General features: G+C 71.1%; 51 protein-coding genes and 4 riboswitches (2 of these 55 running past the window's edge). Of the genes, 24 read left to right on the forward strand and 27 right to left on the reverse strand.

Going from position 1 to position 56,427, the window contains the following annotated elements:
• From cobN to DNK54_RS16300, 9 genes are all read right to left on the reverse strand, one after another.
• Nucleotides 1-1,694, reverse strand: partial view of a cobaltochelatase subunit CobN gene (cobN, locus tag DNK54_RS16260; RefSeq protein ID WP_110208050.1) — the 5' end (the start) only. Its footprint begins 2,092 nt before the window's first position; the window shows 1,694 of its 3,786 coding nt (coding positions 1-1,694); it begins with the start codon at nt 1,692-1,694; the stop codon falls past the left edge of the window.
• On the reverse strand, nt 1,691-2,407 hold the full coding sequence (locus DNK54_RS16265) for a (2Fe-2S) ferredoxin domain-containing protein (protein WP_110208181.1): 717 nt from the start codon (nt 2,405-2,407) through the stop codon (nt 1,691-1,693). Before DNK54_RS16265 ends, cobN begins: the two co-directional genes overlap by 4 nt.
• Nucleotides 2,404-3,228: an ABC transporter ATP-binding protein gene (locus DNK54_RS16270; RefSeq protein ID WP_110208051.1), complete on the reverse strand. Its 825-nt coding sequence runs from the start codon at nt 3,226-3,228 to the stop codon at nt 2,404-2,406. The genes DNK54_RS16265 and DNK54_RS16270 overlap by 4 nt, the downstream gene beginning before the upstream one ends.
• Nucleotides 3,225-4,277 (reverse strand): FecCD family ABC transporter permease, encoded by a 1,053-nt coding sequence (locus tag DNK54_RS16275; protein WP_110208052.1) that lies wholly within the window; start codon nt 4,275-4,277, stop codon nt 3,225-3,227. The genes DNK54_RS16270 and DNK54_RS16275 overlap by 4 nt, the downstream gene beginning before the upstream one ends.
• 77 nt (nt 4,278-4,354) lie before the next feature.
• Entirely contained in the window at nt 4,355-5,395 is a 1,041-nt protein-coding gene (locus tag DNK54_RS16280; RefSeq protein ID WP_110208182.1) for an ABC transporter substrate-binding protein, read from the reverse strand.
• Between the two features lie 20 nt (nt 5,396-5,415).
• Nucleotides 5,416-5,612, reverse strand: a riboswitch (cobalamin riboswitch).
• Nucleotides 5,613-5,620: 8 nt separating this feature from the next.
• Nucleotides 5,621-6,403, reverse strand: coding sequence for an ABC transporter ATP-binding protein (locus tag DNK54_RS16285; protein ID WP_110208053.1), 783 nt, complete (start codon nt 6,401-6,403; stop codon nt 5,621-5,623).
• A complete protein-coding gene (locus DNK54_RS16290; RefSeq protein ID WP_204164657.1) occupies nt 6,400-7,416 on the reverse strand; it encodes a FecCD family ABC transporter permease in 1,017 nt (338 codons plus the stop codon). The genes DNK54_RS16285 and DNK54_RS16290 overlap by 4 nt, the downstream gene beginning before the upstream one ends.
• A gap of 22 nt (nt 7,417-7,438) precedes the next feature.
• Nucleotides 7,439-8,233 carry a hypothetical protein gene (locus DNK54_RS16295; RefSeq protein ID WP_110208054.1) on the reverse strand — a complete coding sequence of 265 codons (795 nt, stop codon included), beginning with the start codon at nt 8,231-8,233 and terminating at the stop codon, nt 7,439-7,441.
• Nucleotides 8,230-9,291 carry an ABC transporter substrate-binding protein gene (locus DNK54_RS16300; RefSeq protein WP_110208055.1) on the reverse strand — a complete coding sequence of 354 codons (1,062 nt, stop codon included), beginning with the start codon at nt 9,289-9,291 and terminating at the stop codon, nt 8,230-8,232. Before DNK54_RS16300 ends, DNK54_RS16295 begins: the two co-directional genes overlap by 4 nt.
• A gap of 56 nt (nt 9,292-9,347) precedes the next feature.
• A riboswitch (cobalamin riboswitch) is annotated at nt 9,348-9,527 on the reverse strand.
• A gap of 92 nt (nt 9,528-9,619) precedes the next feature.
• On the opposite strand from DNK54_RS16300, the gene DNK54_RS16305 reads away from it, so the two are divergent.
• The 3 genes from DNK54_RS16305 (at nt 9,620) to DNK54_RS16315 (ending at nt 12,904) form a co-directional block, all read left to right on the forward strand.
• Nucleotides 9,620-10,528, forward strand: coding sequence for a nitrite reductase (locus DNK54_RS16305; RefSeq protein WP_162602506.1), 909 nt, complete (start codon nt 9,620-9,622; stop codon nt 10,526-10,528).
• Nucleotides 10,529-10,549: 21 nt separating this feature from the next.
• A riboswitch (cobalamin riboswitch) is annotated at nt 10,550-10,616 on the forward strand.
• Nucleotides 10,617-10,679: 63 nt separating this feature from the next.
• On the forward strand, nt 10,680-11,339 hold the full coding sequence (locus tag DNK54_RS16310; protein ID WP_110208056.1) for a precorrin-8X methylmutase: 660 nt from the start codon (nt 10,680-10,682) through the stop codon (nt 11,337-11,339).
• Complete coding sequence (locus DNK54_RS16315; protein ID WP_110208057.1) at nt 11,336-12,904, forward strand: precorrin-2 C(20)-methyltransferase; 1,569 nt, start codon at nt 11,336-11,338, stop codon at nt 12,902-12,904. Before DNK54_RS16310 ends, DNK54_RS16315 begins: the two co-directional genes overlap by 4 nt.
• 61 nt (nt 12,905-12,965) lie before the next feature.
• On the opposite strand, the gene cobM is transcribed toward DNK54_RS16315, so the two are convergent.
• Both cobM and cbiE read right to left on the reverse strand, forming a co-directional pair.
• Nucleotides 12,966-13,718 (reverse strand): precorrin-4 C(11)-methyltransferase, encoded by a 753-nt coding sequence (gene cobM / locus DNK54_RS16320; protein ID WP_110208058.1) that lies wholly within the window; start codon nt 13,716-13,718, stop codon nt 12,966-12,968.
• A complete protein-coding gene (cbiE, locus tag DNK54_RS16325; RefSeq protein ID WP_110208059.1) occupies nt 13,715-14,950 on the reverse strand; it encodes a precorrin-6y C5,15-methyltransferase (decarboxylating) subunit CbiE in 1,236 nt (411 codons plus the stop codon). Before cbiE ends, cobM begins: the two co-directional genes overlap by 4 nt.
• Nucleotides 14,951-15,021: 71 nt before the next feature.
• Nucleotides 15,022-15,178, forward strand: a riboswitch (cobalamin riboswitch).
• A gap of 25 nt (nt 15,179-15,203) precedes the next feature.
• Between cbiE and DNK54_RS16330 the strand changes: the two genes are divergently transcribed.
• From DNK54_RS16330 to DNK54_RS16355, 6 genes are all read left to right on the forward strand, one after another.
• A complete protein-coding gene (locus DNK54_RS16330) occupies nt 15,204-17,237 on the forward strand; it encodes a VWA domain-containing protein (protein ID WP_110208060.1) in 2,034 nt (677 codons plus the stop codon).
• On the forward strand, nt 17,237-17,851 hold the full coding sequence (cobO, locus tag DNK54_RS16335; protein WP_110208061.1) for a cob(I)yrinic acid a,c-diamide adenosyltransferase: 615 nt from the start codon (nt 17,237-17,239) through the stop codon (nt 17,849-17,851). Before DNK54_RS16330 ends, cobO begins: the two co-directional genes overlap by 1 nt.
• A gap of 7 nt (nt 17,852-17,858) precedes the next feature.
• On the forward strand, nt 17,859-20,510 hold the full coding sequence (locus tag DNK54_RS16340; protein ID WP_110208062.1) for a bifunctional hydrogenobyrinic acid a,c-diamide synthase/histidinol phosphate aminotransferase CobBC: 2,652 nt from the start codon (nt 17,859-17,861) through the stop codon (nt 20,508-20,510).
• A gap of 147 nt (nt 20,511-20,657) precedes the next feature.
• On the forward strand, nt 20,658-20,873 hold the full coding sequence (locus DNK54_RS16345; protein WP_110208063.1) for a CbtB domain-containing protein: 216 nt from the start codon (nt 20,658-20,660) through the stop codon (nt 20,871-20,873).
• 12 nt (nt 20,874-20,885) lie between these two features.
• Nucleotides 20,886-21,689, forward strand: a complete 804-nt coding sequence (locus tag DNK54_RS16350; RefSeq protein ID WP_110208064.1) for a CbtA family protein — start codon at nt 20,886-20,888, stop codon at nt 21,687-21,689.
• A gap of 26 nt (nt 21,690-21,715) precedes the next feature.
• Nucleotides 21,716-22,681: a cobalamin biosynthesis protein gene (locus tag DNK54_RS16355; protein WP_275426276.1), complete on the forward strand. Its 966-nt coding sequence runs from the start codon at nt 21,716-21,718 to the stop codon at nt 22,679-22,681.
• Here DNK54_RS16355 and DNK54_RS16360 read toward each other — a convergent pair.
• Both DNK54_RS16360 and DNK54_RS16365 read right to left on the reverse strand, forming a co-directional pair.
• Nucleotides 22,655-23,404 (reverse strand): cobalt-precorrin-6A reductase, encoded by a 750-nt coding sequence (locus DNK54_RS16360; protein WP_110208065.1) that lies wholly within the window; start codon nt 23,402-23,404, stop codon nt 22,655-22,657. The genes DNK54_RS16355 and DNK54_RS16360 overlap by 27 nt on opposite strands.
• Entirely contained in the window at nt 23,401-24,891 is a 1,491-nt protein-coding gene (locus DNK54_RS16365) for a cobyric acid synthase (protein WP_110208066.1), read from the reverse strand. Before DNK54_RS16365 ends, DNK54_RS16360 begins: the two co-directional genes overlap by 4 nt.
• A gap of 73 nt (nt 24,892-24,964) precedes the next feature.
• Here DNK54_RS16365 and DNK54_RS16370 point away from each other — a divergent pair, with 73 nt between their 5' ends.
• On the forward strand, nt 24,965-25,747 hold the full coding sequence (locus tag DNK54_RS16370; RefSeq protein ID WP_110208067.1) for a DUF2470 domain-containing protein: 783 nt from the start codon (nt 24,965-24,967) through the stop codon (nt 25,745-25,747).
• Between the two features lie 11 nt (nt 25,748-25,758).
• Here DNK54_RS16370 and DNK54_RS16375 read toward each other — a convergent pair whose 3' ends face one another.
• From DNK54_RS16375 to DNK54_RS16385, 3 genes are read right to left on the reverse strand one after another with little or no spacing between them, the layout of a single operon-like run.
• Nucleotides 25,759-26,571 carry an HAD family hydrolase gene (locus tag DNK54_RS16375; protein ID WP_204164645.1) on the reverse strand — a complete coding sequence of 271 codons (813 nt, stop codon included), beginning with the start codon at nt 26,569-26,571 and terminating at the stop codon, nt 25,759-25,761.
• A gap of 9 nt (nt 26,572-26,580) precedes the next feature.
• Nucleotides 26,581-27,669, reverse strand: coding sequence for an NAD(P)-binding domain-containing protein (locus DNK54_RS16380; protein WP_110208068.1), 1,089 nt, complete (start codon nt 27,667-27,669; stop codon nt 26,581-26,583).
• Between the two features lie 49 nt (nt 27,670-27,718).
• Entirely contained in the window at nt 27,719-28,432 is a 714-nt protein-coding gene (locus DNK54_RS16385) for a DUF1707 SHOCT-like domain-containing protein (RefSeq protein WP_204164646.1), read from the reverse strand.
• A gap of 111 nt (nt 28,433-28,543) precedes the next feature.
• Between DNK54_RS16385 and DNK54_RS16390 the strand changes: the two genes are divergently transcribed.
• From DNK54_RS16390 to DNK54_RS16400, 3 genes are all read left to right on the forward strand, one after another.
• Nucleotides 28,544-30,031 carry a hypothetical protein gene (locus DNK54_RS16390; RefSeq protein ID WP_110208069.1) on the forward strand — a complete coding sequence of 496 codons (1,488 nt, stop codon included), beginning with the start codon at nt 28,544-28,546 and terminating at the stop codon, nt 30,029-30,031.
• Nucleotides 30,032-30,120: 89 nt separating this feature from the next.
• Nucleotides 30,121-31,575, forward strand: a complete 1,455-nt coding sequence (locus tag DNK54_RS16395; RefSeq protein WP_110208070.1) for a hypothetical protein — start codon at nt 30,121-30,123, stop codon at nt 31,573-31,575.
• Between the two features lie 91 nt (nt 31,576-31,666).
• Nucleotides 31,667-33,379 carry a fumarate hydratase gene (locus tag DNK54_RS16400; RefSeq protein ID WP_110208187.1) on the forward strand — a complete coding sequence of 571 codons (1,713 nt, stop codon included), beginning with the start codon at nt 31,667-31,669 and terminating at the stop codon, nt 33,377-33,379.
• Nucleotides 33,380-33,482: 103 nt separating this feature from the next.
• On the opposite strand, the gene DNK54_RS16405 is transcribed toward DNK54_RS16400, so the two are convergent.
• Together DNK54_RS16405 and DNK54_RS16410 are read right to left on the reverse strand one after the other, a co-directional pair.
• Entirely contained in the window at nt 33,483-33,890 is a 408-nt protein-coding gene (locus tag DNK54_RS16405) for a PIN domain-containing protein (protein ID WP_110208071.1), read from the reverse strand.
• On the reverse strand, nt 33,887-34,132 hold the full coding sequence (locus DNK54_RS16410) for an AbrB/MazE/SpoVT family DNA-binding domain-containing protein (RefSeq protein WP_110208072.1): 246 nt from the start codon (nt 34,130-34,132) through the stop codon (nt 33,887-33,889). Before DNK54_RS16410 ends, DNK54_RS16405 begins: the two co-directional genes overlap by 4 nt.
• A gap of 92 nt (nt 34,133-34,224) precedes the next feature.
• On the opposite strand from DNK54_RS16410, the gene DNK54_RS16415 reads away from it, so the two are divergent.
• The gene (locus tag DNK54_RS16415) at nt 34,225-35,244 is read left to right on the forward strand and encodes an MBL fold metallo-hydrolase (protein WP_204164647.1); all 1,020 of its coding nucleotides are present in this window, start codon (nt 34,225-34,227) and stop codon (nt 35,242-35,244) included.
• Between the two features lie 134 nt (nt 35,245-35,378).
• On the opposite strand, the gene DNK54_RS16420 is transcribed toward DNK54_RS16415, so the two are convergent.
• Nucleotides 35,379-36,290: a hypothetical protein gene (locus DNK54_RS16420; RefSeq protein ID WP_110208073.1), complete on the reverse strand. Its 912-nt coding sequence runs from the start codon at nt 36,288-36,290 to the stop codon at nt 35,379-35,381.
• A gap of 185 nt (nt 36,291-36,475) precedes the next feature.
• Between DNK54_RS16420 and DNK54_RS16425 the strand changes: the two genes are divergently transcribed.
• Both DNK54_RS16425 and DNK54_RS16430 read left to right on the forward strand, forming a co-directional pair.
• A complete protein-coding gene (locus DNK54_RS16425; RefSeq protein WP_110208074.1) occupies nt 36,476-36,748 on the forward strand; it encodes a TFIIB-type zinc ribbon-containing protein in 273 nt (90 codons plus the stop codon).
• 67 nt (nt 36,749-36,815) lie between these two features.
• On the forward strand, nt 36,816-37,487 hold the full coding sequence (locus DNK54_RS16430; protein WP_110208075.1) for a spermine/spermidine synthase domain-containing protein: 672 nt from the start codon (nt 36,816-36,818) through the stop codon (nt 37,485-37,487).
• Between the two features lie 3 nt (nt 37,488-37,490).
• On the opposite strand, the gene DNK54_RS16435 is transcribed toward DNK54_RS16430, so the two are convergent.
• Nucleotides 37,491-39,122, reverse strand: coding sequence for an ABC transporter substrate-binding protein (locus DNK54_RS16435; RefSeq protein WP_162602508.1), 1,632 nt, complete (start codon nt 39,120-39,122; stop codon nt 37,491-37,493).
• On the opposite strand from DNK54_RS16435, the gene DNK54_RS16440 reads away from it, so the two are divergent.
• The 6 genes from DNK54_RS16440 (at nt 39,082) to DNK54_RS16465 (ending at nt 46,229) form a co-directional block, all read left to right on the forward strand.
• Nucleotides 39,082-39,879 (forward strand): PucR family transcriptional regulator, encoded by a 798-nt coding sequence (locus tag DNK54_RS16440; RefSeq protein WP_110208189.1) that lies wholly within the window; start codon nt 39,082-39,084, stop codon nt 39,877-39,879. The genes DNK54_RS16435 and DNK54_RS16440 overlap by 41 nt on opposite strands.
• An 81-nt stretch (nt 39,880-39,960) precedes the next feature.
• Nucleotides 39,961-41,343 carry a class II fumarate hydratase gene (locus DNK54_RS16445; protein ID WP_110208077.1) on the forward strand — a complete coding sequence of 461 codons (1,383 nt, stop codon included), beginning with the start codon at nt 39,961-39,963 and terminating at the stop codon, nt 41,341-41,343.
• A 118-nt stretch (nt 41,344-41,461) separates the two neighbouring features.
• On the forward strand, nt 41,462-42,661 hold the full coding sequence (surE, locus tag DNK54_RS16450) for a 5'/3'-nucleotidase SurE (protein ID WP_162602509.1): 1,200 nt from the start codon (nt 41,462-41,464) through the stop codon (nt 42,659-42,661).
• A gap of 69 nt (nt 42,662-42,730) precedes the next feature.
• Nucleotides 42,731-43,426 carry a class I SAM-dependent methyltransferase gene (locus DNK54_RS16455; RefSeq protein WP_110208079.1) on the forward strand — a complete coding sequence of 232 codons (696 nt, stop codon included), beginning with the start codon at nt 42,731-42,733 and terminating at the stop codon, nt 43,424-43,426.
• 126 nt (nt 43,427-43,552) lie between these two features.
• Complete coding sequence (locus DNK54_RS16460; protein ID WP_110208080.1) at nt 43,553-44,983, forward strand: acyl-CoA synthetase; 1,431 nt, start codon at nt 43,553-43,555, stop codon at nt 44,981-44,983.
• Nucleotides 44,984-45,053: 70 nt separating this feature from the next.
• Nucleotides 45,054-46,229: an NADH:flavin oxidoreductase gene (locus DNK54_RS16465; RefSeq protein WP_110208081.1), complete on the forward strand. Its 1,176-nt coding sequence runs from the start codon at nt 45,054-45,056 to the stop codon at nt 46,227-46,229.
• Nucleotides 46,230-46,239: 10 nt separating this feature from the next.
• Here the strand turns inward: DNK54_RS16465 and DNK54_RS16470 are convergent, their stop codons facing one another.
• The 6 genes from DNK54_RS16470 to DNK54_RS16495 all read right to left on the reverse strand — a co-directional run bounded on the left by DNK54_RS16470 (nt 46,240) and on the right by DNK54_RS16495 (nt 52,688).
• Nucleotides 46,240-46,677 carry a hypothetical protein gene (locus DNK54_RS16470; protein WP_110208082.1) on the reverse strand — a complete coding sequence of 146 codons (438 nt, stop codon included), beginning with the start codon at nt 46,675-46,677 and terminating at the stop codon, nt 46,240-46,242.
• A complete protein-coding gene (locus DNK54_RS16475) occupies nt 46,677-47,348 on the reverse strand; it encodes an aggregation-promoting factor C-terminal-like domain-containing protein (protein WP_110208083.1) in 672 nt (223 codons plus the stop codon). The genes DNK54_RS16470 and DNK54_RS16475 overlap by 1 nt, the downstream gene beginning before the upstream one ends.
• Nucleotides 47,349-47,529: 181 nt before the next feature.
• Nucleotides 47,530-48,849: a PhoH family protein gene (locus DNK54_RS16480; RefSeq protein WP_110208084.1), complete on the reverse strand. Its 1,320-nt coding sequence runs from the start codon at nt 48,847-48,849 to the stop codon at nt 47,530-47,532.
• 278 nt (nt 48,850-49,127) lie between these two features.
• The gene (locus DNK54_RS16485; protein WP_110208085.1) at nt 49,128-50,729 is read right to left on the reverse strand and encodes a thiamine pyrophosphate-binding protein; all 1,602 of its coding nucleotides are present in this window, start codon (nt 50,727-50,729) and stop codon (nt 49,128-49,130) included.
• Nucleotides 50,730-50,755: 26 nt separating this feature from the next.
• The gene (locus tag DNK54_RS16490) at nt 50,756-51,988 is read right to left on the reverse strand and encodes a Glu/Leu/Phe/Val dehydrogenase dimerization domain-containing protein (RefSeq protein WP_110208086.1); all 1,233 of its coding nucleotides are present in this window, start codon (nt 51,986-51,988) and stop codon (nt 50,756-50,758) included.
• Between the two features lie 91 nt (nt 51,989-52,079).
• Nucleotides 52,080-52,688: a TetR/AcrR family transcriptional regulator gene (locus DNK54_RS16495; protein ID WP_204164648.1), complete on the reverse strand. Its 609-nt coding sequence runs from the start codon at nt 52,686-52,688 to the stop codon at nt 52,080-52,082.
• 239 nt (nt 52,689-52,927) lie between these two features.
• Between DNK54_RS16495 and DNK54_RS16500 the strand changes: the two genes are divergently transcribed.
• Nucleotides 52,928-54,379, forward strand: a complete 1,452-nt coding sequence (locus DNK54_RS16500) for an amino acid permease (protein ID WP_110208088.1) — start codon at nt 52,928-52,930, stop codon at nt 54,377-54,379.
• A gap of 7 nt (nt 54,380-54,386) precedes the next feature.
• Entirely contained in the window at nt 54,387-55,643 is a 1,257-nt protein-coding gene (locus DNK54_RS16505; protein ID WP_110208089.1) for an NAD(P)/FAD-dependent oxidoreductase, read from the forward strand.
• A 56-nt stretch (nt 55,644-55,699) separates the two neighbouring features.
• Here the strand turns inward: DNK54_RS16505 and DNK54_RS16510 are convergent, their stop codons facing one another.
• A protein-coding gene (locus tag DNK54_RS16510) for an aminoglycoside phosphotransferase family protein (RefSeq protein ID WP_239460145.1) crosses the window boundary here: on the reverse strand, nt 55,700-56,427 show its 3' portion. 211 nt of this gene lie beyond the right edge of the window; only the last 728 of its 939 coding nucleotides appear in the window; the start codon falls outside the window, past its right edge — the gene reads right to left on this strand; the stop codon is at nt 55,700-55,702.

Genomic DNA, 56,427 nt, shown 5'->3' on the forward strand with positions numbered 1-56,427 from the left:
TGCTTGCCCAGGTGCACCACGGCGTGGGCGCCGAAGCCACCGTCGCCGGAAGGCGCGGCCAGCCAGCGGTAGGCGGCCAGGTAGTGGTGGCTCGGCGCCAGCTCGGGGTCGTGGTAGATCGCGACGGGGTTCTCTCCGAAGCCCCGCGGCGGCTGGATCAACAGCACCACGTTGCCGGCACGGAGCGTGGCGAGCACGATCTCGCCAGCGTCGTTGACGAAGAGCGAGCCCGGTGCCTCGCCCCATGCCTGGGCGATCTCGCCCCGCAGCGAGTCGGGCAGGTCGGCCGTCCAGGCGGCGTACTGCTCGGGGGTGATGCGCACATGGCTGTCGGTGAGCTGGGCGGCGGTCAGCCACTCCTCGTCCTGCCCACCGGCAGCGATGAGGGCGTGGATGAGTCGGTTCCCCGCATCGGTCTCGTCGGGGAGGTCGAGCAGCTCGGTCACCTCTCCCCCGGCGTCTCCGAGGTCGTAGCCCTCGTCGCGGAGGCGGCGCAGCAGCCGGATCGCCGAGACCGGGGTGTCCATGCCGACCGCGTTGCCGATCCGGCTGTGCTTGGTGGGATAGGCCGAGAGCATCACCGCGACTCGCTTGTCCGCGTTCGCGATCCGACGCAGCCGGGCGTGGTTGACCGCGATGCCGGCGACCCGGCGACAGCGCTCCTCGTCCGCGACGTACCGCGGGAGGCCATCGGCATCGATCTCCTTGAACGAGAACGGTGCGGTGATGATCCGGCCGTCGAACTCCGGAATCGCGATCTGGTTGGCCGAGTCCAGTGGGGTGACACCGTCGTCGTTCACCTCCCACTCCTCCCGGCTGGAGGTGAGACAGAGCCCTTGCAGCACCGGGATGTCGAGCGCCTTGATCCGTTCCACATCCCACGCCTCGTCGTCACCACCCGCGCTGGCCGCCCCCGGTGTGGAACCGCCCGCAGCCAGCACCGTCACGACCAGGGCGTCGAGCGTGCCGAGCGCGTCGAAGAGCTCGTCGGGGGCACTGCGCAGGGACGAGGAGAAGATCGGCACACCGACCGCCTCTCCGGTCGCGTCGATCGCATCGGCGAGCGCGTGGGCGAAGGCGTTGTTGCCACTCGCCTCGTGGGCGCGGTAGTAGAGGACGCCGATCCGGGTCTCGACAAGCTCGACCACCGGAGAGGCCGACCCGACCGCCGGAGATGCTGACCCCACCACCGGAGAGGCCAGCTCGAGCGTCGCGGAGGACCGGTCCGGGCGGGGGGCGTAGCCCCACTCGGGGAGGACGGCGGGGGGCTCGAATCCCTCGCCGGTGAGCAGCACCGTGTCGGAGAGGAAGGCGTGCAGGTTGGCGAGGTTGGCCGGGCCGCCCTGGGCCAGGTAGGCGTGCGCCTCGGCGGCGGTTCCCACCGGCACCGTCGAATGGCTCATCAGCTCGGCGTCGGGGGTCTGCTCGCCGCCCAGCACCACCACGGGCACCCCGGTCGCGTGCACGGCCGCCAGACCGTCGGCCCAGGAGCGCGCCGTGCCGAGGATGCGGACCACGACCAGGTCGGCGTCGGCCAGGAGCCCGGGCAGGTCGGCCACCTCCAACCGGGCCGGGTTGCCCAGCAGGTAGGACGCGCCGCACGAGCGCGCGCTCAACAGGTCGGTGTCGCTGGTGGAGAGCAGCGCGATGCGCACGGCGTACGGCGTCTCGCCGGTGGACGACGGGGTGGTCATGACGGATCCTCCTGGGATCGGTTGCGGGGCAGGCGGTGGTCGGCGACGGGCTCGCCACCGACCAGGTGCTCGTGGGTGATCCGGCGCACGGCGTCGGCATCGACGGCGCCGTACCAGACGTCGTCGGGCTGGACGCTCAGCACCGGAGCGTGGTTGCAGGGGAACTGGCACGCGGTCTGGGTGACCAGCACGTCGTCGTCGCCGAGGCGGTGCTCCATCAAGGCCCGCACCAGGGCTTCGGCGGTCGCGTCGGAGCCGCGGGCGGTGCAGCGCGGCCCACGGCAGACCAGCACCTGGTGTCGATGCGCCGGAACCTCGTCCCACGCTGCGGAGGTCAACGGCGCCTCGCTTCCGTGGATCGGCCGGGTCACCTCACGCACCAGGTCGAGAACGCCCGGGGTCTCGGCGTCGTTGCGCAGCATGGCGGTGGCGACCGTCACCTCGGGCGCATCGGGTCCACGCTCGCGCCACCAGTGGCCGGCTATCCGGCGCAACCACGAGGTCGCCGGGGCGAGGTGGCCGAGGCTGACCCCGACCAGCTCGATCCGCGGGGCACCGAGGTCGGCAAGCCGGGTGAGCTCCCGGGAGAGCGAGGGGTCGCCCACCTGGAGGAAGGCGACGGTGCCGCCGTGCGCCGCAGCCAACGCATGCAGCCGGTCGCGGTCGGTCACCTCGCGTGCCGACATGCCGACCAAGACCAGGGTGTCGTTCATCTCGAGCACCTCTCCGTGTCGAGCACTCCGTCGACTCGCACATGCAGCCGCGGGTGATGAGGGTGCGGCGCCACGGTGGCGAGCACGCCGTAGACGTCGGCGACCAGCCGGTCGGTCAGCACCTCGCCGACCGGGCCGGCCGCCACGACCCGGCCCTCGTCGAGCACCACAAGGTCGTCGCAGTACGCCGCAGCCAGCTCTAGATCGTGGAGTGCCGCGACGGTCGTGATCCCGGAGTCGCGCACCCGGGTGAGGAAGTCGAGCTGGTGCCGCAGATCCAGATGGTTGGTCGGCTCGTCGAGCAAGAGCAGCTGGGGCTCCTGGGCCAGGGCTCGAGCCAGGTGCACGCGCTGTCGCTCGCCGCCGGAGAGCTGTCGCCACGGGCGCTGCACCAGAGGCTCGATCCGGGTGGCGGCGATCGCGCGGTCCACCGCGGCCGGACCGTCGACATCTCGTTCCGGAAGCCCGGCGCGCAGGCGATGCGGCACCCGGCCCAGCTCGACGACCTGACGCACGGTCAGCTCCAACGCCGTGCCGGAGTGCTGCTCCACCAGCGCCATCAGGCGAGCTCGCTCCCGCGTACGCATCGCCAGCAGATCCACCTCACCCCAGCGGACGCTCCCGCTGTCGGGCCGCCGTACGCCGGAGACCAGGTGCAGCAACGTCGTCTTGCCCGAACCGTTCGGTCCGAGCAGGCCGGTGACCCGGCCCGGACGGAGAGTGAGGGAGGGTACCTCCAGGATCCGTCGGTCGCGGACCGACCAGCGCAGGCCGGTGACAGTCAGACCGGTCCGGGGCAGGTCCGTCTCAGCGAGACTCATCGTGCCTCCCGGTGGCGTCGCAACAGGTAGGCGAAGAACGGCGCTCCCACGGCTGCCGTCACCACCCCGAGCGGGATCTCCTGGCCGTCGACCAGCGTCCGCGCCCCGAGGTCCGCCCAAACCAGGAGGACCGCACCGACGAGCGCGGAGAGCGGGAGCAGCACACGATGTCGCGGGCCCACGATGGAGCGCACCATGTGCGGCACGATCAGGCCGACAAAGCCGACCGCACCCGCATAGGCGACCAGGATCGCGGTGACCAAGGCCGTGATCGTGAAGAGCAGCCAGCGCAACCGGACCACGTTGACGCCCAGCGAGCGAGCCGAGGTCTCCCCGAACGCGAAGGCATCGAGGTGGTCGGCAAGCGCGATGAAGAGCACAGCACCGATCAGCGCCACCACCGTGACCGCCAGCGCGGAGTTCCAGCGCATGCCCGCCACGGAGCCCAGCGTCCAGGCCAACACCCGACGGGCGGCGTCGTGCTGATCGCTCAGCATCACCAGCAGCGACGTGTAGGCACCGGCCACCTGCCCGACCGCGACGCCGGCCAGCACCAGACGGGCCGGCGGCAGCTCGCCTCGGGAGCCCACGGCCAGGGCCAGCACGAGGATGAGTGCCACCATCGCGCCGGCGAACGCCGCGAACGCGACAGCTGCCGAGCCGACGTACCCGGCGAACGAGACGCCGAGCACCAGCACGGTCACCGCGCCGACCGCGGCACCACCGGAGATGCCGAGCAGATAAGGATCGGCAAGGTCGTTGCGGGTCAGGGACTGGAGGACGGCACCGCAGACCGCCAACGCAGCGCCGACCGACGCCGCCCCCAGGACGCGCGGCATCCGCAGCTGCCACACGATGCGATCCTCCAGCCGGGTGACACCGAAGTCGAGGCCCAGGCTCTCCAGTCCGAGGCGCCGCAGCACGACGCCGGCCACATCAGGAACCGAGATCGAGACGGAGCCGATCCCCAGCGCGACCGCCATGCTGACGGCCAACACTGCGAACGCGAGCACCAGACCTATCGCGCTCCGGGCTCCGGCCCGCCGCATCGCGGGCTCCGTGCGGCTGGTCCCAGCCGACGGAGCCGGGGGTGCCGTCGAGGCGACGACACCCCCAGGCGCCCGGGTCATTCCGTGCCGAGGTCGAGACCGGAAAGCTGCTCGGCGACGCTGATGGCGCCGTCGACGAGCCGGACACCGACCGTCGACTCGGAGAACGGCACCGTCACGTACGCCTTGTTCTTGACCGCGCTCAACTGGCTGAGCACCGGGTCCTTCTCCAGGTAGGCCTGCTTGTCCGCAGCCGTCGACCACCCGGCGTCGGCGAAGACGATGACGTCGGGATCAGCGGCGACCACGTTCTCCCAGTTGCCCTCACCCCAGCTGCCGTCGAGGTCGGCGAAGATGTTCGTCGCGCCGATCGCCTCGAGCACGAGCTGCGGACCACCGCCGCCGGCGCCTACGAACGGCGTCTTGTCTCCGGAGTCGTACCAGAAGACGGTGATGCCGTCGCCTGCCTTCGCCTCAGCGAGCTCGGCAAGCTGTCGTTGCTGCTCGGCACGCAGTTCGGCAGCCCGGTCGGGCACACCGAACGCGGCAGCGATGCCGTCGATCTCGTCCCAGACCGACTCCATGGTCTGCGGGGGCCGCTTCTCCTTGTCGTCACAGCCGAACGGCGACACGTAGCTGGCGATCTGGTCGTCCTCCGCCAGCTCGTCCTGCGTGCCGATCGTGCCCTTCTCGAAGGCGCTGCTGTAGGAGGCGTAGGCGAAGTCCGGCTCGGCCGCCAGGAACTCCTCCTGCTTCGGGTACTCCGCCGACAGCACCGGCACGGAGTCGTACGCCGCCTTCCACTTCTCCGGGACAGCGTCGTCGAGATAGGCGGTGCCGGCCAGCTGCTTCTCCACACCGAGTGCAAGCGCGACCTCCGTGGCGCCCTGGTTCAGGGTGACCCCGCGCTCGACGGGTGCCTCGATGGTCGTGGTCCTGCCGCAGCTCACGATCTGGACCGGATAGTCGACGCTCGTCTGCGCGGTGGCTTCGGGCTTCGGCTTCGCCTCCGACTCCGGCTCCCCGGCGCATCCGGTGAGAAGGAGGCCGAGCACCGTGGCTCCGGCGATGGCGGACAGGACGGTGGTGCGATGAGTGGGTACGCGCGATAGGCGCATCTGTTTCTCCAAACCCTCGTGGAACATGACGCGCCGTGGCCGGTCTCCTGGCTTTCGCATCGACACCACCCGCTCGACCTTCCCGGTCCCCTTGCGGGTTCCAGTGGTCCCGGTCGCTTGCACGACCGACGAGGAGCGAGTGGCTCCGCGACTACAGTGGCGAGGGCCGCGCCGGAATCAGACCGGCTTCCCGTGCACCACGGCGCTACGGATACTACGGGATTCTCAGCCGGTCTCCTCTCCGGGCCAGGGCTCGACGAGCAGGTGGGTACGGCCGCTCTCCGGATGCCGCACCCGGACGCTGCGTACCCCGAACGCCGCACCGACAAGCTCGGTGCTGAGCACCTCCTCCGGCGTGCCGACAGCAGCGAGGCGCCCGCCGTGGACCAGCGCGACCTGGTCGAAGTACCGCTGTGCGAGGTCGAGGTCGTGGATGGCAGCGACGACCGTCACACCCAAGCCACGGATCGTCGCGAGGAGCTCGTGCTGATGCCGCAGGTCCAGATGGTTGGTCGGCTCGTCCAGCATCAGCAGGTCGGCCTCCTGGGCCAGCGCTCTCGCCACCAGCACGCGGCGCAGCTCACCACCGGAGAGCTGGTCGACCGACCTGGTGGCGAAGGACGTCAGGTCGAGGCGTGCGAGGGCACGCTCCGTCCACTCCTGACCGTCGTCGGTCGCCCAGGGCGAACGGTGCGGAAGGCGACCCAGTCCGACCAGCTCCTGGACCAGCAGATCGGCCGGTGGCGTCTCGTGCTGGGAGACGATGGCCAGCGCTCGGGCACGCGCACGGGCACCGAGCTCTCCCAGCGGGATGCCGTCGAGCCGGACCTCTCCCGCATGTGGCCGGTCCAGGCCGGCCAGCGCTCGCAGCAGGGTGGACTTGCCGGCACCGTTGGGCCCCACCACCGCCAGCCGACTGCCCCGGGCAAGACGGAGGTCGACGCCGGCGACCACCGTCCGGCGACCCCGTCCGCAGGCAACGCCGCGGGCCTCCAGGTGGGCGTTCACGACTCTCCTCCGAAGCGATAGCGACGGCGCCCGAGCAGCACCAGGAACACCGGGGCACCGACGATTCCGGTCACCACGCTCAGCGGCACGTCCTGCGGCGGCGCCAGCACCCGGGCCGCGACATCGACCCAGACCAGGAAGAGTGCTCCGAACAGCGCGCCGACCGGCAGCATCCGGGCATGCAGCGGCCCCACCAGCAGCCGAGCCATGTGCGGCACGATCAGGCCGACGAAACCGATGCCTCCGGCGATCGCCACCATCACCCCGACCAGCACCGCCTGGAGCACGAAGAGGAGGACCCGGAGGCGAACCACCGGCACACCGAGGGCGGTAGCAACATCGGCCCCGGACAGCAGGCCGTCGAGCCAACCACGCAGGAACCACAGCAGCGTCAGGCTCGCCAGCAGCACCATCAGGGGCAGCGCCACCTGCTCCCAGGACGCGCGCGCCAGGCTCCCCAGGAGCCAGAACAGCACGCCCTGCGCCATCTGCGGCTCCGAGCTGCGGAAGACCAGATAGCTGGCGACGGCCGAGAAGGCCGCAGCCATCACCGTCCCGGTGAGCACCAGGCGCAGCGGTGTCAGGCCACCCTGTGCCAACGCCACCCCGAAGACGAGGGTGGCCGCGATCACGGCTCCGAGCATGGCGCCCACCGAGAGTGCCCAGGTGCCGGCTGCAGCAAGCACACCCAGGGTGATGACCGCCGTGGCGCCGACACTGGCGCCGGCGGACACACCGAGGAGGTAGGGATCGGCCAGCGGGTTGCGCACCAGCGTCTGCACGACCGTGCCTGCCACCGCCAGCCCGGCGCCGACGATCGCCGCCAGCACCACCCTCGGGGCCCGGATGTTCCACACGATCCGTTCCACCGGCGTGGTGACGGCGTCGCCGGCCAGCCGGCCGCGCCACACCTCGACCACGTCGGAGAAGGAGACCGAGGCCGGCCCGAACATCGTGGCGGCCGGCAGGCTCACCACCAGGGCGATCACGGCGATCAGCAACAGCGGGACCAGCGGGGCGCGTCGTGGTGCGGGGTCAACCACGGCAGGTCACCGCCAGGCGCGGTGGCGGCTGCCGCACGAGCGCACTCGTAGCCCAGCGGCGGCGTACCTCTGCGGGCGTGAGGCGGTCGCACGAGCCGCACTCGTCACGCCCCTCGGCGAGCCGCATCAGGCAGCAGGTCTCGCGGCGATACGTGAGGCTCGCGCCGTAGGGGGTGCTTGCGACCTCCCACGTGAGGGGGACGCCGTCCCACGGCCAGGCCTCGGCGTCGAGACACGACGCTGCGGCGGCCTCCACTCCCGGGCGCGACTCCGGCGGCGCTGCATCGTGCACTCGGCGCCAGGCTCCGGCGACCGCTGCCGCGACATTCCCCCAGGCCACGGCCGGGCGGAGGCGCGAGATCGTCCGTGACGCCGCCACCACCGGGGCGAGGTGGGTCACGAGATCCGCGGCGATCGCCGTCGGCGTCTCCGGCCCGTCCACACCCGGCTGGTGGCCTGCCTCGAGCGCCAGCCCGACCGTGCGTCCAGCGCGGAGCCGAACCAAGAGCGGTGTCGCGGCAAGCCGCAGCCCCCGACCCGACACGGCCCATCGGCCGATCGAGAGAGCAGCGACCCGGCCGGCGTACCCCTGAAGAGCGCAGGAGCCGCCCACCACGGGGCTGCTCGCACCGATCTCTGCCGCGTAGGCGCGCGCAATCGCCGGCCACGCATCATCGCAGGCGAGGTCGGCGACGGGGCGCCACCCCTCACCGGCCACGTCGTCGTGCAGCAGGTAGTGCTCGGGGTCGACCGTCCGGAGCTGCTCGAGCGCCGGGTCGGCGATCACGACAGGTCGATCGTGCCGGTGATCCCGGAGTCGGGCAGCAGCCCCAGCTCCTCCAGACCCGCACGCAGCTGCTCGGCGGCCTCGATGTTGCCGTAGCCGGAGGTGAACAGGGCCAGCGGCAGCACCACGATCCGGTTCTCCTTCACAGCGGGCAGGTCCTTCAACGCCGCGTGGGTGCGGATCGTCGTGATCTTCTGCTCCACCTCGTCGGCGCTGTCGGAGCGGTAGTCCATCACCACGATCGCATCGGGCTGCTGCTCGGCGACCGACTCCCAGGACGCCCGGAACCACGTGGTGTCCTCGTCCGCGTAGACGTTCTCGGCACCCGCAGCCTCGATGATGCCTTGCGGCGGACCGTTGTGGCCCGAGGTGTAGACGTCCGTGGTGGCGCTGTCGAAGAGCAGCAGCCGCGGTGCCTCGTCCGCGGTGGGCGCCTCCTGGAGCGCGGTCAGTCGCCGCTCCAGCTCGGCGAGGGCCTCCTTGGCCCGGTCGGTGTTGCCGGTGAGCTCGCCGTAGTTGGCGATGTCGGCGCGCAGCGCGTCCCACGGACCCATCGTGCCGAGTTTGGAGTCCGCGCCGGCGGCCGGATCCTGGCGGCAGCTGTCGGAGATCACGTAGGTGGCGATGCCCTGGTCCTGGGCCGCCTCCCGGCTGACGCCCGAGGAGCCGGAGAAGAGGCCGCTGTAGGAGCCGATCAGCAGGTCGGGGTCGACCCCGACGATCGACTCCAGCGAGATCGGGCTGGGCAGTCGCTCGATGTCGTCGACCTGCACGTCGAAGAGTTCGTTCATCAGGGAGTCGTTGCCCGGCGACAGCGTCATCGCTGCGATCCGGTCGGCGGCTCCGATGCGGAGCAGGGTGCCGATGTTGGCCGAGTTGCTGGTGGCGACGATCCGCTCGACCGGGGCGGCGTACGCCGCCTTCTCGCCGCAGTTCTGCACGGTGACGTCTCCGTCGGCGGAGGAGTCCTTGGTCGAGCCGCAGGCGGCGAGCATCAGGCCGCCCACCGCAAGGACGGCAAGACGGATGGCGCGGGAGTGGCGGACATGGCTGTGCATGGGCAGTTCCTTCACAGTCGTGACTCGTACGCGGAGTCAGCGGGGACGGTTGACGCGGCAGGTGACCGCGGCCAGCAGGTCTTCGGACTCGGGTTCGACCGGACGAGACGTCTTCCCGGGGGCGAGCCCCCAGTGACTTGTTGTCCCGCCCGTCACCCTCACCGCTGCGCGTCAGTCCCGGAATCGCACCGGGTTCCCTGGCTCTGGTGAGCACGACTGGCGGAAGGGACTCTAAGCCACTGCCATCCCGCGTGCCACCAAAGCGACGTACGTCACTTTTCGCCGCGGTGGTGCGGCGGCTCATCGGCCGACTGCGAAGATGGCCCGCATGCCCGGCTCCCCAGCGAACGACGCGGCGCCCGGATCCCTCTCCCGCACCCGGACCCGCGGTGACCTGTGCCCCGGCGTGCTACGCCCCTGGCTCGCCGACGACGGCGCACTCGTCCGACTTCGGCTGGTAGGCGGCGCGACCCGGATCGACCAGCTCGCCGCGTTGGGCGCGGTTGCCGAGAAGTACGGATCGGGCACCGTGCACCTCACCAAGCGGGCCAATCTGCAGGTCCGGGGACTGCCGGTCGTCGGCGACGGTTGCCCTTCCGCCAGCCTGCCTCACGAGGTGGTGGCGGCGATCGAGGCCACCGGACTGCTCCCCTCGCACAGCCACGAGCTGGTGCGCAACATCCTGCTCTCTCCGCTCTCCGGCGTCACCGGAGGACGGGCCGACCTGCGCCCGCTCGCTGAGCGTCTCGACCGGGCGCTGCGCGCCACTCCCGCTGCCGCGGGCCTCTCGGCCCGGTTCCTCTTCGTGCTCGACGACGGGCGCGGGGACGTCGTCGGACGCTCCGCGGATCTCGGTGTCATCGCGCTCGACGAGCGGACCGCGCAGGTGCGGGTGGGGTCGGCGCAGTGGAGCGAGCCGCTGGCGCTGGATGACGTCGTACCAGCGCTGGTGGGGTGGGCGACAGCGTTCGTCGCGGCGCGCGGCACCGGCCCCGACGCACCGTGGCACGTCGACGAACTGCCGACACCGCTGCTCGCGCACGCGGCGCAACCCGATCCTCGACTGCCGGAGCCGACCGCTCCGCCGGCGTACGGCGCCCTTCCGGGCTGCGTGCACCGCCAGGTCCCGGACGGGCGGCTGGCCCCGCGTGACCTGGCGGCTCTCGCCGCGGAGTTCGGCAGCCATCGCCGGATCGTGGTGACGCCCTGGCGCAGCCTGGTCATCCCGGACGCGTAGTCTGCTCGGCGACCCGACGTGCAGGAACCCGGTGTGACTCCGGGGCGGTTCCGCCACTGTGAGGCCTTCGCGGCCGAGCCAGACACTGCACGTGGGGCGACCTGTACCCACCATCCGAGTCGGGGGCGCGAACCCCCGAGGGAGCAGTGCCATGCCGCCACCCGCACGCCCGCCCCGCCGCTACGACTACATCGACGACGGACCGGCGATCTACGTCGACTCGTTTGCCACGATCCGTGCCGAGACCGATCTCAGCCGGGTGCCGGCAGACGCCGAGAAGGTGGCGGTGCGGATGGTGCACGGCACCGGGCAGACCGACCTGGTCGACGAGCTCGTGATCCACCCGGGTCTGGTCACGGCTGCGCGCGGCGCCCTGGAGGCAGGCGCGCCGATCCTGGCCGACGCGAACATGGTTGCCTCGGGCGTCACCCGCGCGCGACTGCCCCGCGACAACGAGGTGCTCTGCCTGATCGGCGACCCGCTGGTGCCCGAGCTCGCCCGTTCCTTCGGCACCACGCGGTCGGCCGCGGCGGTCTCGCTGTGGGGCGATCGGCTGGCCGGTGCGGTAGTGGCGATCGGCAACGCGCCCACCGCGCTCTTCCACCTGCTGGAGCTGCTCCACGACGGAGCGCCACGACCGGCGGCGGTCATCGGCTGCCCGGTCGGCTTCATCGGCGCCGCCGAGTCGAAGCAGGCCCTCGCCGCATTCGGCGACGCGCACGCCCTGCCCTACCTCACGGTGCACGGCCGACGCGGCGGCTCGGCGATGACCGCCTCCGCGCTCAACGCGATCGCGCAGGACGCCGAATGAGCGGGCGGCTGTACGGCGTCGGGCTCGGCCCCGGCGACCCTGAGCTGATCACCCGCAAGGCGGCCCGGCTGATCGCCGAGGCAGACGTGATCGCCTATCACGCAGGCGTCGGCAAGGCCTCGAACGCACGACGGATCGCCGCCGAACTCATCCCGGCAAGCGTGACCGAGGAGGAGCTGCGCTACCCGGTCACCACTGGCACCACCGAGCATCCGGGCGGGTACGCCGGCGCGATGGCGGAGTTCTACGAGGCCTGCGCCGCCCGCCTCGGCGCACACCTGGAGGCCGGGCGCACGGTCGTCGTGCTGGCTGAGGGCGACCCGCTCTTCTACGGATCGTTCATGTACCTGCACGATCGGCTCTCACCCCGGTTCGAGACCGAGGTGGTGCCCGGCGTGCCCGCCTTCGCCGCGGCCACCGCCGTCGTGGCGACCCCGCTGGTGCGCCAGACCGACGTGCTCACGGTCTTGCCCGGCACGCTGCCGCAGAGCGAACTCGCCCGGCGCCTGGCCGACACCGACGGCGCGATCATCATGAAGCTCGGCCGCCGATTCCCCGCGGTCCGGGAGGCGCTGGCGCTGGCCGGACGGCTGGAGCATGCCTGGTACGTCGAGCGCGCCTCGATGCCTGCCGAACGCTGGATGCGCGTCGTCGACGTCGACGCCGCCACCGTCCCCTACTTCTCCCTCATCGTGGTCCCCGGCGACTCCCTCGCCGCCGACCCCACCGGCCGTCGAGACGCCAGCTCCAACACGTCGAAACGCCAACTTCAGTCAGTTGAGAAGCCACTTCCAGCATCAGACGCAACGTGCCGCCCCGCCGAGCTGCTGGTCGTCGGCCTCGGTCCGGGCCCCGAGCACTGGGTGACGCCCGAGGTGAGTGCTGCGCTCGCCGAGGTCGACCACGTGGTCGGCTATGCGCCGTACGTCAATCGGGTGCCGCACCGCGAGGGCCTCACCCGCCACGCCTCAGGCAACACCGTCGAGGTCGATCGCGCGCGCTTCGCCCTCGACCTCGCCCGCTCCGGGGAGCGGGTGGCGGTCGTCTCCGGCGGCGACGCCGGGGTCTTCGGCATGGCGGCAGCGGTCTTCGAGGCCGCCGAGGAGTACGCCGACGTGCCGGTCCGGGTCCTTCCCGGCGTCTCCGCAGTCCAGGCGGTGGCGGCGCGGGCAGGCGCACCGATCGGGGCGGACTTCGCCGTGCTCAGTCTCTCCGACCGACTCAAGCCCTGGGCTGTGGTGGAGCAACGGCTGCGCGCCCTGGCCGAGGCCGACCTGGTGATCGGGATCTACAACCCGGCCTCGCGGAGCCGGCCTGACCAGATCGGCAAGGCCCGCGAGGTGCTCTTGGAGCACCACAAGCCCGACACGGTCGTCGTGGTCGGCCGCGATGTGGGGCGGGCAGAGGAGTCGCTGACCGTCACCACCCTGGGCGACCTCGACCCCGCGACGATCGACATGAAGTGCCTGGTGCTCGTCGGCGCCTCGTCGACTCGGGTCACCGTGGGTGGTCAGGCGTGGACGCCGCGCTTCGTCAACCACGAAAATGACGTCTCGACGCGCTGAAGCTGGCGTCTCGACGTGCTGAAGCTGGCGTCTCGACGTGCTGAAGCTGGCGTCTCGACGGTCAGCGGGGGCGGGCGGGGTCGTAGAGGTGGGAGCAGGCGAAGTCGGGGCGGACCCGGCCGGGGTCGAGGGCAGGGCCGACCAGGATCACCGCGGCCTGGGTGAGGCCGGCGGCCTCGACCTGGTCGGCGATGTCGGCCAGCGTGCCGCGTAGCACCAGCTCGTCGGCCTGAGTCGCCCGGGAGACGACCGCGACAGGGCAGTCGGGGCCGTAGTGCACGCTGAGCTCGGCGGCCAGTTCGCGGGTCCGGGTGATCGCCAGATGCAGGGCGAGCGTGGCGCGGGTCGCGGCGAAGTTGGCCAGCGCCTCGGTCTCCGGCATCGCCGTGGACCGTGCCTGCGCCCGCGTGAGCACGACCGACTGGGTCACCTCCGGCACGGTGAGCTCCCGGCCGAGCGCAGCGGCCGCGGCGGCGTACGCCGGCACGCCGGGAGTGACGTCCCACGGCACCCCTGCCTCGTCGAGCCGCCGGGCCTGCTCGGCGACCGCGGAGTAGAGCGACGGGTCGCCCGACGTCAGCCGGACGACCGTGTGGCCCACCTGGTGCGAGGTGACCAGCACCTGGGTGATCTGGTCGAGGTCCAGGCGCTGACTGTCGACCAGCACCACGTCTTCACGACAGTGCGAGAGCACCTCGGCGTCGAGATAGGTGCCGGGATAGACGACGACGTCGGCCGAGGCGAGCATCCTCGACGCCCGCACCGTGATCAGGTCGGCGGCACCAGGACCGGCTCCGACGAAGTGGATCGTCATGACTTCCTCCAACTCCACTGGGTGACGGCGCGGGCCGGTGCCCAGCCGGTGAATCCGCCGATCGGTGCGGCCTGCTCCACGTGGATGCGGGTCAGTTCGCCACCGTGCTCGGCATAGGCCCGGGCCAGTGCCTGCTCGGTCTCGAGCGTGACGCCGTGGACGACCAGCCGACCGCCACCGCGCAACGCCGCCGTGCACGCCTCCAGGACTCCCGGGACCGTGGCGCCGCCGCCGACGAAGATCGCGTCCGGGTCGGGCAGATCCGTCAAGGCGTCGGGCGCGCGCCCCGTCACGACCCCCAGCCCGGGTACGCCGAGTGCGTGCGCGTTGCGTGAGATCCGTGCCGCCCGCTGCGAGTCGCGTTCGACGGCCACCGCCCGGGCGGTCGGGTGAGCACGCAGCCATTCGATGCCGACCGACCCCGCTCCGGCGCCGACATCCCAGAGCAGCTGCCCCGGCGCGGGCAGGAGTCGGGAGAGCGCGGAGGCACGCAGATCACGCTTGGTGAGCTGGCCATCGTGCTCGAAGGCGCCGTCGGGAAGTCCGGCGCTCCACCCGACGTGCAGGGGGCCGTCGAGCTCGACAGCCACGATGTTGAGCCGCGGCACCGGGCCTGGCGGGAGACCGGAGTCCGCGCGGAAGGAGGTGAGCGACTCCCGCTCCGTGCCGAGGTCGCCCAGGACGGTGAGCGTCGAGGCGCCGTACCCGGCGGTGGCGAGGAGGCCGGCCACCACGCCCGGCGTCGTCTCGTCCGAGCTCAGGAGCAGCAGCCGATGCCCGGGGGCGAGCTCACGCAGGACCAGTGCGGGATCACGTCCAACCAGGGTGAGCACGGCGCAGGACTCCGCCGCCCACCGCATCTGCGCCCGTGCCAGCGCAATGCTGGAGACGGCCGGTCGTACCACCACCCGGTCGGCCCCCAGAAGCTCGATCAGCGTGCTGCCGATGCCGGAGACGAGCGGGTCTCCCGAAGCCAGCACGACCACTCGTCGATCACCGAGTTCTTCCAAGCGGGGTTGGAGATTCTGCCGAAGTGGCGACGGCAGGAGCTCACGCTGCTGGCCTTCGACCGGAGGCAGCAGGTCGAGGTGGCGGCGGGCGCCGATGACCACGTCGGCCTCGGCGAGCAGGGCAAGCTCGGAGGAGGCGAGGCGGCCGTCGGCGCTCAGGCCGATGACGGTCACCGGCCCGGAGCCGGGGCGCGACGGGTCGTCGCCGGTGCAGGAGCGCATGGCGCCCGAGGATAGTGCCGCCCGAGAGCCGGACCCGTGCGGGGCCGTCGAGCGGCAGGGGCTAGCCTGGGCCACGCAACACGGCACGAGGTGCCTCGATGACGCTCCTGCACGGGGCGACGGAGAGGAGAATCTGGGAAGCCGGTGAGAATCCGGCACAGGGCCCGCTGCGGTAACTCAGGCATAGACCTGGGAAGTCCGAAGACCGGCCTCGCGCCGCCCCATCCATGGCTGATGAGAGCGGGAGCCCCTAATGCCACTGCAGTTTCCCTTTTCTGCCGTCGTCGGTTCCGACGACCTCTCCCTCGCGCTGGTGCTCACCACCGTCTCCCCCGCTGTAGGCGGCGTACTGGTGCGCGGTGAGAAGGGCACCGCGAAGTCGACGATGGTGCGTGCCCTCGCCTCCGTGCTGCCGCCGATCGAGGTGATCGCCGGGGACCGCTTCTCCAGCGATCCGCGCGAGGCAGCACCCCTCTCGCCCGACGGTCCCTTTGCTGCCGACGCCGCGGTCGAGCAACGTCCGGTACGCCTGGTCGAGCTCCCGGTCGGCGCCACCGAGGACCGGGTGCTCGGCTCTCTGCACCTGGAGCGTGCACTCAGTGCCGGCGTTGCCGAGTACGAGCCGGGCCTGCTCGCCCGCGCCCACCGCGGTCTGCTCTACGTCGACGAGGTCAACCTGCTCCACGACCACCTGGTCGACCTGTTGCTCGATGCGGCGGCGATGGGCCGGGTGACCGTCGAGCGCGACGGTGTCTCGGTCTCCCACGCAGCGCGCTTCGTGCTGATCGGCACCATGAACCCCGAGGAGGGCGAGCTGCGGCCGCAGCTGCTGGACCGATTCGGCCTCACCGTCGAGATCGCGGCGCCCCGCGACCCCGCCCAGCGGGTGGAGGTGGTACGCCGACGCATCGCCTTCGAGGCCGACCCGGAGGCGTTCGTGGCGGCGTACGCCGAGGCGGAGCGGGCGCTCACCGAGCGGATCGTCTCGGCTCAGGCTCTGGTCGACCAGGTGGTGCTCGGCGACGAGGCGCTGCTGAAGATCGCCGAGGTCTGCGCCGCGCTGGACGTCGACGGCATGCGGGCGGACATCGTCACCGCCCGCACCGCGGTGGCGCACGCGGCCTGGCACGGTCGCTCCGAGGTGACCCGCAGCGACATCCGTGCCGCGGCGCGCCTGGCTCTGCCGCACCGACGCCGCCGCAACCCTTTCGACGCACCCGGGCTCGACGAGGAGCTCCTCGACCAGTTGCTCGGCGACGACGACCTGCCCGATCCGCCACCGGACGGCGGCGACGACCCCGACGGAGGCGGTGGCGGTGAGACCGACGGTGGCGGTGAGACCGACGGTGGCGGGGGCAGTGATCCCGACAGCGACGGCAGCGCGACCTCCGAGCCCGCAACGTCCTGCGACGAGGTTGCCCCAGCAGCCACCCCGCAGGACGCACCGACACCGCAGGAGACACTGGTGAGTGCCGCGACGCCGTACCGGCCGAGGCTCTTCACCGTCGCCGGCACAGGAACCGGCGAGGCAGGGCGGCGCAGTCGGGCCGTCACCAGCTCGGGCAGGCGGATCGGCGCGGAGCGACCACGCGGTGCGGGCGGTTCTATCCACCTGGTCGAGACGGTCCGGGCCGCTGCGCCGCATCAGGCGACGCGCGGCCGGTACGACGGGCCGCTGCGGTTCCGCTCCGACGACCTGCGGGTGGCCACCCGCGAGGGCAAGGAGTCGAACCTGGTGCTCTTCTGCGTGGACGCCTCGGGATCGATGGCGGCGCGCAGGCGCATGGAGCAGGTGAAGACGGCGATCCTCTCGCTGCTGCTCGACGCCTACCAGCGGCGCGACAAGGTCGGGCTGGTCACCTTCCGCGGTCACGGCGCCGACCTGGCCCTCCCCCCGACGCATTCGGTCGACGTGGCCGCGCGCCGGCTCGACGAGCTCCCGGCCGGCGGGCGCACACCGCTGGCCGAGGGACTGACCCTGGCCGCTGAGACGCTTCGTGTCGAGCGGTTGCGAGACCCCCGCCGCCGCCCGCTGCTGGTGCTGGTCACCGACGGCCGCGCCACGGCCGGAGCCGACGCCGTACCCCGCTCCCAGGTCGCCGCCCGATATCTCGCCGCCACCGGCCTGAGCTCGTTGGTCGTCGACTGCGAGACCGGGCGCTTCCGGATGGGGCTCGCCCGCGCCCTGGCGGAGGCGCTCCTCGCCGAGCACGTGCCGCTGGGCGAGGTGACCGCGGAAGCCCTCACGACCGCCGTGCGCGGCGCCGTCCGAGGGGAGGTCGCCTGATGGCCCGCGGCGTCCCCGACTACGTGCCCGACGACGGACTCACCACCGCCCAGCGCCGCAACCAGCCGCTGCTGATGGTCAACACCGGCGACGGCAAGGGCAAGTCGACCGCCGCCTTCGGGTTGGCGATCCGGTCGTGGAACCAGGGCTGGGACATCGGCGTCTTCCAGTTCGTGAAGTCCGCGAAGTGGCGGATCGGCGAGCAGACCGTGCTCGAGCGGCTCGGTGAGCTGCACGAGCAGACCGGCGAGGGCGGCCCGGTCGAGTGGCACAAGATGGGCGCCGGCTGGTCGTGGAAGCGCAAGGAGGGCAGCGAGGAGGACCATGCTCGCGATGCCGCCGACGGCTGGGCGGAGGTCAAGCGACGCCTCGCCGAGGAGCGGCACGACCTCTACGTGCTCGACGAGTTCACCTATCCGATCCAGTGGGGCTGGGTGGAGATCGACGACGTCGTGGAGACGCTGCGCACCCGGCCTGGACGGCAGTTCGTGATGATCACCGGCCGGCGCGCCCATCCGCTGCTGGTCGAAGCGGCCGACATGGTCACCGAGATGACCAAGGTCAAGCACCAGATGGACCGCGGCCAGAAGGGTCAGCGGGGCATCGAATGGTGAGCGGCCCATGGTGACGCTCCCCCGCCTGGTGATCGCCGCCCCTGCTTCAGGCCACGGGAAGACCACCATCGCCACGGGCCTGATGGCGGCGCTGTCGGCACGAGGCTGCGCGGTGAGCGGGCACAAGGTGGGCCCGGACTACATCGACCCCGGCTACCACGCCCTGGCTACCGGGCGACCGGGTCGCAACCTCGACCCGCATCTGGTCGGCGAGGAGCGACTGGTCCCGCTGCTGCTGCACGGCGCCCGCGGCGCCGACGTCGCGATCGTCGAAGGCGTGATGGGGCTCTACGACGGCCAGCTGGGCGCCGACGGCTGGGCCTCGACGGCGCATGTCGCCAGCGTGCTCGACGCACCGGTCGTGCTCGTGGTCGACGTCTCCCACGCCTCGCGCTCGGTGGCCGCCGTCGTGCAGGGCATGCGCAGCTTCGACCCCCGGGTCCGGATCGCGGGCGTGGTGCTCAACAAGGCCGGTTCGGTCCGCCACTCCGACGAGGTACGCCGCGCGATCGGCGAGCTGCGCCCGGCGCTGCCGGTGCTCGGTGTCCTCCATCGCGACGCCGGGGTCGAGGCACCCTCGCGTCACCTCGGTCTGGTGCCCGCTGACGAGCGCGAGGAGTCTGCTGCGGCCCTGGCCCGGCTGTCCGACCAGATCACGACATGCATCGACCTGGACGCCGTGGTGGAGATCGCTCGCTCCGCCCCCGACCTTGCCGGAGCGCCGTGGGACCCGGTGGCCGAGCTCGCCCACGTCTCCCACCGGCCCCCTGTCGAGCCGTGCTCCGGCCGACCCGCCGTGACGTCCTGCGATGTGGCGCCCCTGGCGACCAGAACGCAGGACGTTGCGGAGGACGTCCTGCGCAGTGGTGGCCACGGCGACCGGCCGGCAGAACGGCCGGTGATCGCGATGGCGGGCGGCCGCGCCTTCACCTTCCGCTACGCCGAGACCGAGGAGCTGCTGGTCGCGGCCGGCTGCGACGTGGTCACCTTCGACCCTCTCACCGACGACTCCCTGCCTCCCGGTACGACGGGCCTCCACCTGGGCGGCGGCTTCCCCGAGGTGCACGCCGGCGACCTGGCTGCCAACGCGCCGCTCCGGCGGGCCATCGCCGACGCGGTGGTGGCGGGCATGCCGACGGTCGCGGAGTGTGCCGGGCTGCTCTACCTCTGCCAGACGCTCGACGATCGACCGATGACCGGCGTGCTGGCCGCGCACGCCGCGATGACGCCACGGCTCACGCTCGGCTACCGCACCGTGACCGCGGCGTACGACAACCTGCTCGGGCGGGTCGGCGAGACCGTCACCGGTCACGAGTTCCACCGCACCGCCGTCTCCCCCGCGGCAGGCGCCGCTCCGGCCTGGGTACTGCCCGGTCGCGGCAACGACTCCGAGGGCTCCGGCGAGGGCTTCGCGGAGGCCAGCGTCCATGCCTCCTACGTGCACGTGCACTGGGCGGGCCACCCGCAACTCGCTGCCCGCTTCGCGGAGGCCGCCCGTCACTACGCGGGTCGGGGCGACCACGCACGCGCCGGCGGCCACCGGGCCGAGGCGACCGCACCGCGACCGCCGGCAAGTCCGCCGGCCTCCCGCCAGGCAGATCCTGAGGAGCGGCTCCGGCACCACGGCGACGTGGAGGCGGTCGACGGGCTGGTCGACCTGGCCGTCAACGTCGTCGACGAGGCCTGGCCGCCGTGGCTGGAGCGAGCGCTCCTCGATGGCCTCACCCGGTCGCGCCGCTACCCCGACGCGGCCCCCGCCCGGCAGGGGGTGGCCACGCAGCACGGACTGGACTCCGAGCAGGTGCTCGTCACCGCCGGCGCCGCCGAGGCGTTCACCCTTATCGCGCGGCTGCGACCGTGGCGGCATCCACTGGTGGTGCACCCGCAGTTCACCGAGCCGGATGTCGCGCTTCGCAACGCCGGGCATCGTCCGTCGCACGTGCTCTGCCGTGCGGACGACGGGTTCGCCTTCGACCCTCGAGAGGTCCCCGAGCGGGCCGACCTCGTGATCATCGGCAATCCCACGAACCCCACGGGCGTGCTGCATCCTGCCGACCACATCCGCGCACTGCTTCGCCCGCACCGTCTGGTCGTGGTCGACGAAGCGTTCATGGACACGGTCCCGGGAGAGCCGGAATCCCTTGTCTCTGCAGGGATTCCGGGGCTCTTGGTGGTCCGCAGCCTTACCAAGCAGTGGGCTCTGCCCGGCATCCGCGCCGGGCACCTCACCGGCGACGCCGCAACCGTCGCCGGGCTGCATGCACTGCAGACCCCGTGGTCGGTCTCCGCCCCGGCCGTGACCGCCACCATCGCCTGCTGCAGCCCCGAGGCGCGGGCCGAGACGGCGCGGCGTACCGAGCGGACCGGCGAGCACCGGGCACTCCTCGAGGCCGGGCTGGACGATCTCGCCATCGCCCACCAACCCTCCCGCGCATCGTTCGTGCTCGCCCGCACGGGAGTCGGCGTCCGCGAGGCGCTGCGAGCGGCGGGGTTCGCGGTACGACGCGGCGACACCTTCCCCGGCCTCGACGAGAGCTGGGTGCGGATCGCCGTCCGGGAGCCGGTCACCACACGTCGGCTCCTGGCCGCGCTGCGCGCGTGCGACACCTCACGCGCCACCAGCCAAGACGCCGCAGACACGACCGCCGTCGTGCCCTAGAGTCAGCGACGAACGAGCCCGAGGAAGCCGGTGGGATTCCGGCACAGTCGCGCTACTGTGACGTCGCTGCGGCGGCGGAGTCAGACCCGAGGCGCTCGTGTCCATCCGCTCATCAGACAGGGACGCATCATCCCTGAAGGAGGAACCATGGCTCAGCCATCCGTCGCGCCCACCGCCACTGCGGAGATCAGCTCGATCCCGCTCCGGCAGATCGCACCCTGGGCGCTCTTCTTCGGCCTCGTCGCACTGCTGGTGCTCTTCTTCGTCAGCACCGATCAGGGCGCCACGTCGGTCATCAGCGGCACCGCCATCCACGAATGGGTGCATGACGGCCGGCACCTGCTCGGCTACCCCTGCCACTGAGACGGGGCCGTCATGACTGCACGCGACTTCCTGATCCGGGGCCTGATCGCAGGCTTCATCGCCGGGATCCTCGGATTCCTCGTCGCCCACCAGGTCGGCGAACCGCACGTCGAGCGGGCCATCGCCCTCGAAGAGGCAGGCTCCACCGACGAGCACCCCCACGACGCCGCGGAGGAACCGGGCGCCACGCACGAGCACGAGACAGAGGAGGCCGGCCACTCCCACGGCGACGGCGAGACCGAGGTCTCCCGCGCCAACCAGCGCACCTGGGGCCTGCTGACCGGCACGCTCGCCGTCGGTACGGCGCTGGGCGGGCTGGTGGGCCTGATCGCCGCCGCGGTCGTGGGGCGCATCGGCCGGCTCACCGCCACCCAGTCGACGGCCCTGGTGTCGGTGGTCGGGTTCGTCTCGTTCGCACTGGTGCCGTTCCTGAAGTACCCGGCCGCTCCTCCTGCCGTCGGCTCCGGGGACACCATCGGCGAGCGGACCGCGCTCTTCTTCACCTTCCTGGCGATCTCCGTGGCGGCCGCGGTCGCCGCGGTCGCCGTGGCCCGTCAGCTCCTGGCGCAGACCAGCGTCTACGCGGCGGTCGTCGTCAGCGGTGGGCTCTACCTGCTCGTCGTGGCCGGTGCGGCGGCGCTGATGCCGACCGTCAACGAACTCGGCGACTTCCCCGCAGACACCCTGTGGTGGTTCCGGCTCTCGTCCGTGTTCACGCTGGCCACCGTCTGGGGCGGGATCGGCGTGGTGCTGACCGGGCTCGCCGACCGCGAGTCCGCCGCCGAGGCGCGCCGCGAGCTCGCGGCCTCGCTCTGAACAACGGCTGGCCGCGTGCCCTGGGCCTGCTCCTGGGGTACGCGGCCGATCGGCTTCTTGCCGACCCTCGCCGTGGCCATCCGGTCGCCGGCTTCGGTCGCATCGCGGGGCGCCTGGAGCGCACGCTGTACGCCGACTCGCGGTCGCGGGGTGCGGCACACAGCGTGGTGCTGGTCGGCTCGACGGTCGCAGCGGGGCTCGTCGTGGAGCGGATCGCCCGTCAGCAGACCGGCGCGCAGACGCTGGTCACCGCGGTCGCCGCCTGGGCCGTCCTCGGCGGCACCTCGCTGGGCCGCGAGGCTCGCGCCGTGCAGCGCTTCCTCGACGCCGACGACCTGCCCGGCGCGCGGCAGCGGCTGACCCATCTGGTGGGCCGTGACACCTCGCGGCTCGACGAGTCGGGCGTAGCACGCGCCACCATCGAGTCGATGGCCGAGAACACCTCCGATGCCGTCGTGGCACCGTTGGTGTGGGGCGCGCTCTGCGGCGTACCCGGTCTGGTGGGCTACCGCGCCGCCAACACCCTGGACGCCATGGTCGGCCATCGGTCGCCTCGCTACGAGCGCTTCGGCTGGGCCTCGGCGCGCCTGGACGACCTGGCGAACCTGCCGGGCTCCCGGCTGAGCGCACTCCTCGCGGTCGGCCTGAGCCCCACGATCGAAGGCCGGCCGAGTGCAGCGCTCCGCGCCTGGCGACGCGATGCCCGCCATCATCCGAGCCCGAACGCCGGACCGGTGGAAGCGGCGTTCGCCGGCGCCCTCGACATCACCCTCGGCGGGGTCAACGCCTACGCGGGCCGAGTCGAGGACAGGCACACCCTGGGCGACGGCGCCGCACCGGGCCGAGCCGACATCGATCGCGCGGCCGTGCTGGCACGACGGGTGGGCGCGGCTGCGGTCGTGAGCGCCGCCGTACTGTCGCTGGCGCCCTCCGCACTGGTGCGGTGCTGTTGTCGCAAACCGCCGTTACAGCGGTGGGTGGGGGGCGCGTAGCCAGGCGAGCGCCTCGTCCGGATCGCTGACCGTGGCGACTCCCTGCGGTCCGGGGGCGCGGCGTACGACCACCACGGGAATGCCGAGCTCGGCTGCGGCCTCCATCTTGGGCCAGGTGAAGCTGCCGCCGGAGTCTTTGGTGACGAGGACGTCGCAGCGATGCTCCCGCAGGAGCGCGAGCTCGCCCTCGCGGCGGTAGGGGCCGCGGCTGAGCAGCAGCGTCCACGCCCGCGGTAGGTCGAGCTCCGGCGCGTCGACGACCCGGGCAAGCGCGGCGGCATCCCCCAGCGGGCCGACGAACTCGCCCAGCGCTTGACGGCCGACGGTGAGGAACGGTCGCCCACCCAGCCCGGCTGCCGTCCGAGCCGCCTCGGCGTGGTCGCTCACCCAGTGCCAGGCATCGGCGCCGGGCACCGTCGACCAGCCGGGTCGCTCCAGGCGAAGCAGCGGTACGCCGGCAGTCCGGCAGGCTTCGGCGGCATGGCGAGACATCTGCTCGGAGAACGGGTGGGTCGCGTCGACGACCGCCTCGATCGCCTCGGCCGCCAAGAACTCCACGAGTCCCGCGACACCGCCGAAGCCCCCGATCCGCACCGCTCCGACAGGGAGTCGTGGGCGCGCAACACGGCCAGCCAGCGAGCTGAGCACGTCGATGTCGGCGGCGACGCACCGGGCCGCGAGGTCGCGCGCCTCGGAGGTGCCGCCGAGCAACAGCACGGTCACAGGTCCCTCCCGGGAGGTAGCAGGGGCAGACCGGCGGGGGCGCCGTCACGAGCCAGCGCAAGCAGCGCATCGACGTCGAGGTGCTCCTCGACCAGGTCGCCGAGGAGGTCGAGGCGAGCCGCGCGACGCTCCGGGAAGCTCACCGAAGACGGTTGCCAGGAGGCGCCGGAGCCCGTCGCGACCTCGGCCAGCAGGCGGCCCCGGAAGGCATCGCCCTCGAGGCTTCCGTGCCACATGGTGCCGAAGACCGAGCCACGTCGCGCGCCACCGAGGAACTCCTCGTCTCCCCCTCGGGCGATCCGGCCGTGGTGGATCTCGTAGCCCGTGGTGCTCGCGCCCAGCGCAGTGCCCTCGGGCAGCCGGAGCACCTTCTCGGGCGCGAAGGTGGTGGTGACGTCGAGCAGTCCGAGTCCGTCGGCGGCCGCACCCTCCGTGCCCTCGATGCCTGAGGGGTCCTCGATCCGCCGACCGAGCATCTGGAAGCCACCGCAGATGCCGAGCACCGCGCCACCACGCTCGGCATGGCCGACGATGGCTCGGTCGAGACCGCGGGAGCGCAGCCAGTCGAGGTCCGACAGGGTCGCCCGCGTGCCCGGGAGCACGATCAGGTCGGCGTCGACCAGGGCCCGCGGGTCCGAGGCGAAGACGACATCGACGTCCGGCTCGATCCCGAGAGCGTCGACGTCGGTGAAGTTGCTGATCCGTGGCAGCCTGACCACGGCGACCCGGAGCGCGGCACGACCCGCCTCGGCGCGACGCCCCTCCAGGTCGAGTGCGTCCTCGGAGTCCAGCCACAGTCCCGGGTGCCAGGGCAGCACCCCGTACGTCGGCCGTCCGGTGAGCTGGGCCAGCTGTCGAAGGCCTGGCTCGAGCAGGGTGACGTCGCCGCGGAACTTGTTGATCACGAAGCCCGACAGCAACGCTTGGTCGGCGGCGTCGAGAAGGGCGACCGTGCCGTGCATGGCTGCGAAGACGCCACCTCGATCGATGTCGCCGACCACGACGACGGGCATCCGGGCATGCTGGGCGAGCCCCATGTTGACGTAGTCGGAGGCGCGCAGATTGATCTCGGTGGGGCTGCCGGCGCCTTCGGCGACCACCACGTCATAGCGACTGCTGAGGTCGTCGAACGCGGCATGGGCAGCCGCCTCGAGGTGACGGCGACCTTCGAGGAAGTCGCGGGAGCTCACCGTCCCACCGGGACGGCCCATCACCACGACGTGGCTGCGTCTGTCACTTCCCGGCTTGAGCAGGACGGGGTTCATCGCCGCCTCTGGCTCTGCCCGGGCAGCCAACGCCTGGACCCACTGCGCGCGGCCGATCTCGGCGCCGTCGGCGCAGACCATCGAGTTGTTGGACATGTTCTGCGCCTTGTAGGGCGCGACCCGCAGGCCACGCCGGGCGAACGCCCGGCACAGACCAGTGGTGACGATGCTCTTGCCCGCATCGGAGGTGGTGCCGGCAACGAGAAGAGCGGCACCAGGCATGGTGGAGACGCTATCCCAGCCGGAAGACAGGGCCTTGCGCACCTCGGCATGTATTTGGTTAGGCTTACCTAATATGAGCCTCCTTCGCAGTCGCCCCTCCACGCCCACCTCCGGACTCACCCCGGCCGAGCGCGTGCGCTCGATCCTCGCCACGACGAGCGACCTGCGGGTCGGCGTCCTCAACATGGCGGTGGACGTGCCCCGGCATGCGCTGGCTGCCGACGGCAGCCTGCTGTTCCTCCCGGGGTCGGAGTCACCGGAGCGAGTCTTCGCCGTCGCCCCGAACCTGCCTGCGCAGACGGTGCAGGTGACTGCGAACGACCTGGCGCCGGTAGCCCACCCAGACCGGGTCCGCGGCCTGGTGCAGATGACCGGCAAGCTGGGCGTCTTCGGCAATCCGCTCCCCGCAGGAGCCCGGGAGCACCTGGCCGGGCCGAACGAACCGGTCGCCGGTGAGCCCGTCCTCCGGTTCGTGCCGCAGCGGATCGCGCTGACGTGGCACTGCGAGACCGCAGGTGAGGCGAAGCCGGTCGAGGTGGCGCTCGACGACTACCGCAACTCCTTCCCCGACCCGCTCGTCGGGCTCGAGGACGACTGGCTCAACCACATGCACCGCGACCACGCCCATGCGCTGGCGGCGTTGGCCCGCTACGTCGCCCCCTCCGTCAACCCGACGGCGCTGCGGCCGATGCAGCTGGACCGCTACGGCCTGGTGCTGCGCTTGGAGGACGGCGCTGAGCGCCACGACGTGCGGGTGCCCTTCCGTCACCCCGTGCGCTGCGGCTGCGAGGTGCGCGAGGCGTTCGCCGACGTGCTGCGCCGGGCGGACCCGGCCGCCAGCCACGACATCTGCTGACTCGTCCCGCGTCAGCGGCTGGCGACCAGCCGCTCCAGGACCAGCGCCACACCATCGTCCTCGTTGGTAGCAGTCACCTCGTCGGCGATCGCCAACACCTCCGGCGCGGCGTTCTGGACCGCGACCCCGTGGCCCGCCCAGTCGACCATCTCCACGTCGTTGGGCGCGTCACCGAAGGCCAGCACCTCGGCGGCGGTGATGCCGAGCTCAGCACACAGCAGCGCCAGTCCCGTGGCCTTGCTGACGCCCTCGGGCATCACCTCGACGAACGGGGCACCGGAGTGCGTGGCCCCGAAACCCGGCAGCCCGAGGCCACGCACCACCTCCAGCACCTCCGGTACGGCATGCTCGGGATGGCGCACGATGAACTTCAGGCTGGGCTCCGCGAGTACGTCGGTCAGCGGGTGGCCGCCCATGGTGCTCGGCTCGCGCTTGTGGTCGCGCAGGTCGGCGATGTCGCCGTAGCCATGGAGCGGCACGAAGACCTCGCCGCCGTCTCGCACGCTGACGTAGAGGCAGCCGGGGAGGGCGGCGTCGAGCGCTTCGACCAGCGCCGTCTGTGCGGCCACCGTCACCTCCGCCTCGTGGAGACGCCGGCCGGTCGACAGGTCGAGGACCAGGCCCCCGTTGCTGCAGACCGCCCAGGACCGGAAGCCCGCATCGTCTGCCAGCGGCCGCAGCCCGATCGGCTGGCGTGCGGTCACGGGCACGACCGGGATGCCCAGCTCGCGGACCGCGGCGACCGCGGCACGAGTGCGCGGACTGACGCTGAGGTCGCCCCGCAGGAAGGTGCCGTCGAGATCGGTTGCCACGAGCTTGATCACGAGGCGAGCCTAGGAGACGGCTGACTCCTTCTCGCCCTCGCGTAGCAGGTCCACGAGTGCCCGAGCCGCGGCGCGCCCGGCGCGATTGGCTCCGATGGTGCTGGCGCTGGGCCCGTAGCCCACCAGATGCACCCGCGGATCCCGTGCCGCAGCGGTCGGGGTCTGGCCGGAGCCCGGTGTGCGTGCAAGCTCGATGCCACCCTGAGGGCCGCGCAGGTGCAGCGGCGCGAGATGGCTGACCGCGGGGCGGAAGCCGGTCGCCCACAGGATCACGTCGACGGACTCGAAGCGTCCGTCCGCCCAGCGGACGCCGCTCGGCTCGATGCTGGCGAACATCGGCAGCCGGTCGTAGGCCCCGAGCTCCGCGGCGCGTTGCTCCTGCGGGCGCAGGAAGAGACCGGTGACGCTCACCACGCTCTGGGGTGGCAACCCGGCCAACACCCGCTCCTCGACGAGCTGCACGGCGCGGTAGCCGTCCTCGCCGGCGAAGCGGTCGCGCCAGACCGGCTCCTTGCGGGTGACCCAGAGGGTGTCGGCCACGGGCGCGATCTCGCCCAGGAACTGCACCGCGCTGGCACCGCCGCCGACGACGAGGACCCGCCTGCCCGCGAAGTGCTCAGGACCCGGGTAGTCGACGGTGTGCCACTGCTCCCCGCGGAAGGTCTCGACGCCCGGGTAGTGCGGAAGGAACGGGCGGTCCCAGGTGCCGGTCGCATTGACCAGGGAGCGGGTCATCCAGCTGCGCTCCCCAGCCGTCACCCGCAGGAGCTCGCCGACCGACTCCACCCGATCGACCCGCACCGGACGGACGACCTCCAACCCATAGGCTGCCTCGTAGTCGGCGAAGTAGGCGGGGATCACCTCCTTGGCCCGGCCCTCCCCGCTGCCCGGCCCCGAGGTCGGCGCGACCGCATCCGGGAGATCGGCCACGCCGTGGACGTCGGCCATCGTCAGCGAGTCCCACCGGTGCTGCCACGCCCCACCCGGTCCGGCGTTGGCGTCGAGCACCAAGGGATCGACGCCGCGGACCTTCAAGTGGTGGGCGGCCGACAGCCCGGCCTGACCGGCGCCGATCACGATCGCGTCCCACACGTGCATGACAGGACAACAGGGGAACAGGCGCGGATATGCCCGAGCCCCAGCGACGTCAGCCGTGGTCCAACTGCGGGCCGGGCGGCAGCGGCGGGTTCCTGCGCGGGCGGCACGAGGGGCGTGGCTCACCCGGCATCTGCTTGCGCACGACGGTCACCGCCCCCATCAGAGCGATCCCCTTCACCCGCACCACCGGGGAGCCCTCGTCGAGCGTGGGGGGCACCCGGTCGCGCGCCTGGCTGAAGTCGCCCATGATGCCGACGCCGTCGACGATCACCTTCGTCCGCGCGTTGATGACGATGTCGATGCCGCCCATCACGGCGTTCGCGACGATCTCCGTCTCCCGCTCGCTGAACACGACCTCACGAAGGTCGATGTCGACCCCACCCATGAGCGCGAGAGCCGTATGGCGAGCGCCGACCTGCCAGACGCCCTTGCGCGTGACCCCGCCCATGATCGTGGTCGAGGTGTTGAACTGACTCACCTCCCCCACCCCGGCACCGATCCGCGGCGCGGCCGCCGGCACCGCTCCTCCGGTTGTCGCCGGGAGCCGAGGAGCCTCCTCGGGCAGGTCCGCGAGGATCGGCGCCAGGTCGGCGTAGATCTTGGCGGCGTACGCCGACTCGAGCCGCTCGTCCAGCTCGTCGAAGTCCAGGCGGCCCTCGCCGGCCGCGCGCCGCAGCGCCTCTGCGACCTCGTGTCGATCCGCATCGCTGATCCGCATCCGCAGCGGGTCGTTGGGCTCCGAGGACACACCAGGCTCGTCCATGTGCTCCACACTAGGAGATCCTGCATGCCGTGCGGGGGCACTGATCCCGTGTGGGGCAGAGAACCCTCGGGGCGCCGGTTTCTCACCGCGCTGCCGGGGAAGACGGCAGACATGCGCCGTACCGCCCTTCTCCTGCTCGCCGCCCTCGCCCTGCTGATCAGCGGGTGCTCGGGCGACGACGGCGACGAGCAGCGCGAGCTGGCGGCCCTCGCCCCCGTCGCCCGTGACGTGACGACTCAGCCCGACCGCGACCAGACCGAGACCGAGCGCAAGCTGGCGGCCCTCGACCCGTGCCTCCTGTTCGACGCTGCGGTGGCACGCAAGGTCGGCGACCCGATGGACTCCCGTCGCTACGACTCCACCCACGCGTGCCGGATCGGCACCTCCTCCACAACAACCGTCAAGCTCGCGGTCGCCCTGAGCGACGGCGCACGCTTCTACCAGGGACGGCACGACGCCGCCGGAGCCGTCTCCTACCGCACCACCAGCACGAAGAAGTACTGCACGGTGAGCCTGCCGGTCACCCAGTCGCTGGCGGTCGAGTTCAACTCCTGGGAGCGTCGCTGCACCGACACCGTCGCCTATGCGGAGGCCGGAGCCCGGCTGCTCCGCACCGCACCCGACCGGCTCCTCCGACCGCGTGACGCCGGACGGTTCACCGCCTGCGAGCTGCTCGCGCCGGCCGTGCCCGAACGCCTGCAGGTCGACGCCGGCAACTGGGGTCAGTACTCCCTCGACGAGTGCACCGCCAGCACCGACGGCAGCATGACCGCGACGAAGGCGCGTCTCTTCCTCGACATCTCCGACGCAGAACCACGCGAGCAGAACAAGATCGACGGTCAATGCTGGACCGGCTTCGAGTTGCCGCACGCCCGGGTGCCCCTCGACTCCGCACTGGCCACGAACGCCACCCTGGTGACCGACACCTGCGCCGGCACACGGCGGATGATCGCCCGGGTGGTGGCAGCGGCGCGGCGTACGCCACCGCAGGTGGACCCGACCGGCCTCCTCTACGACTGGAGCGACGACACCACGGCCGACCTCAGCAGCACCGGGGCTTGCGCCGACATCTTGGACGCCGCAGCCCTCGAATGCACGCCGGCCCGGCCCGCCGACGTACCCGCGGATGCGGCCGACCTGCTCGAGCAGGCGGAGGCCGATCCCGACGTCCTGTGCGCCGCCGCCGCACCCCTGGTGCGCGCTTGGTACGGCGACACGCTGGCTCCGGCGACGGTCCTCACCGCGACGCGCGCCCAGCAGGTTGAGGGAGCGCCGCTCACGGAGTGCGCCTTCGGCGAGCCCACCCACTCGCTGCACATCACGGTGCTGGCCTCGACCCAGCAACAGCTGCTCAGCGAGGACGAGGAGATCAGCGGACACCCCGCCACCACGAGCACCTCCGGCGACGTCGAGGGCGTCTCGCCGATGAGGAGGTTCAGCATCGGCTGGCGCACCGGCAAGCCCGGCGTGCTGTCGGTGACGGTGCTCGCCACCCCGACCCGCGCCGAGGGCAACTGGCAGGGCATCGAGATCGACCGGACGCCCGTAGACGAGGCGGACGGCTTCGTAGCGGATCTCGTGGAGCAACTGCTGGACTGACCACGGTGTCGGGGGTGCGGTGTGCCTGCTCGGCCAAAGCCGCGCGGCGAGACGGTTTCGGCGGTCCCCCGCAGGGGCATTCAACCCGCATGCGCACCTTCGCGGGCCTCGTCGCCGTCCTGCTCCTCCTGGTCGGCTGCTCCGGAGACGACAAGGCTGGTCAGGAGGTCACCGAGCTCACGCCGCTGCCGGCTACCGATCCCCACCTCCAGCCGATCGCCGACCGCGATGTCAACGCCGTCTCCGCTTCGTTGTCGATGCTCGACCCGTGTGCCCTGCTGCGCATCAGCGACCGCAAGAAGCCGACCGTCTTCGCGACCGGGCAGTGCGATGCGAACGGCGTGAAGATCGAGCTCAATGCCACCCTCTACAGCTACTACCGCTTCGACATCCTCCGGGAGGAGATCGGCGGATTCGTCAGCTATCGGGTTCGCACTGCCGACGGCTGCACCATCTGGCTGCCGACCACGCAGGAACGGGCGATTCGAGTGCAGAGCCACCGGTCGTGTGCTCCGGCCCGCGAGGTCGCCGCCCAGGTCGTCGACGTGCTCGACCACCGCCCCGAAGCAGTGGTCCGGCGACCGTCGCCCAACCGGATGCCGACCTGCGCACCCTTCGCTGCGGCGTACCCGCGGGCCGATGTGCGGCCGGTCGACAACATGTCTGTCTGGGACCAGTGCGTGGCTACCCAGGGCAAGAAGTCGCTCGGCACCCTCGACTTCACCACCGCCGACTTCAGTTCCGACAGCGACCCGCGGTTCCAGGTGGGCGAGACGGAGGTCACGCGCAACACGGTCTTGAAGAACTGCTGGTACATCTGGCCGGCGTGGCGTACCGACTACCCCGCCGCCAACGACGGCCAGGTGTACGCACGACTCCAACGTAGCGGGGCCTGCCGGACCGACGATCCCGTGCTGAAGCGGGTCGTCGCCGCGACCCACGACGCGAAGGCCGTCGAGGCACCGGTGACCGACCTGCTCTACCCGTGGGGCAGCGACGACACCGCAGCCCCCGGCGCCTGCCGCGACGCCGTGATCGACGACTGCCTGCCGGCGACTCCGGCCGAGGCCCCCTCGGAGCCTGCCGAGCTGATCGCGCGGGGCGAGGTGGATCCGGCCGTGCTGTGCGCCGCCACCGCACCGCTGGTGAGCGAGCACTTCGGATCGGGCTTCAGCCCGGTCACCGGGGCCCTAGGGAGCTACCTACGTCCGCCGGAGAAGACCAAGGCACGTCGCTGTGTGTTCGTCAACGACGCTCACAGTCTCCAGATCGAGGTGCTCAGCAGCGTCGCGCCACTGCACACCGGCGACACGGAGGTCGCCGGCCATCCGGCCGCCTCCGTCGTGGATCAGATCGACACGCTGCGGCATGACCGCACCTGGACGGTCGCATGGCGCGGAGCCGAAGACCCCGGATCACTCCAGATCGTCGTCCGTGCTCAACGGGCGCGCGGTCAACTCCCCCAGGGCCCCGATCCCGATCTCACACTGCCCGTCTCAGCCGACGCATTCGTCGACGACCTGGTCACCACGCTGCTCGACTGACCGCCGCCGTCGAGCAACACCCGGTGGCCGAGCTCCGGCAGCCTCGACCTCGACGAAGGCGGGCGGGCGGGACGGCGTAGTCTGAGTGGCCGTGACGACTGCTGCTTCGGGCCCCGAGTTCCGCTACTCCGACCTGCTGCCGACCCACGGGTCGAACGGCGCCGACGAGACGCCGTACCGACTGATCACCACGGAGGGCGTCAGCACCTTCGAGGTCGACGGGCAGACGTTCCTCAAGGTCGCGCCGGAGGCGATCCAGCGACTCACCTCCGAGGCGATGCACGACATCAGCCACTACCTGCGGCCGGGCCACCTCGCCCAGCTGCGCAAGATCATCGACGACCCCGAGGCCAGCGGCAACGACCGCTTCGTGGCGCTCGACCTGCTCAAGAACGTCAACATCTCCGCCGGCGGCGTGCTGCCGATGTGTCAGGACACCGGCACGGCGATCGTCATGGGCAAGAAGTCCGAGGGCGTCATCACCGGCGCCGACGACGGCGAGTGGATCAGCAAGGGCGTCTACGACGCCTACACCAAGCTCAACCTGCGCTACTCCCAGATGGCGCCGCTGAACATGTGGGAGGAGAAGAACACCGGCACCAACCTGCCCGCGCAGATCGAGCTCTACTCGACGCCGCAGACCAGTGGCAAGCCGGAGTACAAGTTCCTCTTCATGGCCAAGGGCGGCGGCTCGGCCAACAAGTCCTTCCTCTACCAGGAGACCAAGGCCGTCCTGAACCCCAAGCGGATGCTGGAGTTCCTCGACGAGAAGATCCGGTCGCTCGGCACCGCCGCGTGCCCGCCGTACCACCTGGCCATCGTCGTCGGCGGCACGTCGGCCGAGTTCGCCCTCAAGACCGCCAAGTACGCCTCGGCGCACTACCTCGACGACCTCCCGACCGAGGGTTCGATGAGTGCGCACGCCTTCCGCGACACGGAGCTCGAGGAGGAGGTCTTCAAGCTGACCCAGTCCTTCGGCATCGGCGCCCAGTTCGGCGGCAAGTACTTCTGCCACGACGTGCGCGTGGTGCGACTCCCCCGCCACGGCGCCTCCTGCCCCGTCGCGATCGCGGTCTCCTGCTCCGCCGACCGGCAGGCGCTCGGCAAGATCACCCCGGAGGGCGTCTTCCTCGAGCAGCTCGAGACCGACCCGGCGCAGTACATGCCCGACGCGGGCGTCGCCGACGACATCGCCGGCGGCGAGGTCGTGAAGATCGACCTCAACCAGCCGATGAGCGAGATCCTCGCCGAGCTGAGCAAGCACCCGGTGAAGACCCGGCTCTCGCTGACCGGTCCGCTGGTCGTGGCCCGCGACATCGCGCACGCCAAGATCAAGGAGCGCCTCGACGCCGGTGAGGAGATGCCCGACTACCTCAAGAACCACCCGGTCTACTACGCCGGCCCGGCCAAGACCCCCGAGGGCATGGCGTCGGGCTCGTTCGGGCCGACCACCGCCGGCCGGATGGACTCCTACGTCGAGCAGTTCCAGGCCGCCGGCGGCTCGATGGTGATGCTCGCCAAGGGCAACCGCAGCAAGGTCGTCACCGAGGCCTGCGACACGCACGGCGGCTTCTACCTGGGCTCCATCGGCGGCCCCGCCGCACGCCTGGCGCTGGACTGCATCAAGAGCCAGGAGGTCATCGAGTACCCCGAGCTCGGCATGGAGGCGATCTGGAAGATCGAGGTCGAGGACTTCCCGGCGTTCATCGTCGTCGACGACAAGGGCAACGACTTCTTCACCGACCCGGGCGGCGCCGTCACCGTGCCGATCACCGGCATCCGGGTACGTTCCAGGGAGCGCTGAGGCCACCCCTCGCGGTCATGCTGCCGCTCGGACCAACGGCACGTTCCCTGGCCAGTACCGGCGACCTGAAAGCGAAGCGGGTCGGCCGCTGACGCCATCACACCTAGACCAACGCGTACCTGACACCAATCAGGTCGTACGTCGACCGCGCACGTTGGTCACGGGTCAGCAGGTTGCGCTGGTGATGGTGCGCCGTTGCGGCGACCAGCGCGTCATAGACAGCACCACCACCGACCCCCGACCTCCCGAGCGCGAGCACCGTCGAGCGAAGCACGCGACCGGGGAGTTCGAGCAGCGGTAGCGCGAGGCCGGAGAGAACCATCGCGGCATCGGCCGGCGCCACCCGATGCGGCGCGGGCAGACGCGTCAAGACAGAGAAAGTCTCGGCCACGACGTGCATGGGTAGCCTGTCCACCTGCCCGAGGGCATCACGACAGGCGCCATGCTCCGGATGCCAGCTCAGCAACGCTGGCACCACCACGCTCGTGTCGCAGGTCAGTCCGCGAGTCACCGACGTGTGAACTCGATCGTGTCCCGGATCAGCTCGTCACTCAGGTCAGGTGTCGGACGCTTCGGCACCAGGCGCGGCAAGCCGTTGTCCATCTCCACCTCAACCTCGACCGGCGCCAGCTCAATCTGAATCCGTCCATCAGTGAAGACCACGTCGATCTCCCTTCCCGCCGTCAGACCCATCGCGTCGCGCATCACCTTAGGGACGACGATCCGACCGGCGGCATCGATGGTGGTTCTCATGGTAGAAAAATACCATCCACGGGTGACCCAGCGCCTACGGTCGCTTCCGCGCCCAACAACGGTCGGTTTGCGCTGTCGGCGAGAATCGAAGGGTGCTCTCTCCGCTCCCCCGCAGCATCGGCGGCCGACCCGACCCCGCGGCGTACGCCGGCTCCCCACAGCTCCGTGACGGGCTCTTCCACAACCGACTGGAGTCACGCCAGGTGGAGGAGATGTCACGCACCGAACTGGCCCGCGACTTCGCTCGGAAGGGCCGCTCCGGGCGACCTTCCCGAACCGTCCCGCTGACGACCCCGCAGCTGCCCGAGCGGGCTGGGCAGGGGGCGGCGACCTGGCTGGGGCATGCGACCGCGCTTCTGGAGGTAGGCGGGCACTGGGTGCTCGCGGACCCGGTGTGGAGCAGCCGCTGCTCGCCCAGCCAGGCGGTCGGCCCGAAGCGTCACCACCCCGTGCCGATGCCCCTGGCTGCGCTACCGGATGACTTGAGCGCCGTGGTCATCTCCCACGACCACTACGACCATCTCGACACCCGGACCGTCGACTGGCTGGTGCGGTACCGAGACGTTCCCTTCGTCGTACCTCTGGGCATCGGCGCGCACCTGCGCGTCTGGGGCGTGCCGGAGCCGCGGATCGTCGAGCTCGACTGGAACGAGTCCCATCAGGTCGACGGACTCTCCCTCACCTGCACCGAGGCGCAGCACTTCTCCGGCCGCCTCTTCACCAACAACACCACGCTGTGGTCGTCCTGGGCGCTGGCCGCGGGCGAGACCCGGGTCTTCTTCGGCGGTGACACCGGCTACACGCCGGCGTTCAGGCAGATCGGCGACGCTCACGGACCGTTCGACCTGACGATCCTCCCGATCGGGGCGTACGACGCGCGCTGGCGAGACATCCACATGGACCCGGAGGAGGCGGTCCGGACCCACCGCGACCTGGGCGGCAAGGTCCTGCTGCCCATCCACTGGGCGACCTTCGACCTGGCCTTTCACTCCTGGGCGGACCCGATCGAACGGCTGCTCGTTGCCGCGGGCGATGTGTCCCTCGCCCTGCCCCGCCCCGGCGAGCGGTTCACGCTGGGCGGGGCACTGCCGGCTGACCCCTGGTGGCGCTGAACGCGTCGCCAGGACCTACCTGGTTCGTGCCACCTGGCTGGGTGAGCGAACCTGGCCGAGGGCGAACCAGCCAAGGCAGCCGGCCACGGCCGGGCACCCCAGCGAGAGCAACACCAGCAGGAAAGGGCATCGGGTCACGGCGCCTCGACGTTCGCCCGTCGGTTCTGCGGCACCGGATGCTCCGCCACGATCTGCGTCGCCCTGGTCAGCAACTGCCGGAGGTACACCTGGTAGGCGGCGACCTGTTCGCTGTGTTGAGCCAACGCCTTCTGCTGGTAGGCAACGAGGAGGGCGAAGAAGGTGTCGGTGTTGCGCGCTGAGGCTTGGCAGGCCGCATCGGCGGTCGCTACGGCGATCTCCTCCGGAGTCGCTGTGGACCTGCTCGTGTCCAGAGCGAACTCCGCCCACGGGCCGCCTTCACGCGTGTAGGCGTAGCCCTTGTCAGCCATACACGCGACCCAGGCGCGACGCGGGTCGCTGCCCGCCTTCTGCCCGGCCTCGCTGATCAACCGCGTCAGGTCGAACGGCGGCGGACCACCCAGTTGCTCACTGATCTCGTCGTCACAGGAACGGACGGCGTCGATGGGCGTGAACTCCCCTTGCCACGCCACGTTCGCTTGGGCTGCCTGCTGATCGAGAGGATCGTGGTAGCCGAAGCGCTCCATCCGCTCGGGATCGACCGGGAAGAAGGTGTTGCCCCCACCGTAGGGGGCGGTCAGCGTCGTCACCCACGTCATCGGCTCGTCGCCGGCCAGGGCGAGGTTAAGACCCTGTTTGGCCACGCACTCCGCGAGCAGGGTGTCATGCGCCAAGCTGATCAGCTCACGCTCACTGGCGTCGGGCAGCAGCGCGTTCGCCGGGGCTAGGGTCTGCGCTGCGGTGGTGATTCGCTTGAGCACGATGTCCGGAGGCTCGCCATCCTTGGCCTGCGTGGCCGAACAGCCCGAAAGAAGCACGCCCAGGACGCCCAGCAGTGCCATCCACGGGTCCGCTCGCGCCACCTGAACCACCGTCCCCGTCCATCGGTCGAAGTTCGCGATCTTCACCGCGGACCTGACGCTAAGCACTGCGGCCACCCCCCACGACAGGGCTCGGAGCGAGGCGCCTTGAGAAAGTGCCGGAACTTGTCACGTGCGTGACGAGTTCTGGTCGGTCAGGGAACTTGAGTAGCGGGCCCGGCGTTCATGACTGTGAACAGAATTTCCTGCATGTCCGGACCCGAGGAGCCCCCATGCAATGCCCCACCGACGGCACCGTGCTCGTGATGAGCGAGCGCTCCGGCATCGAGATCGACTACTGCCCGACCTGCCGCGGCGTCTGGCTGGACCGTGGCGAGCTCGACAAGATCATCGAGCGGTCGCTCACCCAGGCCCCGTCGGCGGCGCCTCCCACGCCGGCCGCCCAGCCCCGCTATGACGAGCCGCGCTACGAGCAGCCGCGCTACGACAAGGGCTACTACAAGAAGAAGCGCAAGGAGAGCTGGCTCTCCGAACTCTTCGACTGATCGACCCCCTCGCCGGCGCGGCGGACGGACAGGCCAGACTGGCTGTTTGCCGAGCCGGGAGGAAAGCATGTCGTCCAGCGAGGTGGCCCGCGTCGAATCCCCACGCGGCACGGTCGTCCTGCATCGCCGGGAGCGCCACGGCCGCGAGGTCCTCGAGCTCCGCGTCAACGGCATCTTCGTCATGGACACCCTCGAGACGACCAGCGAGCGCGCACTCGCCTCGGTGGCTCTCGCCGCGGTCGAGAAGCCGGGGCACGTCCTGATCGGCGGGCTCGGCCTGGGCTACACCCTCGAGGAGGTGCTGAGCGATCCCCGGGTGACCGCAGTGACCTGCGTCGAGCTGGAAGAGTGCCTGGTCGCGTGGATGCGTGACGGCACCATCGCGCACGGGCCCGGCCTGCTGGCGGACCCGCGAGTCCGGATGGTCACCAGCGACGTGGCTGACGTGCTCGTCGCCGCCGATGCGACGTACGACCTGGTGTTGCTCGACGTCGACAACGGGCCCGACTATCTGGTGCACGATCACAACCACCGGCTCTACCGTCCCGACTTCCTCACTGCCGCTGCGCGAGCCACGCGCCAGGTGCTGGCGATCTGGTCCGCCACACGGAGCGATGCGCTGGAGGCGGCGATGCGGTCCGTCGTCGGGAACTGCACCGCCGCCAGCTATGAGGTGAAGCTCGGCACCCGCCCCGAGACCTACTGGCTCTACGTCAGCAGTCCCGGGGCAGGAGAATGAGGATCAGCCCCTCAGCCATGCCTTGTCGAAGAGAACCATCGTGCTACCGCTGCCCGTGATGCCGTGCACGTCGTCGTTCCAGGTGATCACCTCGGCGAACGGCCCGAAGTTCAAGAACGGCACCAGCTCGTTGATCTCCTGCTGGATCTTGTCCATGACGGCCACCCCCTGGGCATCGGCAGTCGCTCCTTGCAGCTCCAGCAGCAGGCCGTCCAGCTCCGGGCTGGTCGCCATGCCGAAGCCCTGACCGCCGGCAGAGTGCAACGTCGCATACATCTTCGAGAAGGGATCTGCGTCGCGATAGTTGAGACCCCACTTGGCGAGGTCGTAGTCCTTCTCGACGGCCACCTTGCCGATCAGCTGCCCGATGTCGCGGGCGAAGTCGAGCTCGACCTTGAAGCCGACCGCCTCGAGCGACGCCTTGGCCGCCAGGGCCGAGTTGCGGGCACCCGGGTCGTTGACGCTTCGATAGACCAGCGTCCCGTCGAAGCCGTCCGCCTTCGCCTCCTTCACCAGCTCGCGCGCCCGGTCCGGGTCGCTCTTCGGGCCTGCCGTGGCAGTGTGCCAACGCGAGTAGTCGGGGAACATCGTGGTCGACGCCAGCGCCTTGCCACCGTAGGCCCGCGACGAGACCGCCTCGGGAGCGACGGCCATCGCCATCGCCTGCCGCACCCGCGGGTCTGCGCCCGCACGTCCCTCGCTCGCGTTGACCAGCACCATGCTCCCGACGCCGACCATGCTCACGTACGCCGGTGCTCCGGCCTCGATCAACGGGTCGACCTTCTCCGGGTCGGTCACCAGGGCCATGTCGACCTCCCCGGACTCCAGGGAGTCGAGGCTCGCCTGCTGATGAGGCATGTAGACGAACCGGAGCGACTCCAGAGCCGGTGCCCCGGCCCAGTAGTCGGGATTCGCCTTGAGCACCAGCTGCTCCTGGGGAGCCCAGCGGTCGAGCAGGAACGGTCCTGCGCCGACGGGCTTGAACTCCTCCCCCGAGCCGGAGGAGTCAGCCACGATCATCCCGGGTCCCGTGCTCAACGCACTCGGGAAGGACATCCACGGCTGGCGCAGGGTGTAGGTCACCGTGCCACCGGCCGCCGCGACCTTCTCGACGTTGGCCGCCCAGAGGCCGGCCTCCGGACCCGGAGTGGCGACGTACCGCTCCTGGCTGCGCTTCACCGCGGCGGCGTCCAGCGGTGAGCCGTCGGTGAAGCGCAGGCCCTCCCGCAGCTCCACGGTCCAGGTCACGCCGCCGTCGGCCGTCTCCACCGACTCGGCCAGCTGCGGCACGAAGCTCGCCGTAGCGACGTCGTACCGGGTGAGCGAGTCGTAGATGTTCAACATCTCGACGCCACCGGTGGTGCCGGCGGCGATCGTGACGGCGGGGTCCAGCGAGCGTGGCTCCCCCAGTCCTGCGAAGGTCAGCTGCCCGCCTCTGGCTGGCGTCGCGTCCGCCGCCTCGACAACCGTGAAACCGTCCTTGTAGGTCACCGCGTCCTTCGTCGAGGCGCCGTGGTCGACGCTCTCACCGCATGCCGCCAGCAGCAGCGTCGCCGCCGCACTGCGCCTCCTCCAGCGCCTCCGGAGCGGCGCGATGCCACCGCCGTCGTTGGGCGACAGCGGCCTCGTCGACATGGTGCTCTCCGACGCCGAGGGCTGGGACCGGCGCATCCGCGCCGCGGAGCTCACCGGCATCGATCCGAACCAGACCGTGCAGGCGCTCGTCGCCTCCACCGCCGATACCGCGGCGACCGCCGGGCGGATCGCGAGCATGATCGCGGAGCTCACCGGCCGCAAGGTGCATCGGGGCGCAACGCGTGACCACCTCACCTGCTTCGTCGTCCGGGCGCCGGAGGCGAGCGCCGGAGAGCTCGCCCTCGACCTGCACGAGCTCATCGCCGCGGAGCATCCCAGCCACCGAGTGACCCCCGACGAGCGAGGCCCCTGGATCGGGATCGGCACTCACGTGCACGTCTTGGAGGCGCCGCGCTCCCACGAGGAGGCGCGACGCGCCCTGGAGTTCACCTCGTCCCGATGGCACGGCAGGCGGGCGATCGCCCACGAGAAGCTGGGCGCCCTCGAGCTCATCACGCATCTCCCGGTCGCCCAGGTGCTCGCCCATCCCGACCTGCGCCGCCTCGACGAGATCGCCGCGACCGAGTCGGGGGCGATCGACATCGACACCCTGGAGGCGTTCTTCATGTACGGCACGCTGCGTCGCGCCGCCGATGGCCTGCACGTGCACCACAGCACGGTCGCCGACCGGCTCCGGCGGGTCGAGGCCGTCATGGGGTGGAACCTCGAAGAGCCCAACGACCACTTCAAGGCGGCCCTGACCCTGATCCTGCGGATCCGCGCACGCTCGGCCACCAGCGCACGCGTCCTCGGCTGACCTGCCGACCCGCACCCTCCCCGACGTACCCCCGGCCCCATCCGCCTCACGGACCTCAAGAGGCGAGGCTAGGCTCGGGACATGGCTGACTACCGCATCGAGCACGACTCCATGGGCGAGGTCCGGGTACCCGCCGACGCCCTCTGGCGCGCTCAGACCCAGCGCGCGGTGGAGAACTTCCCGATCAGCGGCACGACCCTGGAGCCACGTCTGGTCCGCGCGCTCGCTCTGGTCAAGGGCGCGGCGGCGACCGTCAACGCCGACCTCGGGGTCATCGGCGTCGACCAGGCCCGGGCGATCGACGAGGCCGCCGCTCAGGTCGCCGGCGGGCAACACGGTGAGCACTTCCCGCTCGACGTCTTCCAGACCGGCTCCGGCACCAGCTCCAACATGAACATGAACGAGGTGCTTGCCTCGCTGGCGGCAGCGGCGGACGTGGAGGTGCACCCTAACGACCACGTCAACGCCAGCCAGTCCTCCAACGACACCTTCCCCACCGCCATCCACGTGGCGGCAGCGCTCGCGGTCAGCGAGGATCTCCTGCCCGCCCTCGATCACCTGGCGAGCTCACTGGAGGCGAAGGCGACCGAGTTCGCCTCCGTCGTCAAGTCGGGCCGCACCCATCTGATGGACGCCACCCCGGTGATGCTCGGCCAGGAGTTCGGTGGCTGGGCGGCCACCGTCAGGTACGCCGCCGAGCGACTTGCCGACGTACTTCCCCGGGTGCGGGAGCTGCCGTTGGGAGGTACGGCGGTGGGCACCGGCATCAACACCCCTCCAGGCTTCGCAGCCGCGGTGATCGCGACCCTGAGCGAGCGCTCCGGCCAGGAGTTCACCGAGGCGCGCAACCACTTCGAGGCGCAGGGCACCCGGGACTCGCTGGTCGAGCTCAGCGGGGTGCTGCGCACGGTCGCCGTCGGCCTCACCAAGATCTGCAACGACCTGCGCTGGATGTCCAGCGGCCCGACGACGGGGCTCGCCGAGATCCACCTGCCCGACCTGCAGCCGGGGTCGAGCATCATGCCCGGCAAGGTCAACCCGGTGCTGCCGGAGGCGACGCTGATGGTCTGCGCACAGGTGATCGGCAACGATGCCGCGGTGGCGACCGGGGGCGCAGCGGGCAACTTCGAGCTCAACGTGATGATGCCGATGATGGCGCGCAACCTGCTCGAGTCGGTGCGCATCCTCTCCACCTCGACGCGGCTCCTCGCCGACCGCTGCGTCGACGGCATCACCGCCGACGTCGAGCGGATGCGCCGCTACGCCGAGTCGTCCCCGTCGGTGGTCACGCCGCTGAACCGGCACATCGGCTACGAGGCGGCGGCCAAGGTCGCGAAGCAGGCACTCGCCGAGGGACGCACGATCCGCGAGACCGTCCTGGCACTGGGCTACGTGGACCGGGGTGACCTGACCCTGGACGAGCTCGACCGGGCCCTCGACGTCGAGTCGATGACCCGCGCCTGAGCCACCGTCGCAGCGTCCCGGTCGCCGGGAAGTGCGGCGCCGCCCTCCGACACCTGCTTCTACCTTTCTGCGCAGCGTGTGACAGCCGTCACCCGTTCCCGCCGGAAAGGTCCCTCCCTTGTCTCGCTCCACCATGGCCGGTGTCGGCGTGCTCGCCGCAGCACTCGTCGCCACTCCCAGCCTCCTTGCCGCCGCGTCCCCCGACCCGTCGCCCACGGTCGCGTCGGCCAGCCTGCCGACCGACTCCCTGAGCATCCTGCTCACCAACGACGACGGCTACAGCGCTCCCGGCATCAATGCGGTCTACGACGCCCTGGTCGCGGCAGGACACGACGTCACCATGGTCGCCCCGCTGACCAACCAGAGCGGCGTCAGCGCTCGAGTCCAGTTCAGCGGCACCACCACCGCCACCCACCCGGTCGCCGAGGACGACAACATCTGGGCCGTCGACCTCACCCCCGCCGGGTCGCTGCTCTTCGGGCTCGACGTCGTCTTCGGCGACGAGCGGCCCGATCTGGTCATCTCCGGCACGAACGTAGGCTCCAACACCGGCTTCGACACCAACTTCTCCGGCACCATCGGCGCCGCCACGGTCGCCGCCGGCATGTTCGACATCCCAGCGCTGGCGGTCAGCACCGAGACCGAGCGCGGCAAGGAGGCGACCGCCGCCTACGGCGCCACCGCCGACCTCGTCGTCGACCTGCTCGACCGCGGCCTGCCGCTGCTGCCCCGAGGCCAGTTCCTCAACATCAACTACCCGTTGGTCGGTGACGGACATCCCGCGCTGCAGGGTGTGCGCTACGCCGCGAACTCCCAGGCGTCTGCGGCTGCCTTCGGGTACGACGACAGCGTTGACGATCCGGCAACCGAGGAGATCGAGTACAGGATCGTGGGCGCGCGCGGCACGGAGCCACACGCGCCCGGCACCGACGCCTACCTGCTCAGGGAGGGCTGGGTGACCTTCGGCGTCCTGGACGCCGACCGCTCCGTCGGGGCAGCCGAGGTCCCGGCCGTGGCCGACCTCGTCCGCGCTCTCAACGACGAGCCCACACCACCTGCGACTCCGGCCGTCGAACCGCTGCCCACCGCCGTGAAGCGTGGTACGCCTGCGTTCGTCGGTACGCGTGCGATCCCCGACGGGAGCGTGCTGAAGGTCCGCTGGGCACCCATCGCCGACCGCTCGCTGAAGACCGTCAAGCGCACCGAGACCGTGCGCGGCGACCGGTTCAGGCTGAAGGCTCCGCGAGCCGGCCGCTACCTGGTCACCGTGCGCCTGGACGGCACCCGGATGGCACGTGACGTCGTACGCGTGAAGTAGGCCGAGGACGGACAGGTCGGCGCCGGGAGCCCCGGCGCCGACTTGCCGTCAGGGACTACCGTCGAGGGCATGGAAGACATCGGGACGGTCCACCAGCAGTACCTCACCGAGGAGCGGCTGGAGGCCCGGCGAGGCTTCTGGCAGCCCGGCCCCGAGGGCGATCCGGCCACGGCCGCCCTGGATGCCATCGTCGCCTCCGGAGCCCACGACGTCCTCGAGCTCGGTTGCGGCACCGGTGCCTTCGCCGCCCGCCTCCGGGCCGCCGGCCCGATCCGGGTGCTCGCCAGCGATCAGTCCGAGCGGATGGTCGCGGTGACCCGTCAGCGCGGCGTCGAGGCACGGGTGCTCGACGCGACCGACCTGCCCATGCCCGACGACTCCTACGACGCCGTCGCGGCGCTGTGGATGCTCTACCACGTGGCCGACCGGCCCCGGGCTCTCTCCGAGGTACGCCGTGTACTGCGGCCCGACGGCGTCTTCGTCGCCATCACCATCGGCTCCGACCACCTGGCCGACCTGCGGGTCGAGGCCGGCGGGGCGCCTGTGCAGCCCGGCTTCTCCAGCGAGAACGGCGAGGAACAGCTGCGTGCGCACTTCTCCGAGGTGGTCCGCTCCGACTTCCGCACGCGCGCCGTCTTCGACGACCGAGCTGCCGCCCTGACCTACCTCGACACCGGCCACGACGACGTGCGCTGGGAGCTCCCCGAGTTCGACACCCCCCGCGAGTACGCCGGCCACGTGACGATGTTCGTCTGCCGCGACTGACCGTCACGGGTTGGCAACTCTTGCCGGAGCATCGGCCTTGCTGTGGTGGCCGCCCACGTGGAGCATGGTCGCGACGATGCGGGAGGATCGAACTCCCGATCCGCATGCGAGCCGACGAGGTGGCCGATGAACGACCTGCTTCCTGCCCTGGTGAACGGTGAGGGCCGACACCCGGTGACGGTCGACGGCGTGACCCTGACGCCGCAAGAGCTTCTGGGGGCGGCGTCGGCCGTCGCCGAGCAGCTGACCGGCCGCACCCGGGTCGCGGTCAACGCCACCGCGAGCATGGAGACGGTCGTCTCGGTGGTCGCCGGGCTGCTGGCCGGCGTCCAGGTCCTGCCGGTGCCGCCCGACTCGGGCGCCGCCGAGTTGCGCCATGTCCTCGCCGACAGCGCACCCGAGCTCTGGGTGGGCCCCGCGCCGTCTGCTGCGGCCGTCGCCGAGGCGCCCGAGGTCGTCCACCTGCCCGTGGATCTGGGCGCCCGCGCGGAGCACCGCGCCGTTGCGACCACGCCCGACCAGACCGCGTTCGTGCTCTACACCTCCGGCACGACCGGACTGCCGAAGGGCGTGCTGATCCCCCGCCGTGCGGTGGCCGCCGGACTCGACGGCCTCATCGACGCCTGGGCCTGGACGGGCGACGACGTGCTCGCCCACGGCCTGCCGCTCTTCCACGTGCACGGCCTGATCCTCGGGGTGCTCGGGCCGCTCCGCGTCGGCGGCGGCCTGACGCATGTCGGCAAGGGCACCCCCGATCGCTACGCCGAGGCCGCACGTCGGGGAGCGACCATGTTCTTCGGCGTCCCGACGATCTGGAGTCGGGTCGCCGAGGCCCCCGAGCATGCCGAGGCCCTGCGCGGCGCCCGGCTGCTCGTCTCGGGCAGCGCCGCCCTCCCGGTCCCGGTCTTCGAGGAGCTCGAGAAGCTCACCGGACACCAGGTCGTGGAGCGCTACGGCATGAGCGAGACCCTGATCACCGTCGCCACGCGCGCCGACGCCGTCCCAGCAGCGGGGTGGGTCGGCGTACCGATCCGGGGCGTGGAGACCCGGCTGCGTGACGAGGACGGCAACGACGTGCCGCACGACGGCGAGTCCGTCGGGCAGCTGCAGGTGCGCGGCGAGACCGTCTTCGACGGGTACCTGAACCGACCGGACGCGACCGCGGAGTCGTGGACCGAGGACGGCTGGTTCCGCACCGGCGACGTCGCGTGCATCGCCGCCGACGGTGCGCACCGCATCGTCGGTCGCGAATCGGTCGACCTCATCAAGGCGGGCGGCTACCGGATCGGTGCGGGCGAGATCGAGTCGACCCTGCTGGGGCACGCCCGCGTGGCCGAGTGCGCCGTCGTCGGCCTGCCCGACCCGGACCTGGGCCAGCGGATCGTCGCGTTCATCGTCGCTCGCGGCGAGGTCGCTGACGCCGAGGCGCTGGCGACGGAGCTGACGGCGTACGTCGGCAGCGAGCTCTCCGCGCACAAGCGCCCCCGCGAGATCCGCTTCGTCGACGGGCTGCCGCGTAACGAGATGGGCAAGGTGCAGAAGAAGAAGCTCGGCTGACCCCGTTCCGACAACGTCGGTTGTCGAACGTGTTTCAATCCTAGCGATCATCCATCGCTGCGGAGGCTCCATGCTCGACGTCTTCTCCCCTGCCCGCCTCGGCGGTGTCCAGCTGCGCAACCGGACCATCAAGGCGGCCACCTTCGAGGGGAGGACACCGGATGCACTCGTCACCGACGACCTGATCGCCTACCACCAGGCCCCGGCCGCGGGAGGCGTCGGCATGTGCACGGTCGCGTATTGCGCGGTCTCCCCGGAGGGTCGCACCGACCGGCACCAGATCTGGATGCGTCCGGAAGCAGTGCCGGGCCTGCGCCGACTGACCGATGCGATCCACGCCGAGGGTGCGGCCGCCAGTGCCCAGCTCGGCCACGCCGGTCCGGTCGCCAACGCCGCCAGCAACCGGCTTCCGGCCATCGCCCCCGGCCGGCTCTTCAGCCCGCTCGGCATGGCGCGCACCCACCGACCGGACGAGGCCGAGATCCGCCGGATCATCGATGCACACGCACAGGCTGCCCGCCTCGCCCACGAGGCCGGCTTCGACGCTGTGGAGCTGCACTTCGGCCACAACTACCTGACCAGCTCCTTCCTCAGCCCTCTGCTGAACCGACGCACAGATGCCTGGGGTGGCCCCCTGGCCAACCGAGCCCGCCTGGCCCGGGAGATCGCCCGCACCGTGCGCGAGGCGGTCGGCGATCGGCTGGCGGTCACCGCGAAGCTCGGCATGGACGACGGGGTCCCCGGCGGGCTGCGGATCGAGGAGAGCCTGCAGGTCGGCCGGTGGCTGCAGGAGGACGGTGCCCTCGACGCCCTGGAGCTGACCGCGGGCAGCTCCCTTCTCAATCCCATGTACCTCTTCCGCGGCGATGCGCCCCGCAGGGAGTTCGCTGAGGCGTTCCCCCAGCCGATGCGTGCGGGTCTCAAAGCGGCTGGTCCCGTCTTCATCCGCGCCTACCCCTACCAGGAGGCCTACCTACTGGAGGAGGCCCGGCAGTTCCGTCACGAGCTGTCGATGCCGCTCATCCTGCTTGGCGGCATCACCACCAGGGAGACCATGGATCTGGCCATGGCGGAAGGCTTCGAGTTCGTGGCGATGGGGCGGGCGCTGCTGCGTCAGCCCGACCTGGTCAACCGGCTCCAGACGCAGCCCACCACCCCGTCGCTGTGCACGCACTGCAACAAGTGCATGCCGACGATCTACAGCGGCACCCGCTGCGTGCTCGTCACCGAGCCGGCGCTGGGCTGAGCGCCAGGGTCTACGACCGAAGCCAGGCCTGGAGGAAGCCCGCCACCAGGACCGCGGAACCGCCGATCTCACCAACGATGAGGGCGACCATGAAGGTGCGCACGAGGCGGTCCGGGTGACGCAGCTGGTTGTCGGTGTCGCGGCGTACGCCGTGCCAGTGGTAGGAGCCGATCGCCGCGACGAAGAAGAACGCCGCGATCAGGCCGGCGGTCGCGTCCACCGCGGTCGGCCAGGTGCTGAGCTCGGCGAAGACCGCCAACAGCAGCAGCGCGAAGGAGTACATCAGCGCTGAGCGATGCGCGATGTCGACGTACGGGTGCGCGTGGCCGGTCGGCGAGGCGAGGATCTGGCGGTACTTCAGGACCCCGAGCGCGAGAGCCCACAGGAAGACCGCACCGGCCAACGCGAGGAGCAGGCGCGTCTCCAGCGCCAGCTCCGCGACGGTCATCAGTACCAGCCGCGGGCCTGGCTGTGACCCCAGGCGCTGCACGGCGTGCCGTAACGGGCCTGGATGTAGCCCAGGCCCCAGCGGATCTGGGTCGCCGGGTTGGTCGCCCAGTCAGCGCCGGCCGACGCCATCTTGGAGCCCGGGAGCGCCTGCGGGATGCCGTAGGCGCTGGAGGTCGGGTTGTCTGCGTTGACGCGCCAGTTGGACTCGCGGGTCCACAGCGAGTCGAGGCAGCTGAACTGGTCGCTGCCGAAGCCGAACTCGGCCAGCAGGGCCTTCGCGATCTCCTTCGGGTCGCCACCGGTGACGTCCTCAGTACGGGTGATCGCGTTGCCCTCCGTCTCGGCACTCAACAGCGCCGGCTCGGGCGCCGCGACGTCGGCGTCGCGGCGGTCGACCTCGTCACGCAGGCCGGAGCGGGAGACGGGCTGTTGCCGGGCGCGCTCGTTGAGCGTCTCGGCGTCCAGCGTCACGTCGGCACCGGCGAGGCTCGCGCCCGCCGTGCTCGCGGCCACCTGGCCGGCGCTGCCGCCGAGCACGCCGCTCGCAACAGTGGCACCCGTGGCGGCGACGGCGATACCCGACATGACGACGGTGGTCCGCACGATCCGCTTGGGCGCGCCGACGGCGGGAGCCCGGTGCTTCGGGACGTACTTCTTGTGTTTCGACACAGACCGACTCGTGGCTAGACAGCAGGGAGCAAGACCTCTTCGTGATCCCCCAACCAGAAGCAGTCCGGGAACCACCATGCCCGACGAGGCCGGTCGGGACAAACCGAACCGCCCACAAAGTGGGAGTGGCGACGCACATTCCTTCGGTACGTCGCCACTCCCGTCACACAGGTCACTGCCGCTACATCGTGACGTGCTCCAGCATCTCGGTGACCAGCGCCGCGATCGGCGACCGCTCCGATCGGGTCAGCGTGACGTGCGCGAAGAGCGGGTGGCCCTTGAGCTTGTCGACCACCGCGACCACCCCGTCGTGCCGGCCGACCCGCAGGTTGTCGCGCTGGGCGACGTCGTGGGTGAGCACCACCTTGGAGTTCGCGCCGATCCGGGAGAGCACGGTGAGCAGCACGTTGCGCTCCAGCGACTGCGCCTCGTCGACGATCACGAACGCATCATGCAGTGAGCGGCCCCGGATATGGGTCAGCGGCAGCACCTCGAGCATCCCGCGGTGCACGATCTCGTCGATCACGTCCTGACTGGTGACCGCGCCGAGGGTGTCGAAGACCGCCTGCCCCCAGGGCGACATCTTCTCGGACTCCGTGCCCGGCAGGTAACCCAGCTCCTGGCCGCCGACAGCGAAGAGCGGCCGGAAGACGACGACCTTCTTGTGCTGGCCGCGCTCCAGCACCGCCTCCAGGCCGGCACACAGCGCCAGCGCGCTCTTGCCGGTCCCGGCCCGCCCGCCCAACGAGACGATGCCGATCTCGGGGTCGAGCAGCATCTCCAACGCCACCCGCTGCTCCGCGGAGCGGCCGTGCAGGCCGAACGCCTCACGGTCGCCGCGGACCAGGTGGACCTGCTTGTCCGGGCCGACCCGGCCCAGCGCCGTACCTCGGTCGGAGAGGAGCACCAGGCCGGTGTGGCAGGGCAGGTCGCGCGCCTCGTCGAGCAGGAGCACGCCGTCCTCGTAGAGCTCGTCGAGCAGGGCGGCGGGAATCTCGAGCTCGTCCATGCCGGTCCAGCCGCGCTCGGACTCGTGCACGGACTCCGCCCGGTACTCCTCCGCCGAGAGGCCGACCGCCGAGGCCTTGATCCGCAGCGGCAGGTCCTTCGAGACCAGCGTGACGTCGGAGCCCTCCGCCGCCAGGTTCTTGGCGACAGCGAGGATCCGGGTGTCGTTGTCACCGAGCCGGAAGCCGCTGGGGAGCGCCGCCGGATCGGTGTGGTTGAGCTCCACCCGCAGCGTGCCGCCGCCCTCGCCGATCGGCACTGCCTGGTCGAGCCGGCCATGCAGCACCCGGAGCTCGTCGAGCATCCGCAGCGCCGACCGGGCGAAGTAGCCGAGCTCAGGGTGGTGTCGCTTGCCTTCCAGCTCGGTGATCACCACGACCGGGAGAACGACCTCGTGCTCGTCGAACCGGCGGATCGCGCCCGGGTCCGCCAGCAGGACGCTGGTGTCGAGGACGTAGGTGCGGATGGCCTTCTTGGAGCGCTTCGCAGCCACTGGGTACCCCTCACAAGCCCGACGCGCACTCCTCGCCCGGCTAACTCACACGGTTGGGCCGGGTCACCCGAAGGCCGGAGTGCCGGCCCCCTCGCCGAGCACAGGCAGCGACCGCCACCTGGTCTCGTCTCTGGTCGCGATCACTCACGAGCGGGCCTCCTGGCATCGGTCCGGCTTCCCCACCGGTCGACACGATCGACGCTAACCGCCGGCGCGCGCCGATTCGGTAGACACGCCCGTGCGCGTGGTGGCCGGGAGGTGAACCTTCGGCAACGTGCTCAGGCGGCCGGCTCGCGCACGTGGATCAGGGTCGGCCGATCCGCCGAGAGCGCCTCGAGCACGGCGGGGCCGACCTCCGCGTAGGAGTCGACGGCGACTCCCTCACAGCCCATTGCCCGAGCCAGCGCCGGGAAGTCGGTCCCGGGCAGGTCCACGGCGATGATCCGGCCGTCACGGTCGCGCATCTCGTTGCGGATCTCGCCGTAGCCGCCGTTGTCGACGATCACCACCGGCAGCGCAAGACCCGCCTCCGCGGCCGCAGCCAGCTCAGCGACGCTGAACATCACGCCGCCGTCACCGAGCACGGCCACCACCTGGCGATCCGGAAGCGCGAGCTTCGCTCCGGTCGCCGCCGGCAGCGCGTAGCCCAACGTGCCGAGGCCGGCCGGGTAGAGGAAGGAGCGCGCCCGGTAGCGCGGCAGGTTGGCCATCAGCCCGTAGTAGCAGGACATCGACTGGTCCGCGGTCACCACGGCGTCGTCCTCCAGCACCTCGGCCAACGACTCGCACAGCCCCAGGTACGCCGCACCCATGGTGCGCGCCTCCGCGCTCAGGCGGGCGCGCCACGACTCGGCACGCGCGGCGCCACCGTTGTCGCACGACATCGCCGACCGCTGCTCCAGGCCGGCGTTCAGCGCGCCCAGAGCCAGAGCGGCATCGCCCACGACGGCGGCGGCGGGCCGGGCGTTGGTGTTGACCGCGAGCGGGTCGACGTCAATGCGCACCAGCGGCGTCTCGGGCACCGGCCCCCACCACCAGTCGGCGGGTGCCAGCTCGGTGCCGACCGCGACCACGAGGTCACTCTCCCGGACGAGTTCCAGCGTCGCTTCGAGGTGGACGCCGGCGCCGAGTGCCAGTGGGTGGTCCTCAGGGAGGAGCCCCTTGCCGTTCGCGCTGGTCACCACGGGGGCGTCGATCGCCTCGGCGAACGCGCGCAGCTCGGTGGCGGCGCCGCTGGCCCCGCCGCCGGCTACCACCAGGGGCCGCGCGGAGCCGGCCAGCAGGTCGAGCACGTCGGTGAGCTGCGACGTACCGGGGGCGGCGGGCGGGGTGAGGACGGGAGCCTCCGCCCGCACCTCCGCCTCCTTCTCCAGCAGGTCGAGCGGGATCTCCAGGTACGCCGGCCGCGGGCGTCCGCTGGTCATCGCGGCGAAGCACTGGGCCACCGCGTGCGGAATCTCCTCGACGCTCGTCACCCGCTGGGCGTGTGCGACGACGGCACTCATCGCGTCGAACTGGCTCTTCACCTCGTGCAGCAGGCCGTTGTAGCCGCCCGGGTGCTGCAGCGGCATGCCGGGCGCGATGAACAGCACCGGGATCGAGTCCGACTGCGCCTGGGCGGCAGCAGCTGCGGCATTGAGGATCGCCGGGCCGGTGGTGGTGACCACGACACCCGGACGGCCGCTGACGCGGGCGTAGCCGTCGGCGGCGTACCCCGCGCCCTGCTCGTGGCGCGGCGTGATGTGGCGGATCGGGGACTCCTTGATCGCGGAGTAGATCGCCAGGTTGTGGGTGCCGGGGATGCCGAAGACGGTCTCCACCTCGTGCGCGACGAGCGCGTCGACGAGTGCCTGGCCTCCGTTGACGAGGGTCGATGACATGGATGCCTCCTGGATGCGGGTCGGACTCAGCCGACGAGGTGGGTGGGGAACTTCGCGCCGATGCTGTCGAGGCGCTGCGAGGCCAGCTCGAACGCCGCGGTACGCAGGCTCGTGCCCTGCTCCTCCGCACGGTCGAACATCTCGTGGCTGAGCGCGCGCATCCGGTCGCTGATCTTCGCGAAGGACTGCCCGGGGGTGCCGTCGACATCACCGAAGAAGACCCACCACCACCACGCGTTGGTGGCGGAGTTGGCGACGAAGTCCGGGGAGACCGCGATTCCTCGCTCGGCCAGCAGCACCTCGGCCTCGGGCGTGACCGGCATGTTGGCGGCCTCGACGATCAGGCGGGCCTTGACCTCGGCCTGGTTGGTCTCGTGGATGCAGTAGGAGACGGCGGCGGGGACGAGCACGTCGGCCTCGATCGAGAGCCACTGCGCGGAGTCGAGCTGCTGGTCCTCGGGGCGCAGCGCGGCGCGGTCGACGTTGCCCTTGGCGCTGCGGGTGCGCAGCAGGGTCTCGACGTCGAGGCCGGCCTCGTTGAAGACGACGCCCTCGACGTCGACGATGCCGACGATCTTGACGCCGGCGGCGGCCAGATAGCGGGCGGTCGCACCGCCCATGGAGCCGAAGCCCTGGATGACCGCGGTCGCACCGTCGGCCTCGACCCCGCGCCGCTCCATCGCGGTCAGCGCGGACTCCGCGACGCCGTACCCGCCGACGAGCTCGTCGAGACTGATCCCGTCGACGGCGCTGCCGAAGGCCGTGGCCATCCGCTGGCGGGCGGCCTCCGGGTCGTCGACGACCTGCTCGGCGGCCTGGATGGAGCTACGCAGGCCGAGGCCCGGAAGCAGTGCGTCGATGGTCGCCTGCTGGACCCCGAAGTCCTCGCCCATCGTCCAGTGCTTCTCGATCATGGCGCTCATCGCCTGGAGGAAGCGGCGCAGCACGCCGTCGGCGTCCGGGTGATAGGGGTCGAAGTCGATGCCACCCTTGGCTCCTCCCAGCGGCACGTAGCGAGCACCCTCCTCGAAGTGGATCGCCTCCTTGAGGGTCATCCCGCGTGCCAGGCCGCGCACCTCGTCGAGCGTGCACCCGGCCCGCATCCGCAGGCCGCCCGACGAGACGCCGCGCACCAGGCGGTCGATGACCAGGTAGCCGGTGGCCTCGCTCTCGGTGTCGCGCCAGGTCGCCTCGAAGAAGGCCTGGTCGTCGCGCGTCGCGCTTGCAGCGTCGATCGCGTTGGGAAGCGTCATGGACATGAGGACTCCTGGTCGTCGCATTTCTGACTGAGTGCTTAGTCAGTATGGCAACGAGCACACGAGCCGGTCAAGGTCGTTGCCCACGGCGACGTCAGCGACGACCGGCCCCGAGCCCGAGCTCGCGCTGCAGCGCGAGCTCGGTCCACTCCTCCATCTGCCGCTCCGTGACGGCCTCGTCGAAGACAACCTGCTGCACGGCGAGACCGTCGAGCAGGGCGGTCAGCCGCCAGCCCGCGCCCGCCGGGTCAGGACAGGCGAAGACACCCGCCGTCACCCCCTCGTCGATGAGCCCGACGATCACGTCGCGCCAACCGACGTCGAGGTCGCGCACCACGGCACGCAGCTCCGGGCTGCGCAGGCTCGCCGACCACGACTCCACCCAGAGTCGCCAGCCGAACGCAGTGCCGGTGGGTCCGTATTCGCGGAGGACCGCACGCAGCCGGCTCTCGACATCTCCCTCGGAGCGGGCGAGCACCGCCTCGAGCCCGTCGAGGTCCCGCCTGGCCGCATGACGCAGCGCAGAGATCACCAGGGTCTGCAGGTTCTCGAAGTGGTAGAAGATCAAGCCGGCGCTGACCCCGAGCCGCTTGGCCAGATCAGCTCCGCGGAGCTGGTCGATCCCCCGCTCCTCGATCAGCTCGAGGGTCGCGTCGAGGATGTCCCCACGCCGGTCCTCCGCATCCTTCTTCACGCGCGCCACGGCCGACATCGTAGCCACAGCGAAGCGGCAGTCCGGGCCACCCGGATCGCCCCCCAGGGTTGACAACGGTGTGATGCACGCCGCACTGTATCCCTCGTTGACTGATTGAACAGTCAGTTAAGGAAGTGCTGGTCCACATCGGCGGCGCGCAGCAGGCGAGATGGATCAGCGTTCCTCAACGACAGAGCCTCGCGCCCGTCCCTCGGGGACACCGGCGCACGATCCGAGGGAGTTTCCGTATGGCGGGGTCACCAGCCTCCGAGGAGCACGAGACCGGCACGCTCAAGCGAGTGATGAAGAGCCGGCACCTGTTCATGATCACCCTCGCCGGCGTGATCGGGACCGGCCTCTTCCTCGGCACCGGCGATGTCATCAGCCAGGCCGGCCCCGGCGGCACCATCACGGCGTACGTCGTCGGTGGGCTCCTCCTCTACCTGACGATGGTCTGCCTCGGCGAGGTCTCTGCGGTCATGCCGGTCTCCGGCTCCTTCCAGGCGCACGCCACGAAGCTGATCGGACCGGGCACCGGCTTCACCATCGGGTGGATCTACTGGATCAGCTGGGCAAGCTTCATCGGCCTGGAGTTCCTCTCCGCGGGCATCGTGATGCGCTACTGGTTCCCTGACTCCCCCACCTGGATGTGGTCGGCACTCTTCATCGCGATCCTCTTCCTGATCAACTGCTTCACCGCCCGCTCCTTCGCCGAGACCGAGTACCTGTTGGCCGGCATCAAGGTCCTGGCCGTCGGCCTCTTCATCGTGCTCGGCGGGCTCGCCGTCTTCGGCGTCATCAGCATGGACGGCCACGAGGCGCCCGGCCTCTCCAACTTCACCGAGCAGGGCGGCTTCTTCCCCGCCGGGTTCGGCGCGGTCTTCGCCGCGATGATGACGGTCGTCTACACGTTCATGGGCTCGGAGGTGATGGGGGTCGCCGCCGGCGAGACCGAGGAGCCGCGCAAGGCCATCCCGCGCGCCGTCCGCACCATCGTCTTCCGGCTCGTCTTCCTCTACCTGGGCGCCATCGTGGTGCTGATCGCGCTGATCCCCTGGAACGAGGTCGGGCTGGACGAGAGCCCCTTCGTCACCGTCTTCGACGAGATCGGCATCCCCTACGCAGCCAGCCTGATGAACTTCGTGGTGCTCATCGCGATCCTCTCCGTGGGCAACACCGGCCTCTACATGTGCACACGCATTCTCTGGTCGCTGGCGCAGGAAAGGTCCGCGCCCCAGGCCTTCGGCCGCACCACCGAGCGCGGCATCCCGATCATGGCGCTGGTCTTCACCATGGTCTTCGGGCTGCTGTCGCTCCTCTCCAGCGTGGTCGCCTCGGACACTCTCTTCGTCTTCCTGATGTCGGTCAGCGGCGTCGGTGGGGCGTTGAGCTGGATGACGATCGCCTGGTCGCAGTACCGCTTCCGGAAGCAGTACCTGGCCGACGGCGGGGACGTCGCCGACCTGCCGTACGCCGCTCCGCTCTTCCCGATCACACCGATCCTGGTGGTCCTGATGAACACCGCGGTCTTCGCCTCGATGGCGTTCGACTCCACGCAACGGCTCTCCCTGGCAATCGGACTTGCCGTAGTGCCGGTCTGCTATGCCGTGCACCACCTCTGGGTGAAGCCACGCGCAGTCGCCCGGGCGGAGGTCCCACAGCACGACAACGCCGTCGCCGGCAGCGTGGGTGGGAAGTGAGTCGCCGATGAGCCGCTCGCCACGGACGGTCGCCGTCGTCGGAGCCGGGATGCTCGGCCTCTCCACTGCCTGGTTCCTCCAGGAACGCGGCGTCGAGGTGACCGTCTTCGACGCCGTCGGCCCCGGCGCCGGGGCTTCCTGGGGCAACGCGGGATGGATCACCCCGACGCTCAGTACACCGCTGCCCGAGCCCTCGATGCTCGCCTACGGCGTGCGCCAGCTGCTTCGTCCCAGCTCGCCCCTTTACGTGCCGCCCACCGCCGACCCTGGCCTGATCGGCTTCCTCGCACGGCTCGGCCGCAACAGCACCGCCAGCCGCTGGCGGGCCGGCGTACGCAAGCTGCTGGAGATCAACACTCAGGCACTCGATGCCTACGATGCCCTCGCCGCCGGTGGCGTCGACGGCCCGATCCGCGAGGCCGAGCCGTTCGTCTTCGGCTACACCTCACCGGAGCAGGTCCGGGGCATGTACGCAGAGGGCGAGAAGCTCGCCGCACTCGGCCAGAAGGTCGACCTCGAGCCGCTCTCCGCCGAGCAGGCACGGGCCTTCGCGCCCATGCTCTCGGAGCAGGTGCGGGGCGCCCTGCTGCTCCACGGGCAGCGCTACCTCGACCCTCCGGCGTACGTCGCCGCGCTGGCGGAGTCGGTCCGCGCACGCGGCGCCCACACCCGCTACGGCGTCGAGGTCACCGCGGTGACCGAACTCCGCGGGGACGCAGGCCGGATCCGCGTCGCCGGATCCGCGGTCGAGCAGGAGTACGACGCCGTGGTGCTCGCCACCGGTGTCGCACTGCCAGCGCTGGCAGCTCCGTTCGGGGTCCGCGCACGGGTCCGGGCCGGGCGCGGCTACAGCTTCTCCGTCGTCCCCGAGGCATTGCCTGTCGGTCCCGTCTACTTCCCCGGCTGCTCGGCGGTCTGCACGCCCTTGGAAGGCCGGATGCGCATCGCTGGCATGATGGAGTTCCGCTCACCTGGCGCCCCGCTCGACCCGCGCCGGATCCGTGCCCTTGTCGACTCGGTGCGTCCACTGCTGCGCGGGGTCGACCTCGACGATCGCTCCGAGGAGTGGGTCGGCTCCCGGCCCTGCACAGTCGACGGCCTCCCCCTGGTCGGCGCCACCGCGTCACCCCGGGTCTACGTCGCCGGCGGCCACGCCATGGAGGGGATGACTCTCGGCCCCGCCACCGGACGCCTGCTCGCCGACGCCATCTGCACCGGCACGACGCCGGCCGCCCTCGCCGGTTTCGACCCGCTGCGACGCTAGGTCGTGTTGCGAAGGTCTTGGCCCGCGCAGCAGGCCGTGGCGTTGAGCAACACGGCCTAGTCCTGCACCGCTTTGGCGACGGTGATGCACCGCGTGATGTGCTCGCGCTCCTCCGCGGTCGGCGCACGCTGGGCCCGCACCGCGTCCTGATAGGCCCAGTGCGCGTTGAGCACGCTGCGCACCACCACCCAGCCGCGGGCCCGGTCCTCGTCGAACTCCGCCACGTCGACCAGGGTGTGGAAGCGCCGCCGGATGCCGTCTCGAACGGTCCCCACCACGCCGTACTCCTCGAAGCGGTCGCGGAGCATCGGCTCGAGCTCGTAGTGGGGGTCGCCGGCGGTGGGCTTCGGGTCGATCGCCAGCCACTGCGCGTGGCCGTCCCGCTCGCCTCGGAGCACGTTCGCGTAGTGCAGATCTCCATGCAAGAGCGCGGTGCCCGGCTCCGCGGTCAGCTCGGCAGCCAGCGCCAGGGCCTGCTCGGCCATCCGGCGCGGGATCGGCACCGTGGCCAGGTCCAGGCGCAGGTCGTCCGCCCAGCCGCGCACGTACGCCGCCTGGTCGCGCAGCTGCGGCAGCGCGGGCAGGTGCAACTGTCGGTAGAGGCCGGCGACGATCGCGCAGGCCTCCTCGTCCCACTGGTCGGTGAGGTCGATGCGCTCCAGTCGCTCGAGCAGCAGCGACCTCCGGGACGGGTCGGCCCGCTTCAACCGCGCCGCTCCACGACCCTGCCAGCGCTGCAGGGCGAGGTGCTCGTGCTCCGACTCCGCGTCGGGCAGCCCGATCT

It is taken from the genome of Nocardioides daejeonensis (genome assembly GCF_003194585.1).
GTDB lineage: Bacteria > Actinomycetota > Actinomycetes > Propionibacteriales > Nocardioidaceae > Nocardioides > Nocardioides daejeonensis.

Excerpts from the sequence above, each read along its gene's own strand:
- DNK54_RS16265 (WP_110208181.1), bottom strand. The coding sequence starts at position 2,407 with ATGAACGACACCCTGGTCTTGGTCGGCATGTCGGCACGCGAGGTGACC.
- DNK54_RS16270 (WP_110208051.1), bottom strand. The coding sequence starts at position 3,228 with ATGAGTCTCGCTGAGACGGACCTGCCCCGGACCGGTCTGACTGTCACC.
- DNK54_RS16275 (WP_110208052.1), bottom strand. The coding sequence starts at position 4,277 with ATGCGGCGGGCCGGAGCCCGGAGCGCGATAGGTCTGGTGCTCGCGTTC.
- DNK54_RS16280 (WP_110208182.1), bottom strand. The coding sequence starts at position 5,395 with ATGCGCCTATCGCGCGTACCCACTCATCGCACCACCGTCCTGTCCGCC.
- DNK54_RS16300 (WP_110208055.1), bottom strand. The coding sequence starts at position 9,291 with ATGCACAGCCATGTCCGCCACTCCCGCGCCATCCGTCTTGCCGTCCTT.
- DNK54_RS16305 (WP_162602506.1), top strand. The coding sequence starts at position 9,620 with ATGCCCGGCTCCCCAGCGAACGACGCGGCGCCCGGATCCCTCTCCCGC.
- DNK54_RS16310 (WP_110208056.1), top strand. The coding sequence starts at position 10,680 with ATGCCGCCACCCGCACGCCCGCCCCGCCGCTACGACTACATCGACGAC.
- DNK54_RS16315 (WP_110208057.1), top strand. The coding sequence starts at position 11,336 with ATGAGCGGGCGGCTGTACGGCGTCGGGCTCGGCCCCGGCGACCCTGAG.
- cobM (WP_110208058.1), bottom strand. The coding sequence starts at position 13,718 with ATGACGATCCACTTCGTCGGAGCCGGTCCTGGTGCCGCCGACCTGATC.
- cbiE (WP_110208059.1), bottom strand. The coding sequence starts at position 14,950 with ATGCGCTCCTGCACCGGCGACGACCCGTCGCGCCCCGGCTCCGGGCCG.
- DNK54_RS16330 (WP_110208060.1), top strand. The coding sequence starts at position 15,204 with ATGCCACTGCAGTTTCCCTTTTCTGCCGTCGTCGGTTCCGACGACCTC.
- cobO (WP_110208061.1), top strand. The coding sequence starts at position 17,237 with ATGGCCCGCGGCGTCCCCGACTACGTGCCCGACGACGGACTCACCACC.
- DNK54_RS16340 (WP_110208062.1), top strand. The coding sequence starts at position 17,859 with ATGGTGACGCTCCCCCGCCTGGTGATCGCCGCCCCTGCTTCAGGCCAC.
- DNK54_RS16345 (WP_110208063.1), top strand. The coding sequence starts at position 20,658 with ATGGCTCAGCCATCCGTCGCGCCCACCGCCACTGCGGAGATCAGCTCG.
- DNK54_RS16350 (WP_110208064.1), top strand. The coding sequence starts at position 20,886 with ATGACTGCACGCGACTTCCTGATCCGGGGCCTGATCGCAGGCTTCATC.
- DNK54_RS16365 (WP_110208066.1), bottom strand. The coding sequence starts at position 24,891 with ATGCCTGGTGCCGCTCTTCTCGTTGCCGGCACCACCTCCGATGCGGGC.
- DNK54_RS16370 (WP_110208067.1), top strand. The coding sequence starts at position 24,965 with ATGAGCCTCCTTCGCAGTCGCCCCTCCACGCCCACCTCCGGACTCACC.
- DNK54_RS16380 (WP_110208068.1), bottom strand. The coding sequence starts at position 27,669 with ATGCACGTGTGGGACGCGATCGTGATCGGCGCCGGTCAGGCCGGGCTG.
- DNK54_RS16385 (WP_204164646.1), bottom strand. The coding sequence starts at position 28,432 with ATGGACGAGCCTGGTGTGTCCTCGGAGCCCAACGACCCGCTGCGGATG.
- DNK54_RS16390 (WP_110208069.1), top strand. The coding sequence starts at position 28,544 with ATGCGCCGTACCGCCCTTCTCCTGCTCGCCGCCCTCGCCCTGCTGATC.
- DNK54_RS16395 (WP_110208070.1), top strand. The coding sequence starts at position 30,121 with ATGCGCACCTTCGCGGGCCTCGTCGCCGTCCTGCTCCTCCTGGTCGGC.
- DNK54_RS16410 (WP_110208072.1), bottom strand. The coding sequence starts at position 34,132 with ATGAGAACCACCATCGATGCCGCCGGTCGGATCGTCGTCCCTAAGGTG.
- DNK54_RS16425 (WP_110208074.1), top strand. The coding sequence starts at position 36,476 with ATGCAATGCCCCACCGACGGCACCGTGCTCGTGATGAGCGAGCGCTCC.
- DNK54_RS16430 (WP_110208075.1), top strand. The coding sequence starts at position 36,816 with ATGTCGTCCAGCGAGGTGGCCCGCGTCGAATCCCCACGCGGCACGGTC.
- DNK54_RS16440 (WP_110208189.1), top strand. The coding sequence starts at position 39,082 with ATGCCACCGCCGTCGTTGGGCGACAGCGGCCTCGTCGACATGGTGCTC.
- DNK54_RS16435 (WP_162602508.1), bottom strand. The coding sequence starts at position 39,122 with ATGTCGACGAGGCCGCTGTCGCCCAACGACGGCGGTGGCATCGCGCCG.
- DNK54_RS16445 (WP_110208077.1), top strand. The coding sequence starts at position 39,961 with ATGGCTGACTACCGCATCGAGCACGACTCCATGGGCGAGGTCCGGGTA.
- DNK54_RS16455 (WP_110208079.1), top strand. The coding sequence starts at position 42,731 with ATGGAAGACATCGGGACGGTCCACCAGCAGTACCTCACCGAGGAGCGG.
- DNK54_RS16460 (WP_110208080.1), top strand. The coding sequence starts at position 43,553 with ATGAACGACCTGCTTCCTGCCCTGGTGAACGGTGAGGGCCGACACCCG.
- DNK54_RS16465 (WP_110208081.1), top strand. The coding sequence starts at position 45,054 with ATGCTCGACGTCTTCTCCCCTGCCCGCCTCGGCGGTGTCCAGCTGCGC.
- DNK54_RS16470 (WP_110208082.1), bottom strand. The coding sequence starts at position 46,677 with ATGACCGTCGCGGAGCTGGCGCTGGAGACGCGCCTGCTCCTCGCGTTG.
- DNK54_RS16485 (WP_110208085.1), bottom strand. The coding sequence starts at position 50,729 with ATGTCATCGACCCTCGTCAACGGAGGCCAGGCACTCGTCGACGCGCTC.
- DNK54_RS16490 (WP_110208086.1), bottom strand. The coding sequence starts at position 51,988 with ATGTCCATGACGCTTCCCAACGCGATCGACGCTGCAAGCGCGACGCGC.
- DNK54_RS16500 (WP_110208088.1), top strand. The coding sequence starts at position 52,928 with ATGGCGGGGTCACCAGCCTCCGAGGAGCACGAGACCGGCACGCTCAAG.
- DNK54_RS16505 (WP_110208089.1), top strand. The coding sequence starts at position 54,387 with ATGAGCCGCTCGCCACGGACGGTCGCCGTCGTCGGAGCCGGGATGCTC.